Source organism: Streptomyces sp. Ru73 (genome assembly GCF_002920575.1).
GTDB lineage: Bacteria > Actinomycetota > Actinomycetes > Streptomycetales > Streptomycetaceae > Streptomyces.
Genome location: NZ_PQSQ01000065.1, coordinates 1 through 46090, shown reverse-complemented (window position 1 = coordinate 46090; position 46090 = coordinate 1). Strand labels below are relative to the sequence as shown.

General features: G+C 71.5%; 34 protein-coding genes, 2 tRNA genes and 2 pseudogenes. 27 read left to right on the top strand and 11 right to left on the bottom strand.

Features of this window, described 5'->3' with window-relative positions:
* Window positions 1-861 (top strand): annotated as a pseudogene (locus C3486_RS37705) (hypothetical protein); the annotation flags it as partial.
* Here the strand turns inward: C3486_RS37705 and C3486_RS24775 are convergent.
* Entirely contained in the window at window positions 825-2321 is a 1497-nt protein-coding gene (locus tag C3486_RS24775; RefSeq protein WP_103834971.1) for an amino acid permease, read from the bottom strand. The pseudogene C3486_RS37705 and the gene C3486_RS24775 overlap by 37 nt on opposite strands.
* A gap of 214 nt (window positions 2322-2535) precedes the next feature.
* On the opposite strand from C3486_RS24775, the gene C3486_RS24770 reads away from it, so the two are divergent.
* Entirely contained in the window at window positions 2536-3024 is a 489-nt protein-coding gene (locus C3486_RS24770) for a ribose-5-phosphate isomerase (protein ID WP_103834970.1), read from the top strand.
* A 24-nt stretch (window positions 3025-3048) separates the two neighbouring features.
* Window positions 3049-3858 (top strand): Fpg/Nei family DNA glycosylase, encoded by an 810-nt coding sequence (locus C3486_RS24765; protein WP_103834969.1) that lies wholly within the window; start codon window positions 3049-3051, stop codon window positions 3856-3858.
* A 9-nt stretch (window positions 3859-3867) separates the two neighbouring features.
* Here the strand turns inward: C3486_RS24765 and C3486_RS24760 are convergent, their stop codons facing one another.
* Window positions 3868-5097, bottom strand: coding sequence for a GNAT family N-acetyltransferase (locus tag C3486_RS24760; RefSeq protein ID WP_103834968.1), 1230 nt, complete (start codon window positions 5095-5097; stop codon window positions 3868-3870).
* Between the two features lie 127 nt (window positions 5098-5224).
* Between C3486_RS24760 and C3486_RS24755 the strand changes: the two genes are divergently transcribed.
* Window positions 5225-6367 carry a PP2C family protein-serine/threonine phosphatase gene (locus C3486_RS24755; protein WP_103834967.1) on the top strand — a complete coding sequence of 381 codons (1143 nt, stop codon included), beginning with the start codon at window positions 5225-5227 and terminating at the stop codon, window positions 6365-6367.
* Between the two features lie 13 nt (window positions 6368-6380).
* Here the strand turns inward: C3486_RS24755 and C3486_RS24750 are convergent, their stop codons facing one another.
* Both C3486_RS24750 and C3486_RS24745 read right to left on the bottom strand, forming a co-directional pair.
* The gene (locus C3486_RS24750; protein WP_103834966.1) at window positions 6381-7577 is read right to left on the bottom strand and encodes a cation:proton antiporter; all 1197 of its coding nucleotides are present in this window, start codon (window positions 7575-7577) and stop codon (window positions 6381-6383) included.
* 310 nt (window positions 7578-7887) lie between these two features.
* A complete protein-coding gene (locus C3486_RS24745) occupies window positions 7888-9063 on the bottom strand; it encodes an acyltransferase family protein (RefSeq protein ID WP_103834965.1) in 1176 nt (391 codons plus the stop codon).
* A gap of 626 nt (window positions 9064-9689) precedes the next feature.
* Here C3486_RS24745 and C3486_RS24740 point away from each other — a divergent pair.
* Entirely contained in the window at window positions 9690-9884 is a 195-nt protein-coding gene (locus C3486_RS24740) for a hypothetical protein (protein WP_103834964.1), read from the top strand.
* 112 nt (window positions 9885-9996) lie between these two features.
* On the opposite strand, the gene C3486_RS24735 is transcribed toward C3486_RS24740, so the two are convergent.
* A complete protein-coding gene (locus C3486_RS24735; RefSeq protein WP_103834963.1) occupies window positions 9997-10365 on the bottom strand; it encodes an arsenate reductase family protein in 369 nt (122 codons plus the stop codon).
* An 86-nt stretch (window positions 10366-10451) separates the two neighbouring features.
* Window positions 10452-10525 (bottom strand) — tRNA-Gly (locus C3486_RS24730).
* Window positions 10526-10664: 139 nt separating this feature from the next.
* Between C3486_RS24730 and C3486_RS24725 the strand changes: the two genes are divergently transcribed.
* From C3486_RS24725 to clpX, 5 genes are all read left to right on the top strand, one after another.
* A tRNA-Pro gene (locus C3486_RS24725) sits at window positions 10665-10741 on the top strand.
* A gap of 244 nt (window positions 10742-10985) precedes the next feature.
* Window positions 10986-12386 (top strand): trigger factor, encoded by a 1401-nt coding sequence (tig, locus tag C3486_RS24720; RefSeq protein ID WP_181138678.1) that lies wholly within the window; start codon window positions 10986-10988, stop codon window positions 12384-12386.
* 345 nt (window positions 12387-12731) lie between these two features.
* On the top strand, window positions 12732-13334 hold the full coding sequence (locus C3486_RS24715; protein ID WP_103834975.1) for an ATP-dependent Clp protease proteolytic subunit: 603 nt from the start codon (window positions 12732-12734) through the stop codon (window positions 13332-13334).
* 69 nt (window positions 13335-13403) lie between these two features.
* A complete protein-coding gene (locus C3486_RS24710) occupies window positions 13404-14096 on the top strand; it encodes an ATP-dependent Clp protease proteolytic subunit (protein ID WP_030614811.1) in 693 nt (230 codons plus the stop codon).
* 174 nt (window positions 14097-14270) lie between these two features.
* The gene (gene clpX / locus C3486_RS24705) at window positions 14271-15560 is read left to right on the top strand and encodes an ATP-dependent Clp protease ATP-binding subunit ClpX (protein WP_103834961.1); all 1290 of its coding nucleotides are present in this window, start codon (window positions 14271-14273) and stop codon (window positions 15558-15560) included.
* 103 nt (window positions 15561-15663) lie between these two features.
* Here the strand turns inward: clpX and C3486_RS24700 are convergent, their stop codons facing one another.
* On the bottom strand, window positions 15664-16611 hold the full coding sequence (locus C3486_RS24700) for a hypothetical protein (RefSeq protein ID WP_103834960.1): 948 nt from the start codon (window positions 16609-16611) through the stop codon (window positions 15664-15666).
* A 140-nt stretch (window positions 16612-16751) separates the two neighbouring features.
* Here C3486_RS24700 and C3486_RS24695 point away from each other — a divergent pair, with 140 nt between their 5' ends.
* A complete protein-coding gene (locus C3486_RS24695; RefSeq protein ID WP_103834959.1) occupies window positions 16752-19388 on the top strand; it encodes a valine--tRNA ligase in 2637 nt (878 codons plus the stop codon).
* Between the two features lie 245 nt (window positions 19389-19633).
* The gene (locus tag C3486_RS24690; RefSeq protein ID WP_103834958.1) at window positions 19634-21082 is read left to right on the top strand and encodes a penicillin-binding protein 2; all 1449 of its coding nucleotides are present in this window, start codon (window positions 19634-19636) and stop codon (window positions 21080-21082) included.
* 4 nt (window positions 21083-21086) lie between these two features.
* On the opposite strand, the gene C3486_RS24685 is transcribed toward C3486_RS24690, so the two are convergent.
* The 4 genes from C3486_RS24685 to C3486_RS24670 all read right to left on the bottom strand — a co-directional run bounded on the left by C3486_RS24685 (window position 21087) and on the right by C3486_RS24670 (window position 25837).
* A complete protein-coding gene (locus tag C3486_RS24685; protein ID WP_103834957.1) occupies window positions 21087-22607 on the bottom strand; it encodes a sodium:solute symporter family protein in 1521 nt (506 codons plus the stop codon).
* A complete protein-coding gene (locus C3486_RS24680) occupies window positions 22604-22819 on the bottom strand; it encodes a hypothetical protein (protein ID WP_103834956.1) in 216 nt (71 codons plus the stop codon). The genes C3486_RS24685 and C3486_RS24680 overlap by 4 nt, the downstream gene beginning before the upstream one ends.
* A gap of 104 nt (window positions 22820-22923) precedes the next feature.
* On the bottom strand, window positions 22924-24354 hold the full coding sequence (locus tag C3486_RS24675; RefSeq protein WP_103834955.1) for an amidase: 1431 nt from the start codon (window positions 24352-24354) through the stop codon (window positions 22924-22926).
* 490 nt (window positions 24355-24844) lie between these two features.
* Complete coding sequence (locus tag C3486_RS24670) at window positions 24845-25837, bottom strand: Lrp/AsnC family transcriptional regulator (protein ID WP_103834954.1); 993 nt, start codon at window positions 25835-25837, stop codon at window positions 24845-24847.
* Window positions 25838-26094: 257 nt separating this feature from the next.
* Between C3486_RS24670 and C3486_RS24665 the strand changes: the two genes are divergently transcribed.
* From C3486_RS24665 to C3486_RS24595, 15 genes and pseudogenes are all read left to right on the top strand, one after another.
* Complete coding sequence (locus tag C3486_RS24665; RefSeq protein ID WP_181138677.1) at window positions 26095-27618, top strand: folylpolyglutamate synthase/dihydrofolate synthase family protein; 1524 nt, start codon at window positions 26095-26097, stop codon at window positions 27616-27618.
* 1 nt (window position 27619) lies between these two features.
* Window positions 27620-27982: a DUF4233 domain-containing protein gene (locus tag C3486_RS24660; RefSeq protein ID WP_103834953.1), complete on the top strand. Its 363-nt coding sequence runs from the start codon at window positions 27620-27622 to the stop codon at window positions 27980-27982.
* A gap of 272 nt (window positions 27983-28254) precedes the next feature.
* Window positions 28255-28668, top strand: a complete 414-nt coding sequence (gene ndk / locus C3486_RS24655; protein WP_103834952.1) for a nucleoside-diphosphate kinase — start codon at window positions 28255-28257, stop codon at window positions 28666-28668.
* Window positions 28669-28961: 293 nt separating this feature from the next.
* Window positions 28962-29981 (top strand): rod shape-determining protein, encoded by a 1020-nt coding sequence (locus C3486_RS24650; protein WP_030249658.1) that lies wholly within the window; start codon window positions 28962-28964, stop codon window positions 29979-29981.
* 263 nt (window positions 29982-30244) lie between these two features.
* On the top strand, window positions 30245-31183 hold the full coding sequence (gene mreC / locus C3486_RS24645) for a rod shape-determining protein MreC (protein WP_103834951.1): 939 nt from the start codon (window positions 30245-30247) through the stop codon (window positions 31181-31183).
* A gap of 5 nt (window positions 31184-31188) precedes the next feature.
* Window positions 31189-31905 carry a rod shape-determining protein MreD gene (mreD, locus tag C3486_RS24640; protein ID WP_103834950.1) on the top strand — a complete coding sequence of 239 codons (717 nt, stop codon included), beginning with the start codon at window positions 31189-31191 and terminating at the stop codon, window positions 31903-31905.
* Between the two features lie 89 nt (window positions 31906-31994).
* On the top strand, window positions 31995-34136 hold the full coding sequence (gene mrdA / locus C3486_RS24635; protein ID WP_103834949.1) for a penicillin-binding protein 2: 2142 nt from the start codon (window positions 31995-31997) through the stop codon (window positions 34134-34136).
* Window positions 34133-35329: a rod shape-determining protein RodA gene (rodA, locus tag C3486_RS24630; protein WP_103834948.1), complete on the top strand. Its 1197-nt coding sequence runs from the start codon at window positions 34133-34135 to the stop codon at window positions 35327-35329. Before mrdA ends, rodA begins: the two co-directional genes overlap by 4 nt.
* Window positions 35330-35571: 242 nt before the next feature.
* Window positions 35572-38955 (top strand): pyruvate carboxylase, encoded by a 3384-nt coding sequence (locus C3486_RS24625; RefSeq protein ID WP_103834947.1) that lies wholly within the window; start codon window positions 35572-35574, stop codon window positions 38953-38955.
* 219 nt (window positions 38956-39174) lie between these two features.
* Window positions 39175-40830, top strand: coding sequence for a CYTH and CHAD domain-containing protein (locus tag C3486_RS24620; protein ID WP_103834946.1), 1656 nt, complete (start codon window positions 39175-39177; stop codon window positions 40828-40830).
* 172 nt (window positions 40831-41002) lie between these two features.
* Window positions 41003-42928, top strand: a complete 1926-nt coding sequence (locus C3486_RS24615; protein ID WP_103834945.1) for a TIGR03960 family B12-binding radical SAM protein — start codon at window positions 41003-41005, stop codon at window positions 42926-42928.
* A gap of 78 nt (window positions 42929-43006) precedes the next feature.
* Window positions 43007-43570 (top strand): GNAT family N-acetyltransferase, encoded by a 564-nt coding sequence (locus C3486_RS24610; protein WP_103834973.1) that lies wholly within the window; start codon window positions 43007-43009, stop codon window positions 43568-43570.
* A 26-nt stretch (window positions 43571-43596) separates the two neighbouring features.
* The gene (locus tag C3486_RS24605) at window positions 43597-44325 is read left to right on the top strand and encodes a hypothetical protein (RefSeq protein ID WP_103834944.1); all 729 of its coding nucleotides are present in this window, start codon (window positions 43597-43599) and stop codon (window positions 44323-44325) included.
* A gap of 128 nt (window positions 44326-44453) precedes the next feature.
* Window positions 44454-45257, top strand: a complete 804-nt coding sequence (locus C3486_RS24600) for a TIGR03936 family radical SAM-associated protein (RefSeq protein ID WP_103834943.1) — start codon at window positions 44454-44456, stop codon at window positions 45255-45257.
* A 217-nt stretch (window positions 45258-45474) separates the two neighbouring features.
* A pseudogene (locus tag C3486_RS24595) lies at window positions 45475-46090 on the top strand (ribonuclease E/G); the annotation flags it as partial.

Here is a 46090-nt window from a genome sequence, read left to right as displayed (position 1 = left end):
GTGGCCGGACCTGCGGCCGTCGCGGAACCGGAGCCCGAGGCTGCCGTCCCGGAGCCCGAGGCCGCCGAGCCCGGGCCAGCAGCCGAAGCGGAGCCAGTGGAGCCGGCGGAACCAGCAGTCGAACCGGAGTCCGAAGCCCCGGAGCCGGGCCCGTCCGCCCCGGACGCCGCCGAACCTCAGCCGGAGCCGGAGCCGGAGCCTCAGCCGGAGCCGGATTCCGCCGGGCCGCGGCCGGCGCCGCGCGGGACCGGTGCCGGCCGGTGGTCGCGGAAGCGGGCCGCGCTCGTCGCGGCCGCGACCGTCGTCGCCTCGGCGGTGGCCGTCGTGGTGGTGCTCGTCACGGCTCAGGAGGCCGAGCACGGCGCGCCGCACGGAGCGCCGAGCGCGCGGGTGAGCGAGAGCCCGACGGCGGGGCGCGGTACGGGCACCTCGGCGCCCGCGGCGCCGCGCCGCGCCGAGGACGGGTTCAGCTGGGTGCCGCCGGTGGGCTGGAACCGTACCGAGGAGTCCCCGCGGGAGATCACCTACAGCACCCGCGACGGCGCCGTGCAACTCGCCGCGCGGCAGGCCCCCTCCGACGGCGGCGACCTCCTGGGCCGCTGGCGGGCGTACGCCGACGCACAGCGCGGCCGGGTCCCCGGCTACCGCACGCTCCATCTGGAGCGCACGGCGTTCCGCGGGGACCCGGCCGTCCTGTGGGAGTACGCCTACACGCAGGCGGACCGCCCGTACCACGGCCGTCAGCTCGGCTTCCGCCACCGGGGCAGGCTCTACCAGCTCAGCCTCTGGTACCGGGACGACGCGACGGCCCTGGCCGTGGGCACCTATGAGCGGGTCAGGTCGTCCTTCCGCACGTCCTGAGCGGCCGCGCCGGAGTCCGGGCCCGCGCCCTCACCGGCGGCCACCGCTGCGGACCGCCGCATGCGGTCCCGCACCAGGCCGACGACGAGCACCAGCGCGCCCACGGCCACCGACATGATCATCTGCTGCCGGCCGTCGGGGTTGTAGAACATGTAGCCGACCACGAAGAGGATCAGCGCGATCGTGGCGTACGTCAGGTACGGGTACAGCCACATGCGGACGGTGAGCCGCTCCGGCGTGTCCCGTTCGATCGTGCGGCGCATCCGCAGCTGCGAGAAGCAGATGACCAGCCACACGAAGAGCGCGACCGCGCCCGAGGAGTTCAGCAGGAACTGGAAGATCGTGTCCTTCGAGGTGTAGCTGAAGATCACCGCGATGAAGCCGAAGGCGACCGACGCCCAGATGGAGACCGCGGGGACGCCGCCCTTGTTGACGCGGGTGAAGGACTTCGGCGCGTCGCCCCGCTCGCCGAGCGAGAAGGCCATCCGCGAGGCGGTGTACAGGCCGGAGTTGAGGCAGGAGAGGACGGCGGTCAGCACGACCACGTCCATCACGGTGTCCGCGTACGGGATGTCCAGGGAGCGCAGCACGGCGACGTACGGGCTGGCCTCGACGCCCTTGTCGTTCCACGGCAGCAGCGTGACGATCACCGAGATCGAACCCAGGTAGAAGATCGCGATCCGCCAGATCACGCTGTTGGTGGCCTTGCGGACGGCCTGCACCGGGTTCGGCGACTCGCTGGCGGCCAGGGTGACGATCTCGCTGCCCATGAACGAGAAGACGACCAGCAGCATGCCGGAGAGGATCGCGCCCGGCCCGTGCGGCAGGAAGCCGCCGTCGCCGGTGAGGTGGGACAGGCCCACGGCCTCGTCGCCCGGCGGCAGCCCGAAGACCGCCAGCGCGCCCGCCACGATGAAGATCACGATCGCCGCGACCTTGATCCCGGCGAACCAGAACTCGAACTCGCCGAACGAGCCGACGGATATCAGGTTCGTACCGGTCAGCACGATCATCACCAGCAGCGCCCAGGCCCACTGCGGGACGGCCGGGACCCAGGCGGTGAGGATGGCGGCCGCCGCCGTCGCCTCGACGGCCAGCACGACCGACCAGAAGAACCAGTACAGCCAGCCGATGGTGAAGCCGGCCCAGCGGCCCAGCGCCCGGTCCGCGTAGGCGGAGAAGGAGCCCGAGGTGGGCGAGGCGGCGGCCATCTCGCCCAGCATCCGCATCACGAGGACCACCAGCAGGCCGGTCAGCGCGTAGGAGATGAGGATGCCGGGCCCGGCGGCCGCGATGCCGGCGCCGGAGCCGACGAAGAGGCCGGCGCCGATCACCCCGCCGATGGCGATCATCGACAGATGGCGGTTCTTGAGTCCTGCCTGCAGGCCCTCCGGCGACCGCCCGTCACCGGGGTCACCGGTGGCCGGCCGTGCGGTCGGGGTCGGCGGGTGCGCGCCCATGTGCACCGTCCTTGTGTGGTTCAACGGATGTGTCGAGCCCCTGGATGAGATCTTCCGGAGCGCGGGGAGGGGAAGGCCCGAATCCGTATCGTTAACGTCTTCGTGCTTTTGTACGACGAACTTGTGTACGACAAGTAACGCCCTGATTTCCCTGCGCGCATCCATGGGGAGACCCAACGGCGCCTACCCCGGTCCGCCGTGTCACACTCGTCGCATGCGCGTGTACCTCGGCTCTGATCATGCCGGTTTCGAACTGAAGAACCACCTCGTCGAGTGGCTGAAGGCCAACGGGCACGAGCCCGTCGACTGCGGGCCGCACATCTACGACGCCCAGGACGACTACCCGCCGTTCTGCCTCCGGGCCGCGGAGAAGACCGCCGCCGACCCGGACAGCCTGGGCATCGTGATCGGCGGCTCGGGCAACGGCGAGCAGATCGCCGCCAACAAGGTCAAGGGTGTCCGGGCCGTGCTGGCCTGGAGCGAGGAGACCGCCAAGCTCGGCCGCGAGCACAACAACGCCAACGTGATCTCCGTCGGCGGCCGGATGCACACCCAGGAGGAGGCCACCGCCTTCATCGCCGCCTTCCTGGCCACGCCGTACAGCAACGAGGAGCGGCACACCCGCCGGATCGACATGCTCTCGGCGTACGAGACCACCGGCGAGCTGCCCCCGATCCCGGCCCACCACCCGCAGCAGGGCTGAGCCGAAGGGCAGGACCGACCGCAGATGCCCGAGGGGCACACGATCCACCGGCTGGCCGCCGACCACTTCGAGAGGTTCGGCGGCCGGTCCGTGCGCGCGAGCAGCCCGCAGGGCAAGTTCGCGGACGGCGCCGCGCTGGTCGACGGCCAGGTGCTGACGGCCGCCGAGGCGCACGGCAAGCACCTCTTCCTGGGCTTCGCCGGCACCGGCTGGGTCCACGTCCACCTCGGGCTCTTCGGCAAGCTCGGCTTCGGCCCGGCGCCCGCGCCGCCGCCCACCGACACGGTGCGGCTGCGGCTGGCGAACGAGGAGCACTACGCCGACCTGCGCGGGCCCACCGCCTGCGCGCTGCTCACCGACGCCGACAAGCAGGCGATACACGACCGGCTCGGGCCCGACCCGCTCCGCCCGGACGACGACGGGGAGCGGGCCTGGCGGCGCGTCTCGCGCAGCCGGACGAGCGTGGCCGCCCTGCTGATGGACCAGAAGGTCATCGCCGGGGTGGGCAACGTCTACCGGGCAGAGGTCCTCTTCCGGCACGGCATCGACCCGTACCGCCTCGGCCGCGATCTGCGGCGCTCGGAATGGGACGCGATCTGGTCGGACCTGGTCGTCCTCATGCGCGAAGGCGTCCGCAACAACCGCATCGACACCGTACGGCCCGAGCACGAGCCCGAGGCCATGGGACGGCCGCCGCGCGTCGACGACCACGGCGGCGAGGTGTACGTCTACCGTCGGGCGCAGCAGCCGTGCCACATCTGCGGCACGGAGATCCGCACGGCCGAGCTGGCCGCGCGGAACCTCTTCTGGTGCCCGGGGTGCCAGCGGCGCTGACGCGGCACCTCAGAATCCGTGCGGCAGCCACGGCGCCACGTCCGAGCCGAACGCGGCCGACGCCTCGGCCAGCGCCCCCGGGCGCAGTTCGGTGACCCGCCCCGCCGCCGCCAGCGTGCTCAGCCGGGTGTCGCCCAGATATGCCGCGCCCAGCTCCCGTACCGACAGGGCCAGGTCCGCCGCGTCCGTCGTCCGTTCGCAGGACGCGCCCTTGGCGTCGCCGGACAGCCGCCAGCGGCCCGCGTTCCACGGGCAGAAGGCGTCCTCGACGTCGAGGACCACGTCCACCGGCGCCGCGTACGTACGCCCCGCCAGCGCGGCGCCCACCTCGACCGGGCGCAGGAACAGCCCGTCCCGCACCCGTACCCCGCACCGGCGCACGTCGGAGACCATGTGCAGCAGCGGGTCGTCGACCGGACGGTTGTGGTTCACCAGCGTCGAGGTCAGGTCGACGGAGAGCAGGTAGCGCCACAGGGCCCCGCGTACCGCCGGGTCCAGCGCCTCGATGTCGCGCAGCCGGACCGTGCCGTCGGGGCCGCCGTCGCCCCACTCCGGCTTGACCGCGTACCGCGCGTACCCCCGCACCTCGCCGCCGGCCTCGGCCAGCACGCACAGCAGTTCCCCCGCGCCCTCGCGGTCGCCCGGCGGGTCCAGCAGCGGCAGCCGCTCCCAGCCCGGGCGGCGCGCGAGCATGCCGGGGCGGCCGGCCACGACCTGCGCGTACACCCGCTCGCACTCGTCCACCGCCTCGGCGGGCGGCACGACCCGCAGCCGTACGTCGTCCGCGCCGGCCGGCGGCGTCAGCGCGACCCGCTTCGTCTCGACCCGCAGCTGCGCCTGGCGGCTGGCCATGCCGTAGCCGAACCGCCCGTAAATCACCGGTTCGGACGCGGTCAGCACGGCCAGTGGCTCCTCCCGGCCGCGCACGTCCTCCAGCTGATGCCGCATCATCTCCGTCAGCACCCCGCGCCGCCGGTGCGTGGCCTGCACGCTGACCATGGTCACGCCGGCCGCGGGCAGCAGCGCCCCGCCCGGCACGGTCATCCGGAAGCTGAACGCGCCTGCCGTGCCCACGACTTCGGGCCCGTCCCAGACCCCGATCGACCGGTCCACCTCGGTGAGGTCGCGGAACAGTCCGCGCTCCTCCGAGGCCTCCGGCACGCCACCGAAGGCGCGCTCCAACTTGCCGTACCAGCCGTCCCATTCGGCCGCGCGCAGCGTACGTACCTGTGTCGTCATAGGCCATGCGTAGCAGGCGGCGCCTCGCGGACGCGACTGGATTTCGAACATGTTTTCCTGGCAATTGCCGCGGGTGGTGTGCCGTGAATCGACGCGCCGCCAAAGGGGTGGATATGGTCACGTGGCAATGGCGAGCGGCGCGGCAGCGGAGACCCTGACGGCCCGGATGCGCAAGGCGATGCACCGGGTCCGCATCGGCGTGCGCAAGACGATGGTCGACTACTTCCGCGGCGGCGGCTCCGACTGGGGCGCGCTGGCGGCCCTGCTGCTCTCCGTGCCGGTACTCGCCGGCTGCACCATCTGGCACCCCGACTGGTTCGCGCCCACCGCCCTGGTCCTGCCGGTCGTCGCGGGCGGCCTGCTGCTGCGCCCCTCCAGCCTGCTCGCCCTGTACGGCACGTCGGCGGTGGCCCTCATCGTGGAGGCGGCGGCGCTGGGCCCGTACGAGCAGGGCCCGGACCGGATCACGCCGGGCACGGTGCTGGTGGTGGCGGCGGTGGGTCTCTTCGGGCTGCTGATCGCGCAGTTCCGCAGCCGGGTGGGGGTGCCGTGGCGGCGCGGCGGCACGATGCTCTTCGACCTGCGCGAGCGGATCCGGGTGCAGAGCGCGCTGCCGCAGCTGCCGCGCGGCTGGCACCGGGAGATGTCCCTGCGGCCGGCCGGCGGCCAGTCCTTCTCGGGCGACTTCGTCGTCGCCACGCGCACCCACGGCGGCCACATCCTGGAGGTCGTCCTCACGGACGTCTCCGGCAAGGGCATGGACGCGGCCTCCCGGGCGCTGCTGCTGTCGGGCGCGTTCGGCGGCCTGCTCGGCTCGCTGCCGCCGCACGCCTTCCTCCCCGCGGCCAACGGCTACCTGCTCCGCCAGGAGTGGAGCGAGGGGTTCGCGACCGCCATCCACCTCGTACTGGACCTGGAGTCCGGGGACTACGAGCTGTTCTCCGCGGGGCATCCGCCGGCGCTCCAGCTCAGCGCCGGCAGCGGCCGCTGGGAGCAGAAGGCGGCGGAGGGCCCGCTGCTGGGCATCATGGACGGCGTCCAGTTCGACCCGATCAAGGGCACGCTGCGGCCGGGCGACGTCCTGATGCTCTTCACCGACGGGCTGGTCGAGTCGGCCGACCGGGACATCGCCGAGGGCATCGACCGGCTCACCGGTGAGGCCGATCGCTATGTGACCGCCGGCTTCACCGGTGCCGCCTGGCATCTGATCGAGGCGGTCGCCAAGGACGTGCACGACGACCGCGCGCTGCTGCTGATCTGCCGGGACTGAGCCGGACGCCGGGTCAGGCGCCCCGCCCGGCCGCCACCGGCTCGGCCTCCGCCCGTTCCGCCGCGGGCGTCTCGGCGCGGCCCGGCAGGATCCGCGCCAGCCAGTTCGCGCGCCCGGCCGCCAGCGGGCCCAGCACCGCGAGGATCAGGACGTACCCGGCGATGAACGGGGAGAGGCGCTCGTCCAGGCCGGCCGTCGCGGCCATGGTCGCGAGGATCAGCGCGAACTCGCCGCGGGCCAGCAGCGAGGTGGCGATGTTCGCGGCGGGCCGCGGCCCGAAGCCGTAGATGCGGGAGGCGACGAGTCCGGCGAGGACGTTCATCAGCAGCGTCACGGCCACCGCGACCAGCACCGGCCAGAAGACGGTGGGCAGGTCGCCCGGGTCGATGGACAGGCCGAAGGCGAAGAAGAAGATCGCGCCGAAGGCGTCGCGCAGCGGGTGCACCAGCTCGCGTATCCGTTCGCCGGAGCTGGTGGAGCCGAGCATCAGGCCGACCATGAAGGCGCCGATCGCGTCGGCGACCCCGAACACCTCCGACACCCCCGCGACCAGCACGGCCGCGCCGAGGAAGGAGATCACCAGCAGTTCGTTGTCGCGGGTGGCGATGAGCCGGCCGACCAGCCGGGTGCCCCAGCGCGCGGCAGCGGCGAGCAGCAGCAGGAAGCCGAAGGCCTTGCCGGCGTCGACCGCCGCGGAGGCCATCGAGTCGGCACCGGAGATCACCGGCTGCAGGGCCGCCAGGTACAGCGCGAGGAAGATGTCCTCGACCACGATGATGCCGAGGATCGGCCGGGTCTCGGGATTGCCGAGCCGGCCCAGGTCGACCAGGACTTTGGTGACGATGGCCGAGGACGAGATGCCGAGCACGCCGGCCAGCACCAGCGCCTCAGCCGTGCCCCAGCCGAGCGCGAAGCCGAAGCCGAGGCCCGCGCCGACGTTCAGCGCCAGGTAGGCGCCGCCGGCCAGCGCCATTTTGCGGCCGCCGGTCTTGAGGTCGTCGAGGTGGAACTCCAGGCCCAGGTAGAAGAGCAGCAGCACCAGGCCGAGCAGCGAGAGCATCTCCAGATCGTGCGGATCGGAGACGAGGACGTAGCCGGGGGTGTTCGGGCCGAGCAGGATGCCGGCCAGGATGAAGAGGGGGATGGTCGGCAGGCCGATGCGGCCGCCGAGGCGGGCGAGGACGGCGGCGGCCAGGAAGGCGCCGCCCATGGCGAGCAGGGTCTCCGCGTGTCCGATGGCTCCTCCAGGGGTCGGGTGGGGGGCTCGGGCAATGGTCAAGAGATGGTCAAAAAGGCGTATGTACTTAGTTTACCAAACGATCTCGGAGGGGCTCCCGGCCTCGCTGCACCGGGACTTCCTCGCCCCTGACCGGCGGAGCCGCGCCGTGGTGCGCCGCCGTCACGGACGCGGCGCCCGTGCCCTGGCCGCCCGCACGCAAAAGGTGCGGGGCGGCATCGCTGCCGCTCCCGCACCCTGAGAGCTTGCGCCGGCGGGCACCCCCTTGCCCGCCGGGCGACGGTTACGCCGCCGTGCCGCGCGCCCGCGCCGCGTCGGCCGGGTCCTTCTTGAAGGCCCAGGCCATCTTCGGCTCCATCGCGAACCGGAAGGCGCGCTGCACCGGTGGCGTGCACAGCACGGTCACCACCGCGGCCGCGATCAGCGTCACCGCGACCTCGCCCAGCGGCGTGTGCAGCCACTGGTAGTCGTCGAACCAGCCCCAGAAGCGCGACCCCTTCGCCAGGAAGCCGTGCAGCAGGTAGCCGTACAGCGTGCCGGCGCCCAGCACCGTGAACCACGTACGGCGCTTCGGCACCCAGGCGAAGAAGCAGGTCACCAGCACCGCCGAGCAGCCGAAGAGGGCCAGCGTCATGACCAGCCCCGACCACCAGGGCGCGCCCAGCTCCTGGGCGCTGTCGCGGTGGTAGAACCACGCCGAGGTCATCCGGGGCGCGGCCCAGTACGCCGTGACCAGCGCGGTGGCGAAGATCGGGAGCGAGGCCCACTTCACCGCGCGGCGCTGCGCCCACTGGAAGTGCTCGGGCTTCATGAAGAGCCCGATCACGAAGAACGGCAGGAACTGCAGGACCCGCTGGAGGTCCAGGTCGTCACCGATGTCCGGCGAGACCGAGGCCAGCATCGCGATGGCCAGGGCCAGCGGGACGGGCCAGCGCACGATCTTCCACAGCGGCGTGGTGAGCCGCCAGATGAAGAGCGCGACCAGGAACCAGGTGAGGAACCACGGGTCCAGCAGGCTGATCGGGTGGCCGGGGTCGTGGTCCGCCCACCGCTTGAAGAAGCTGTAGGCCACCTCGAAGAGGATGTACGGCACGGCCACGCTGGTGATCAGCCGCTGCAGCCGGTCCTTGCGCATGTCGAAGCTGCGTGAGAAATAGCCGGAGATGACGATGAACGCCGGCATGTGAAACGTGTAGACGACCATGTAGAGCGCCTCGGCGGCACGGCTGCCGTCCGTCAGCGGCTCCCAGGAGTGGCCCATCGCCACGAGCACGATGGCCAGGTACTTCGCATTGTCGAAGAAGGGGTCGCGCTCCTTCTTCTTCGGCGCGGGGACGTCCTTCTTCTGCGGCGCGGCCGGCGCTTCCGGCGCCCCGGAGGGGGTGGCGACGGCCACCGGTTCCGTGGCCGGGGGAAGCGGGTTTCGCCGTTCGCCGTGCGGGCTCGGACTGCTCGTCATGAGGCCTCCCGCCGGTAAGCGGAACGGAAGGCCGGGGGCCGCACTGCGCGTCGGGGGGTCAAGGCAGCGTGGAACATCTGAGGCACCTTAGTGGTGGACCGGAGAGTGCGTAAAACCGTCTTCTCTTGACGCTGGTATTTCTGCTGCTACCCGCGGAGATCGCAGGCAGGCGGGAAGATCCGGCCGTTCTCCGGCCTGGTCACATCATGCCCGTTCTGGGGCGATTAGTACGGCTATGGCGGGGCAAATGCCTCGGGGGAGCCCCGGAGGGAATGTCCCACTGTGTGGCGTTCCGCTCGCGTGGCACTTCTCACGGGAACGGCTTTACGGAATTCGAATTACCGGGCGTGAAGTGGGTATACGCGCCGCGCCGGGCGGCCGCCGACGGAAATGATCAGGCCGAAACGGGGTCCGGAATCGGACCGCTCAATTGGCGGGCGCGGGCCGGGCGGGAAGAGCCGTCCGGAAGACGAGGCGGCATCCGAAGTGCGTAAAGCCTTGGCCGATGATTCGTCACTCGTCTCCACCGGGCAGACAGTTGGTGGCACGATGGGTGCCCGCGGGGGTGTGCACGGCTGCATGCTTCCAGGGCCGGTGTGGTGTTCCGACCAAGGGTGTGATCAGTTGTGGAACTTTCCCTGTCTGTGGTGCTGCTGTTGGCGATCATCCTGATCGTGCTGCTGCGCAACAAGACGCTGAAGTGGGGGCCCGCGCTCGTCGCCATCCTCTTCGGCTTCTTCCTCGCGTCCACCGGCATAGCCCCGTCCGTGAACCGCTTCTTCACCTCTGTCGCGGACACGATCAACAACATTTCCTTCTGACCGGTGCGCTGACCGGCGCGCGCCGTTTCCGGCGCGCCCCTTCTCGGTCAGTACGCAGCGGCACCGGACCGGCTCCCCGCGGCCCGGCGCCGACCGCCCCGCCGGAGCGGCCTCACTCCCGGCCGCGGGCCAGCGCCTCCCGTACCGCGTCCTCGCTGCGGCCCACCACGGCGCTGCCGTCGTCCGCCGTGAGGATCGGCCGCTGGATCAGCTTCGGATGTGCCGCCAGCGCCTCGATCCAGCGGTCCCTGGCCTCCGCCGTCCGCTCCCAGTCCTTCAGGCCCAGCTCCTTCGCCGCGGCCTCCTGCGTGCGCGTGATGTCCCACGGCTCCAGCCCCAGACGGTCCAGCACGGCCCGCAGCTCCGCCGCGCTCGGCGGGTCCTCCAGATACCGGCGCACGGTGTACTGCGCGCCCTCCTCGTCCAGCAGGTCCACGGCGGACCGGCACTTCGAACACGCGGGGTTCACCCAGATCTCCATGCCCGCACCCTAGCCAGCCGGCGCGTAGGCCGGGATACGACGAAGGCCCGGCCGCGCCGTCCTGCGCGCGACCGGGCCTCCCGTCATGGAGCGGGCGACGGGAATCGAACCCGCGTAGCTAGTTTGGAAGACTAGGGCTCTACCATTGAGCTACGCCCGCATGCGCCGGGGGACCGTCGAGCGGCTCCGGCACGTTGAGCATCGTAGCGGGTCGGGGCGGCCGGCCGCACACCCCACTCGTCCCTCGGATATCTGGCAGCCGCATGGCCTGCGGCCATGTACCCTACGTGTCGCACCGACGGGGTGTGGCGCAGCTTGGTAGCGCGTCCGCTTTGGGAGCGGAAGGTCGTCGGTTCGAATCCGGCCACCCCGACCATCATGCGGCTTTCCGGCCATCCCATGATCGCACCATCAGCCGCCCGGCCTGCCTGTACGGGTGTTGTCAAGATCGCATTGTGGGGCGCGTCGTGCTTGCGGTTACTATGCAAGCTGCGCGTCCGTGTGCCCTCTTTTTCAGGCTCTACCGGGCGCGGTCCGCCGGGCCCGATACGCCACGCGCGTCCCGAGGCCGGGGGATCTTCCAGCAGAACCCCAGAAGTCAGCCCCAAGGAGACCGAACCGTGAAGAGCGCCGTGGAGACCCTGAACCCGACCCGGGTTCGGCTCACTGTCGAGGTGCCCTTCGAGGAGCTCAAGCCCAGCCTCGACGCGGCGTACAAGAAGATCAACCAGCAGGTCACGGTGAAGGGCTTCCGCCAGGGCAAGATCCCGGCCCGCGTGATCGACCAGCGGTTCGGCCGTGGCGCTGTGCTGGAGGAGGCCGTCAACGACGCGCTCCCGAAGTTCTACACCGAGGCGGTCAACGAGGGTGAGCTGAACGTCCTCGGCCAGCCCGAGGTCGACATCACCGAGCTGAAGGACGGCGAGCTGCTGGCCTTCACCGCCGAGGTGGACATCCGCCCGGCGCTGGAGATCCCGGACTACTCCGGCATCGAGGTCGAGGTCGACGCCGTCGAGGTGTCGGACGAGGACGTCGAGAAGTCGGTCGAGCAGCTCCGTGAGCGCTTCGCCTCCACCTCCGTCGTCGAGCGCGCCGCCGCCGAGGGCGACGTCGTGACCATCGACCTGCAGGCCAAGGTCGACGGCGAGGTCCTCGAGGACGGCGTCGCCGAGGGCGTCAGCTACACCATCGGCTCCGGCGAGCTGCTCGACGGCATCGACGACGCCGTCAAGGGCCTGGAGGCCGGTGGCGAGGCCACCTTCACCTCCGAGCTCAAGGGCGGCTCCGCCGCGGGCAAGGAGGCCGAGGTCACGGTCAAGGTGTCCGAGGTCAAGGCCAAGGAACTGCCCGAGCTGGACGACGACTTCGCGCAGCTGGCCAGCGAGTTCGACACCCTCGAGGAGCTGAAGGCGGACAGCCGCAAGCGCCTCGAGCGGATGAAGAAGTACGACCAGGCCACCCAGGCCCAGGAGAAGGTCCTGGACGAGCTGCTCAAGCTCGTCGAGGTGCCGATCCCCGAGAAGCTGCTCGCGGACGAGATCGAGACCCGCAAGCACAACCTCGTGAACCACCAGCTCGGCCAGATGGGCCTCGACCTCGCCAAGTACCTGGAGTTCCAGGGCAAGACCGAGGAAGAGTTCGACGCCGAGACCAAGGAGCAGGCGGAGAAGGGCATCCGCACCCAGTTCGTCCTCGACGAGCTGGTCAACAAGGAGAAGCTGAACGTCAGCCAGGAGGAGCTCACCGAGCACCTCATGCGCCGCGCGCAGTCCTCCGGCATGTCCCCCGACCAGTTCGCGCAGGCCGTCGTCGAGGGCGGCCAGGTGCCGATGCTCGTCGGCGAGGTCGCCCGCGGCAAGGCCCTCGCGGTCGTCGTCGAGGCCGCCACCGTCAAGGACACCAACGGTGAGGTCGTCGACCTGGACGACGAGGACGAGACCGCCGAGACCGTCCAGGCCACCGACGCCGTCGAGGCCGCCGAGGCCGAGGGCGAGCAGGCCGAGGGCGAGACCAAGGCCTGAGTCCGCCGCCCGGCCCCTCCGCGGGCCGGGACCGCGGCCCCACGGCCGCACAGCACGCTGACGTACGGGCCCGGACACGCGACCGCCGTGTTCGGGCCCGTCGTGCATCCGCGTTCCCGCCGGCCCCGGGAGCCCCCGGGCACCTGCGCTCAGAGCGAACAGTTCTCGATGCGGGATGGCGCCCGCCGACCAGCGCGTTAGGGTCCGTAGATACGTGGGCAGGGGACTTTCCGACACCGCGCCGGGGGCACCAACGCGGCGCCGGGCCCCGCGCCCCAGACGACGACGCTGAGACGGTCCTGAAAAGCCGTCCGACAACGAGCAGGTGGACACGTGACGATCCCGATGCCTTCCGCCGCCGCTGAGCCGACCTTCGGTGGCCTCGGCGACCAGGTCTACAACCGGCTGCTCGGCGAGCGGATCATCTTCCTCGGCCAGCCGGTCGACGACGACATCGCCAACAAGATCACCGCGCAGCTGCTCCTCCTGGCCGCGGAGCCGGACAAGGACATCTACCTCTACATCAACTCTCCCGGCGGCTCGATCACGGCCGGCATGGCGATCTACGACACCATGCAGTACATCAAGAACGACGTGGTCACCATCGCCATGGGCCTGGCCGCCTCCATGGGCCAGTTCCTGCTGAGCGCCGGCACCCCGGGCAAGCGTTTCGCGCTGCCGAACGCCGAGATCCTCATCCACCAGCCCTCCGCGGGCCTGGCGGGCTCCGCGTCGGACATCAAGATCCACGCCGAGCGGCTGCTGCACACCAAGAAGCGGATGGCGGAGCTGACCGCCTTCCACACCGGCCAGACCGTCGAGCAGATCACCCGCGACTCCGACCGCGACCGCTGGTTCTCCGCCGACGAGGCCAAGGAGTACGGCCTCATCGACGAGGTCATGGGCTCCGCCGCCGGCGTTCCGGGCGGGGGCGGCACCGGCGCCTGACAGGCCCGGACCACTCGCCCCGCAGCCGACCCAGCCCACTTGATCGCCACCAGGACGGTGAACACCCAGATGAACAACTTCCCCGGCAGCGGCCTGTACGAGCGGACCATGTCCGAGTCCGCCGGCCAGTCGCAGTACACCGGCCCGCAGGCCGAGTCGCGTTACATCGTTCCGCGCTTCGTGGAGCGCACCTCGCAGGGCGTGCGGGAGTACGACCCGTACGCGAAGCTCTTCGAGGAGCGCGTGATCTTCCTCGGCGTGCAGATCGACGACGCCTCGGCCAACGACGTCATGGCGCAGCTGCTGTGCCTGGAGTCGATGGACCCGGACCGTGACATCTCCATCTACATCAACTCGCCCGGCGGCTCCTTCACGGCGCTCACCGCGATCTACGACACGATGCAGTTCGTGAAGCCGGACATCCAGACGGTCTGCATGGGCCAGGCGGCGTCCGCCGCGGCCGTGCTGCTCGCCGCCGGCACCCCCGGCAAGCGGATGGCGCTGCCCAACGCGCGCGTGCTGATCCACCAGCCGTACAGCGAGACGGGCCGCGGTCAGGTCTCCGACCTGGAGATCGCCGCGAACGAGATCCTGCGCATGCGGACCCAGCTGGAGGAGCTGCTCGCGAAGCACTCCACCACGCCGATCGAGAAGATCCGCGACGACATCGAGCGCGACAAGATCCTGACGGCCGAGGAGTCCCTCGCGTACGGTCTTGTGGACCAGATCGTGTCGACCCGCAAGAGTTCCGTTTCCGTTTGATCGGCAGTTTGATCGCGCCGGTCGCGACTTGAGCCGGAGTGGCGCCCCCTTGGACCGAGTAGGCCGAGTCGGTTCAAGGGGGGCCCGCAGCGGGGGCCCGGCAAGGTACCGTCGATAGGCAAGCACCCGGGTCCGTAGGAGCAATGCGGATCCCAGGCGAAGGGGAAGCACCTCGTGGCACGCATCGGTGACGGCGGCGACCTGCTCAAGTGCTCGTTCTGCGGGAAGAGCCAGAAGCAGGTGAAGAAGCTCATCGCGGGTCCTGGTGTGTATATCTGCGACGAGTGCATCGACCTCTGCAACGAAATCATCGAGGAGGAGCTCGCCGAGACCTCCGAGGTGCGCTGGGAGGAGTTGCCCAAGCCCCGGGAGATCTACGAATTCCTCGAGGGCTACGTCGTGGGCCAGGAGGCCGCGAAGAAGGCGCTCTCGGTGGCCGTCTACAACCACTACAAGCGGGTGCAGGCGGGCGAGAACGGCGGCGCGCGCGGCAACGACGAGGGCATCGAGCTCTCCAAGTCCAACATCCTGCTGCTCGGTCCGACGGGCTCCGGCAAGACGCTGCTCGCGCAGACGCTCGCCCGGATGCTGAACGTCCCGTTCGCCATCGCCGACGCGACGGCGCTGACGGAGGCGGGCTACGTCGGCGAGGACGTGGAGAACATCCTCCTCAAGCTCATCCAGGCCGCCGACTACGACGTCAAGAAGGCCGAGACGGGCATCATCTACATCGACGAGATCGACAAGGTCGCCCGCAAGAGCGAGAACCCCTCGATCACCCGCGATGTGTCCGGTGAGGGCGTCCAGCAGGCCCTGCTGAAGATCCTGGAGGGCACCACCGCCTCCGTGCCGCCGCAGGGCGGCCGCAAGCACCCGCACCAGGAATTCATCCAGATCGACACGACGAACGTGCTGTTCATCGTGGGCGGCGCGTTCGCGGGCCTGGAGAAGATCATCGAGGCCCGGGCCGGCGCCAAGGGCATCGGCTTCGGCGCGACGATCCGCTCCAAGCGCGAGCTCGAGTCCAAGGACCAGTTCCAGGAGGTCATGCCGGAGGACCTGGTGAAGTTCGGGATGATCCCCGAGTTCATCGGCCGCCTCCCCGTGATCACCTCGGTGCACAACCTCGACCGCGAGGCGCTCCTGCAGATCCTGATGGAGCCGAAGAACGCCCTCGTGAAGCAGTACCAGCGCCTCTTCGAACTGGACGGGGTCGAGCTGGACTTCGACCGCCCGGCCCTGGAGGCCATCGCCGACCAGGCGATCCTGCGCGGCACCGGCGCCCGCGGCCTGCGCGCGATCATGGAGGAAGTGCTCCAGTCGGTGATGTACGAGGTGCCGTCCCGCAAGGACGTGGCACGCGTCGTCATCACCGAGGACGTCGTCCAGTCGAACGTGAACCCCACCCTCGTCCCGCGCAACCGCGGCGGCGAGTCGGGCGAGCACCACGAGAAGAGCGCGTAGCGCCCAGGACGCGACGCGCCCAGGACATGACGAAGGGGGCTCCCGGCAGCAGCTGCCGGGAGCCCCCTTCCGTCGTCACCCTCCGGAGGGGCCGCCCACCGGGTCACTTCTCCTTGCGGACGTCCTTGCGGACCTTGCCGAGCAGGTCGGCCGCCGACTCCAGGTCGCGTGCCGTGTTCTTCTCGCCCGGCATCACGACGGCGAAGGTGCTGTAGTCCGCCCAGGCGCAGATCGGCACCTCGGAGACCTCGCCCGGCTTCGGCTCCTTGGCCTTCGCCGACTGGCACTTCACCATCGCGCCCTCACCACCCTCAGGAGTGAACTCCTCGGGCGTGCCGACCATGTCGGCGTCGCTGCCGTCCTTGGCCGCCTGCTTCTGCATGTACAGGAAGAAGGTGTCCAGGGCCGTGCCGGGGTCGGTCATCTTGCCGTAGGAGCCCTGCAGGACCAGGCCCTCCTTCGGGTTCACGCCCGGCGCGTAGACGCCCTGCACCGAGGTCGGGTCCTTCATCGGCAGGTTCTTGGCCATGCCCTGCTTGCCGGTGGAGGTGTGCGCCGAGCCCGGGACCAGCTTGTACCCGGCCGCCGCGTCCGGCGTCGTGATCTTGTGCGGGCCGTCGTCCTCCAGACCGCCGCCCCCGCCGAAGACCGCGATGGCACCGCCCGCGATGGCGCCCACGACGACGATCGCGCCGATGATCAGCGCGACCTTCTTGCCCTTGCCGCCCCCGCCGGCGGGCGGCGGCGGGACCTGCCCGTACTGCGGCTGCTGCTGGCCGTACGGGGCCTGCTGCGGGAACTGGCCGGGCTGCTGCCCGTACGGCTGCTGGGGCTGCCCGTACGGGGCCTGCGGCTGGCCGTAGGGCGCCTGCTGCGGCTGCCCGTACGGCGCCTGGGGCTGACCGCCGTAACCCTGCTGCGGGGGCACCGGGCCGCCCTGCTGCGGGTAGCCGTAGCCCGGCTGGGGGCCCTGCGGCTGCTGCGGCTGCCCGTACGGGCCCGGCTGCGGGGGCTGCCCGTACGGGCCGGGTGGCGGCTGGTTGTAGCTCATGGAGCGGTTTCCCCTCGTGACAACAGAACAACGGAGAGCTTTATGCGTTGCTCACATCCTGTACGACACCGGGCACCACTGATGCCCCGGGGGCCAAACCGATTCGAGACTGCTACATCCGCGCCCGTACACTGAGCGGCGTGACCGAGACGACTCACCAGAGCCCCACTGACGGGCCGAACAGCACCCCCACCGAACTGCCGACCCAGTACGCGCCGGCCGACGTAGAGGGGCCGCTGTACGAGCGCTGGGTAGAGCGCGGTTACTTCGACGCGGACGCGAAGAGCGACAAGGACCCCTTCACCGTCGTCATCCCGCCGCCGAACGTCACCGGCAGCCTGCACCTGGGCCACGCCTTCGAGCACACCCTCATCGACGCCCTCACCCGCCGCAAGCGCATGCAGGGCTACGAGACGCTGTGGCAGCCCGGCATGGACCACGCCGGCATCGCCACCCAGAACGTCGTGGAGCGGGAGCTCGCCAAGGAGGGCAAGTCCCGCCACGACCTGGGCCGCGAGGCGTTCGTCGAGCGCGTGTGGCAGTGGAAGGGCGAGTCCGGCGGCCAGATCTCCGGGCAGATGCGCCGCCTCGGCGACGGCGTCGCCTGGTCCCGCGAGCGCTTCACCATGGACGAGGGCCTCTCCCAGGCCGTCCAGACCATCTTCAAGCGGCTCTACGACGACGAGCTGATCTACCGCGCCGAGCGCATCATCAACTGGTGCCCGCGCTGTCTGACGGCGATCTCGGACATCGAGGTCGAGTACCAGGACGACGACGGCGAACTGGTGTCGATCACGTACGGCGAGGGGGACGAGACGCTCGTCGTCGCCACCACCCGCGCCGAGACCATGCTCGGCGACACCGCCGTCGCCGTGCACCCCGACGACGAGCGGTACAAGCACCTGGTCGGCAAGCAGATCAAGCTGCCGCTGACCGACCGCACGATCCCGGTCGTCGCCGACGCGCACGTCGACCCCGAGTTCGGCACCGGCGCCGTCAAGGTGACGCCGGCCCACGATCCGAACGACTTCGAGATCGGCCAGCGCCACGACCTGCCGAACATCGCGGTCATGGACGAGCACGCCGTGATCACCGTCCCGGGCCCCTTCCAGGGCCAGGACCGCCTGGAGGCCCGCTCCGCGATCGTCGCCGCGCTGCGCGCCGAGGGCCGCATCGTCGCCGAGAAGCGCCCCTACACCCACTCCGTGGGCCACTGCTCGCGCTGCAAGACCACCATCGAGCCGCGCCTGTCGATGCAGTGGTGGGTCAAGGTCGGCCCGCTCGCCAAGGCCGCGGGCGACGCGGTCCGCGACGGCCGGGTGAAGATCCACCCGCAGGAGATGGAGAAGCGCTACTTCGACTGGGTCGACAACCTCCACGACTGGTGCATCTCGCGCCAGCTCTGGTGGGGCCACCGCATCCCGGTCTGGTACGGCCCGAACGGCGAGGTCGTCTGCGTCGGCCCCGACGAGGAGCCGCCCGCCGGCGAGGGCTGGACCCAGGACACCGACGTCCTGGACACCTGGTTCTCCTCCGGCCTCTGGCCGTTCTCCACGCTCGGCTGGCCCGAGCAGACCGAGAGCCTCGCGAAGTTCTATCCGAACTCCGTCCTGGTCACCGGCTACGACATCCTCTTCTTCTGGGTCGCCCGGATGATGATGTTCGGCCTGTACGCGATGGACGGCACCCCGCCGTTCCACACCATCGCCCTGCACGGCATGGTCCGCGACCAGTTCGGCAAGAAGATGTCGAAGTCCTTCGGCAACGCGGTCAACCCGCTGGACTGGATGGACAAGTACGGCAGCGACGCCCTCCGCTTCACCCTCGCGCGCGGCGCCAACCCCGGCGTCGACGTACCGATCGGCGAGGACTGGGTCCAGGGCTCCCGCAACTTCGCCAACAAGATCTGGAACGCCACCCGCTTCGCGCTGATGAACGGCGCCACGGTCGAGGGCCCGCTGCCGGACGCGTCCGAGATGTCGGCCACCGACCGCTGGATCCTCTCCCGCCTGAACTCCGTCGTGGCCGAGGTCGACGCGTACTACGAGGACTTCCAGTTCGCGAAGCTCTCCGACGCGCTGTTCCACTTCGCCTGGGACGAGGTCTTCGACTGGTACGTGGAGCTGTCCAAGACCACGTTCATGGGCGGCGGGCGTGCCGCCGAGGTCTCGGCCCGCGTCCTCGGCGAGGTCCTCGACGTCACCCTGCGCCTCCTCCACCCGGTCGTGCCCTTCGTCACCGAAGCGCTGTGGACCACGCTCACCGGCAAGGAGTCCGTCGTCATCGCCGACTGGCCGGCCGACAGCGGCTTCCGCGACCAGGCCGCCGAGAAGGAGATCGAGACGGTTCAGCAGGTCGTCACCGAGGTCCGCCGCTTCCGCTCCGACCAGGGCCTCCAGCCCGGCCAGAAGGTCCCGGCCCGGCTCGACCTGGCCGGCACGGAGCTCGCGGCGCACGAGGCGGCCATGCGCTCCCTGCTGCGCCTGCAGCCCGCGGGCGAGGACTTCACCGCCACCGCGTCCCTCCCGGTCGCCGGCGCCACCGTCGCCCTCGACCTCTCCGGCGCGATCGACGTCGAGGCCGAGCGCAAGCGCCTGGCCAAGGACCTCGCGGCCGCCGAGAAGGAGAAGGCACAGGCCACCGCCAAGCTCGGCAACGAAGCCTTCCTCGCCAAGGCCCCGGAGAAGGTCGTCGACAAGATCCGGACCCGGCTGGAGACCGCCGAGGCGGACATCGTCCGCATCACCGCCCAGCTGGAGCGCCTGCCGAAGGCGTAACACCGGCCCGCAGCCGAGGCCCCGCCCCCAGGACTCTCCCGGGGACGGGGCCTCGCGCGTGCCCGGCGGGTGCGTGTACTGGTCATGCCCGCGCGTGCGTGTCCCGCGTATGCCCGCGCGTGGGTGCTGCCCCGTACGGGCCCGGCGCCGCCCTCCGCACCCGTCGGCGCATACCGGGCCGATTGTCGACATACTCGTATCGTTTTCTCATCCGTCTCTCATGGACCGGAGTGACGCTGGGGACCATGAACAAACCCCTGCGACGCGTCTCCGTCTTCTGCATCGCCCTGGTCCTCGCCCTGATGGGCTGGGTCACCTGGATACAGGGCGCCAAGGCGGACTCCCTCGCGGACGACGAGCACAATCCGCGGGTCGGCATCGAGAAGTACTCCCGCCCGCTGGGCAACATCCTCGTCGACGGCCGCCCGGTCACCGGCTCCACGCAGACCGACGGCACCCTCGCCTACAAGCGGACCTACACCGACGGCCCCCTGTACGCGCCCGTCACCGGCTACTCCTCGCAGATCTACGGCTCCACCCAGCTGGAGAGCCTGTACGGCGACGTCCTCGACGGCTCCGACAGCCGCCTGCAGTCCCCGGTCGACCTGGTCTCCCGCGAACGCGCCAAGGGCGGCGACGTCGCCACGACCCTCGACGCCGACGTCCAGAAGGCCGGCTACAAGGCACTCGGCAACAAGACCGGCGCCGCCGTCGCCCTCGACCCCGCCACCGGCCGCATCCTCGGCATGGTCTCCACCCCGTCCTACGACCCGGGGAAGTTCGCCGGCCAGTCCGCCGCCGACCAGAAGGCCTGGGCGGCCCTCACCGGCGACGACGCCCAGCCGCACCTGAACCGCGCACTGCGCCAGACCTATCCGCCCGGCTCCACCTTCAAGCTGGTCGTCGCCGCCGCCGCACTGGAGAACGGCCTCTACTCCTCCGTCGACGAGCCCACCGACAGCCCCAACCCGTACCGGCTGCCGAACACCCGCACCGACCTCACCAACGAGAACGCCGCCGCGCCCTGCAAGGACGCCACCATCCGCACCGCGCTGCAGTACTCCTGCAACAACGTCTTCGGCAAGCTGGCCGCCGACCTCGGCGAGAAGAAGGTCAAGGAACAGGCGGAGAAGTTCGGCTTCAACGACGCCAAGATCGACATTCCGGTCCGCGCCGCCAAGAGCATCTACCCCTCCGGCATGGACTCGGCCCAGACCGCCCTCTCCGGCATCGGCCAGTTCGACGACCAGGCCACCCCGCTGCAGATGGCCATGGTCGTCTCCGCCATCGCCAACGGCGGCGAACTGAAGACCCCGTACGAGGTCGACCGCATCACCGACGGCGGCGGCAACACCGTCCAGCACAACAGCCCGAAGACCTACGGCACCGCCCTCTCCAAGGAGAACGCCGAACAGCTCCGGTCCGCGATGCAGACGGTCGTCGAGAAGGGCACCGGCTCCGGCGCCAGGATCGACGGACTCACGGTCGGCGGCAAGACCGGCACCGCCCAGCACGGCGTGGACAACAGCGGCATGCCGTACGCCTGGTTCGTCTCCTACGCCGAGGACTCCCAGGGCCACCAGGTCGCCGTCGCGACCGTGGTCGAGGACAGCGACGCGGCCCGCGGCGACATCTCGGGCGGCGGCCTGGCCGGCCCGGTGGCCAAGGCCATGATGAAGGCGGCGCTGTCCTGACCTCCTAGCCGCGGGCAGTCGTGCCGCTGGGGCGATGGGGCTCCCTCCCCGCTCGAGCGGAGCCGGGAGCTCGGGGGAGGGTGGGCGCAGCGGCACCCCCATCGGCGGGCAGCCGCTCCGCCCCACCCGCACCCCCGCGCCACAGCACCTGCGCCCCCACCGTCACCACGATGTTCGGTACGAGCGACAGCAGCCCGGCGTCCACGGTGCCGATATCGACCCCACCGAACGTCAGCCACCCCAGCGTCCCCACCCCGGCGACAATCCCGAGCAGCGCCGGCACCGCCCCCAGCCGAACCCGCCGCGCCAGCCCCGCCACCGTCGCCGGCGCCAGCTGCGCCAGCCCGCCGTACGTGAGCAGCAGCAGGTTGGCCAGCAGCGCCGGCCGCGTCAGACCGAGCACCAGCGCCAGCCCCGAGGCCAGCACCACGCACGCGTGATTGATCCGCATCGTGCCGCGCTCGCTCCGCGCCGGCAGCAGGTTCCGCGAGACCAGCGTCGAGATGCCGAGCAGCAGCGCGGCGGACGGCACCATCGCGGTGGCGGCCGCCGCCACCGCGACCACCCCCACCAGCCAGCCCGGCAGCGCGCCCCCGGCCACCGTGAGCAGCGCCGCCTTGCTGTCCGTACCGGGCGCCAGCGTCATCGCCCCGGCGAAGCCGATCACCACCGGCACGGCGATGGCGACCTGGTACAGCGGCAGCCAGATGTAGTTGCGGCGCAGCGCACGCGCGCTGCCGGCCGAGAGGATCGCCGACCACAGGTGCGGCATCGTGTTCAGCCCCGCACCGATGGCGCTGATCAGCATCGCGGTGGTGAACCACGTCGCGTCCGTGCCGCCGCCGTCCAGGGTCAGCAGCTCCGGGCGGCTCTCCCGTACGGCGGTGAAGAGCCCGCCGAGCCCGCCGTCCAGCGCGAGCGGCACGGCCACCACCAGCACCAGCAGCGCAAGCACCATCAGCACGTCCTTGAAGTACGCGGCGCGGGCGATGCCCCGGATGCCGGACCACAGCACGAAGCCGACGGTCAGCACGGTCGCCAGGATCATCGAACCGGTCGCACCCGTCTCACTGCCCGTGGCCAGCTGCACGATCAGCCCGAGCCCGGTGATCTGCAACTGCAGGTACGGCAGCAGGAACACCGCGCCCACCACCGCCACGACCTTCCCGAGCAGCGGACTGCGGAACCGGTCGGCGAAGAAGTCCGCCTGCGTGAGGTAGCCGTTCTCCTTGCCCAGCCGCCACAGCCGCGGTCCGGTCAGGTACTGCCCGATCAGACAGAGCGAGAGGTACCCCAGCGCGTACGTCGCGGCGACCCCGTCGGTGAACGCGAGCCCCGCCAGCCCCAGGAAGCTGAACGTCGTGAAGGACTCGCCGGCCTGCAGGAACCACATCGTCACGGCACCGAACCGGCGCCCGCCCACCGCCCATTCGCCCAGGTCATGGCCGGTATTGCGGCGCCCGGTCAGGCCGACGGCGGCAATCGCGAGGATGCCGGCGAGGGTGACCGCCATGGTGGTGTTCATGCCGCGGCCTCCTCTTCGGCGTCCTCGGCGTGCGGGGCCCGCGCCTCGTACAGGGCGAGCGCGACGGTGGTGCCCACCGTCCACAGCACGCTCCACACGAGGACGGCGGGCAGGCCCAGCCACAGCCGGGTGGTGTTGACGAACGGCAGGAACGGGGTGGCGAAGAACCCGGCCGTGGGCACGGCGAGGTACGCCAGATGACGCTGGCTCATGTCGGGGTCCCGTCGAAGAGGGGAGGGAGGGAAGGAGAACGGCGGTACGGGGAGAGGAGCGGTGGGGGAGCCGCCGTTGAGCGCGGCAGCCCGAGGCCAGCGGCTCAGGCGTGGGGGAGTACGGGGCGGCGGAGGCCGTGCCCGGTGGCGGCCTCGTACGCCGCAGCCGCCCGCAGGACGGTCAGCTCGGCGCGCGGCGCGGCCACGACCTGGAGCCCGACCGGCAGCCCACCGGGCGTGAACCCGGCCGGCACCGACAGCGCGGGCGCACCGAGCACGGTCACGAAGTACGCCGAACGCATCCAGTCCAGATACGTGTGCTGCTCATGGCCGGCGATCGAGGTGGGGTACTCCAGCTCCACGTCGAAGGGCACGACCTGGCTGACGGGCGCCAGCAGCACGTCGTACCGGGAGAAGAAGTCCACGGCCGCGTGCCGGATGCGGGCGTGCGCGACGGTGGCCCGGCCGAGGTCGGCACCGGTGAGCTTCCGCCCCTCCTCGATGTTCCACACCAGGCTCGGCTTGAGCGCGCCGGGGTGCGCGTCGAGCAGTTCGCCGAGGCCCGTGGCGAACTCCTGCGCCCGCAGGGTACGGAAGACCTCCTCCGCCCCGTCCAGGTCAGGGCAGTCCTCCGTCACCTGGCAGCCCAGCTCCTCGAAGACCTGGACCTGCGGCTCCAGTACGGCCGTGACCTCGGGCTCGACCGGCACCCGGCCGCCCAGGTCGGGTGTCCAGGCGACGCGCAGCCCGCGCAGGTCCCGCACGTCGTGCTCCAGCGGGGCGCGGAACGTCTCGCCCGGCGTCTCCAGCGTCAGCGGGCAGCGCGGATCGGGGCCCGCCATGACCGACAGCAGCAGCGCGGCGTCGGCGACGGTACGGCCCATCGGCCCGGCGACCGCCATCGTGTCCCAGGGGTTGGTCCTGGGCAGCGCCGGCACCCGGCCGGGCGTGGGGCGCAGCCCGACCACGTTGCAGAAGGACGCCGGGTTGCGCAGCGAGCCGCCCATGTCCGAACCGTCGGCGATCGCGTGCAGCCCGGCGGCGAGCGCGGCCGCCGCGCCGCCGCTGCTGCCACCGGCCGTACGCGTCGGGTCGTACGGGTTGCGGGTGGCCCCGAAGACCGGGTTGAACGTGTGCGAACCGGCGGCGAACTCGGGCACGTTGGTCTTGCCGATGCGGATCGCGCCGGCCGCCTGGATGCGCTCGACGAGGAGTTCGTCCTCGTCGGGCACGTGGTCGGCGAAGAGCGGCGAACCGTGGGTGGTCCGCATGCCGCGGGTGAGGTGGGTGTCCTTGAAGGCGATGGGCAGCCCGTGCAGGGGGCCGGGCTCCTCGCCCCCCGCGAGGCGCTCATCGGCGGCGTGCGCGGCAGCCAGCGCGCCCTCCGGATCGACGGTGACGACCGCGTTGATCTGCGGGCCGACGCGTTCGATGCGGTCCAGATGGGCCTGGACGACCTCTCGTGCGGACAGTTCGCGCTTACGGATCCGGTCAGCGAGCTCGGTGGCCGGAACATACGTGATCTCGTCGGTCATGACCGTCCTCGGGCAGCGGCGTGATGGTGGCTCATCCTGAGGTCCCCTGCCGGAAACGGTCAAGAGTCATGCCGCACTGAACTTTCCAGTCATCATCAATCAACACATGACGCTTGCAGCCGCCACCTCGCGATGCGTTCCAGGTTCGGCCATCCGGTGAGGTGACCGGCGCCCCCACCCCGGCGCACGAGCGGCGCGCCATCCCGCCGTACGAGTGGCCCGCCCCGGCGTACCAAGTGATGACGGCCGCGCAGCGGCTCTGGCGCAGCTCCCGCCGCAGGCGCTCCGGCTCAGCCCCGCACCAGCGGCCCTGCCAGCGCCGCACCAGGGTTCTGACCCAATCCCGCGCCACGGGTTCTCGCCCAGCCCCGCGCCACGGGTTCTCGTCCAGCCTCGCGTCAGCGGCTTGCCGGGGATCTCGTCCAGCCTCGCGTCAGTGGCTTGCCGGGGATCTCGTCCAGCCTCGCGTCAGTGGCTTGCCCCCCTCGCGTCAGCGGCTTGTGCGCAGCTCCCGCATCAGCGGGGTGGGCGTGGCGCTCCGCTTCATGGCCGCCACCACCAAGTGCGAGCTGACCGCCTCGACGTGCCGCAGCCACGCGCCCTCCGTGAGGAAGGCGTGCAGCGCCGCCATCGACGGCTGGGTGACGTCCACCAGCAGCTGGTGCTCGCCCATCACCACCGCCGCGTACCGGACCAGCGGCGACTCGGTCAGCAGCCGGCCCACCGTCTCCACCGCGTCCGGCCGGGTCCTGATCCACAGCAGCGCCTCGACCGGCAGCCCCAGCAGCGCGGGCTCCACCGCGGCCCGGATCGACACCGCGCCCGACCGGGTCAGCGCCTCCACCCGGCGCCGCGCGGTCGCCTCGGACACCCCTGCCAGCGTCGCCAACTCCTCGTGCGTACGCCGCCCGTCCTCGGCCAGCGCCTCCACGATGCGCCGCTCCTCGGGGCTCAGCTCCTCGGCCGGCGCGCCCGCCTCCTCGGCGCGGGACGGGAACCGCGACAGCGCCGCCACCTCGGCCTCGTCGAGGATGCCGGGGTGCCAGTCGTGGACCGTACGGAAGTACCGCAGCACGGGGGAGACGTGCTGGGCGAGCAGGCCCGGTACCAGCGGGGCCTCGTCGAGCATGAGCGCCGCCAGCCGCCCTGGCGGGCACTGCACCTCCGCCACGCAGTCCGGCGGCCCGGACAGTACGTAGCTGAAGATCGTGTCCGCACGGTCGGCCATCGCCAGCGCCGCGTCCCGCGCCGTCCCCGGCGGGCAGCCCAGCCGGACGATCGCGGTCTCGCCGCGCGCGACCAGGCCGGTGACGGTCACCTGGCCGCTGTCGAGCAGGTGCAGACCGCGGCGCGCGACGGTGCGCTCCGGCTCGCCGAGCGCGGCGGCGACGCGGCGCCAGGGGGCCCGGCCGTCGATCTGCAGCGCGGCGATGATCCGGCGGTCCAGGGCGTCGGGCCCCGGGCCCGTCTCAGCAGCGGTCACGCGTTCACAGTAACGAGCCCTGCGGCCCCGACCCGTACCCGACGCTACCCGACGGTCTCGACCCCATACCCGACGGTGAGGCCCGTGCCCTCTCGGCACGCCTCCCTTGGCGCCGTCCCCGGCATGTCCCCGCCGCGACGCCGCCTCCTCATACCCCGGCAACGGCTACCGAGGGTGAAAAGGTGCCCCTGGTCAATCACATAGTGTAATTGTACGCCCTGTGAGGGAAATGCGGTCGCTCTCCTAGACTGGTTCCTGTGAGCGAGCGCCCCCAGAACGACGACCCCGACCCGATCCCCGACCCCGTCGACGCATTCGACGAGATGATCGAGGCCGAGACCGACCGTGACCCCGATCTTGCGGTGATCGAGGCCGGCAGCCGCACCCTCCGGGCCCAGGCCGGGCCGCCGACGAGCGACATCCCGGCGCGCCCCGAGGACCCCGAGGTGGACCGCGCGCTGCGTGCCGTGGAGGCCGAGCTGGCGACCCGCTGGGGCGAGACCAAGCTCGACCCGTCGGTGCAGCGCATCAAGGCGCTGATGGACATCCTCGGGGAGCCGCAGCGCTCCTACCGTTCGATCCACATCACCGGCACCAACGGCAAGACCAGCACGGCCCGCATGATCGAGGCCCTGCTGGCCGCCTTCGACCTGCGCACCGGCCGCTACACCAGCCCGCACGTCCAGTCGATCACCGAGCGGATCAGCCTGGACGGCGCGCCGATCTCCGCCGAGAAGTTCATCGAGACGTACGAGGACATCAAGCCGTACGTCGAGATGGTCGACGAGCGCGAGGACTACCGGCTGTCGTTCTTCGAGGTGCTGACCGGGATGGCGTACGCCGCCTTCGCGGACGCGCCCGTGGACATCGCCGTCGTCGAGGTCGGCATGGGTGGCACGTGGGACGCCACCAACGTCATCGACGGCGATGTCGCCGTGGTGACGCCGATCTCCCTGGACCACACCGACCGGCTCGGCGAGACGCCGGAGGAGATCGCGGGCGAGAAGTCCGGGATCATCAAGCAGGACTCCACCGTCGTGCTCGCGCAGCAGCCGGTGGGTGCCGCTTCGGTGATGCTCAAGCGCGCCGTCGAGGTGGACGCCACGGTCGCCCGCGAGGGCATGGAGTTCGGCGTGCTCAGCCGGGAGCAGGCGGTCGGCGGGCAACTGCTGACGCTGCGCGGCCTGGGCGGCGAGTACCCGGACGTCTTCCTGCCGCTGTACGGCGCGCACCAGGCGCACAACGCGGCCGTCGCGCTCGCCGCGGTGGAGGCGTTCTTCGGGGTCGGTACGGAGCACGCCCGCACGCTGGACATCGACACGATCCGGTCCGCTTTCGCCTCGGTGTCCTCGCCGGGCCGCCTGGAGGTCGTCCGCCGCAGCCCCACGGTGGTACTGGACGCGGCGCACAACCCGGCGGGCGCCCGCGCGACCGCCGAAGCGGTGACCGAGGCGTTCGGTTTCAGCCGACTTGTGGGCGTCGTCGGCGCGAGTGCGGACAAGGACGTACGCGGGCTGCTGGAGGCGTTCGAGCCGATCTTCGCCGAGGTCGTGGTGACGCGGAACAGCACGCCCCGCTCGATGGACCCGGACGAGCTGGCCGCCCTCGCGGTCGAGGTCTTCGGCGCCGAGCGGGTCCAGGTCGAGCCGCGGCTCGACGACGCCCTGGAGGCGGCCATCACGCTGGCCGAGGAAGAGGGCGAGTACAGCGGCGCCGGCGTGCTGGTCACCGGTTCGGTGATCACGGTCGGCGAGGCCCGGCTGCTCCTGGGAAGGAACTGACATGCGCACCCTGTGTGCGAGCACGCTGATCGGCGAGTTCTTCGTGATCGGCTTCGCGGCGCTGGTCGCGATGCAGACCTCGGACCTGTCCACGGCCACGGTCTGGACGGTCAGCGGCATCGCGATGCTGCTGTCGCTGGTGCTGTGCGGCATGATCTCCCGCCCCGGCGGGGTGGCGCTCGGCTGGGTGCTGCAGATCGCGCTGATCGCGAGCGGGGTGATCGTGCCGACGATGTACTTCCTCGGCGCGGTCTTCGCCGCGCTGTGGTGGGCCTCGGTCCACTTCGGCCGCAAGATCGACGAGGCGAAGGCCCGCTGGGCGGCGCAGGCGGCGACGGCCCCCTCGGAGCCGGACCCCGCCTGAGGCGGCTGCCCTCGGGGGCCGCCTCGGACAGGGGCCGCGTCGGAAGGCCGGCTCCGCGGCCTGCGCGACCACCGCGGCGCTTCCGCCCCGCGATCATCGCGGTGCCTGCGCGCCGGATCCCGCAGGCTGACCGCGGGGCCCGCCCGGACCCCGCAGGCCGGGCGGCCGCCGCACTCGCCCCGGCCCCCAGGGCCTGCGCACCGGCGGTCCTGGCCGCCCATGTAGCCTCCTCGGCACACCCGTAACCCTCTGTACTGCAAGGAGCCCCACCGATGAGCCAGCGCACCCTCGTCCTTCTCAAGCCGGACGCCGTCAGGCGAGGCCTGGTCGGCGAGATCCTGGGCCGCATCGAGCGCAAGGCCGGCTGGACGATCAGCGCGCTGGAGCTGCGCACCCTCGACCGCGCGGTGCTGGAGCAGCACTACGCCGAGCATGTCGGCCGGGATTTCTACGAGCCGCTGGTGGCCTTCATGTCCTCCGGTCCGGTCGTTTCTCTCGTCGTGGAAGGCGAGCGGGTGATTGAGGGCGTACGCCAGTTGGCTGGTCCTACCGACCCGATCAAGGCGCCGAGCGGGTCCATTCGGGGCGACTTCGGGACAATCACCCGGGAAAATCTCATTCACGCGTCCGATTCCGAAGAGTCGGCGGAGCGCGAGATCAAGATTTTCTTCCCCGGCCTCTCCTGACGGTGCGTCAGGCGTAAACCCGCCGCGACCTGGGGCGACCGAAGAAATTCGGTCGCCCTTCGGCATATGTACAGCCAACGGGGGAACGCTTCACCCCGACACGACGTCACCATTAAGGGGGGCGGGTACGTGTTCCGCTGACAATGGCGGAGGAACCCCGCACCGCGTTCGAGCGGACGGGCCTTCCCGGACTACCATGAAGGCTTCCGCGCGTCAGCGCACCACCTCCTGCCGACCTCCAGTAAGCATTCGCTCCAGTTGGGAAGGCCAGACGTATCCTCATGGGGAACAACATGTCGTTCATCGGCCGTGACATGGCTGTCGACCTCGGCACCGCCAACACGCTGGTGTACGTCAGGGGTCGAGGGATCGTTCTGAACGAGCCGTCGGTCGTGGCCATCAACACCAACACCGGCGGGATCCTCGCCGTGGGCGCCGAGGCCAAGAAGATGATCGGCCGCACCCCTGGCAACATCGTGGCCGTCCGCCCGCTCAAGGACGGCGTGATCGCCGACTTCGAGATCACCGAGCGGATGCTCCGCTACTTCATTCTCAAGATCCACAAGCGCCGGTACCTCGCCCGGCCGCGCGTCGTCGTCTGCGTGCCCTCCGGCATCACGGGCGTCGAGCGCCGCGCCGTCATCGAGGCGTCCACCCAGGCCGGCGCCCGTCAGGTGCACATCATCGAGGAGCCCATGGCCGCGGCCATCGGCTCCGGGCTGCCGGTCCACGAGGCCACCGGCAACATGGTGGTGGACATCGGCGGCGGCACGACCGAGGTCGCCGTGATCTCCCTCGGCGGAATCGTCACGGCGCAGTCGATCCGGGTGGCCGGCGACGAGCTGGACAACGCGATCATCCAGCACATCAAGAAGGAGTACAGCCTCCTCCTCGGTGAGCGCACCGCCGAGTCCATCAAGATCACGATCGGTTCGGCGTACGACCTGGACCAGGACGAGCACACCGAGATCCGCGGCCGCGACCTCGTCTCGGGCCTGCCCAAGACCGTGGTCATCTCCGCCGCCGAGGTCCGCAAGGCCATCGAGGAGCCGGTCAACTCCATCGTCGACGCGGTGAAGACGACCCTCGACAAGTGCCCGCCGGAGCTCTCCGGCGACGTGATGGACCGCGGCATCGTCCTCACCGGCGGCGGCGCCCTGCTCCGCGGCCTGGACGAGCGGCTCCGCCGCGAGACCGGCATGCCGATCCACATCGCCGAGGACCCGCTGGACTCCGTCGCGCTCGGCTCCGGCAAGTGCGTCGAGGAGTTCGAGGCCCTGCAGCAGGTGCTCGACTCGCAGCCGCGCAGATGACAGCAGTCGGCGATCTGCCGTACGGCCGCCTGCCAGCCCGTACGGCAGATCGCTGATATACAGACAGCACACACTCCGGTACCACCTCCCGCCCCCGTCTCCCACTGCCGCAGCAGTACCGGCAGTACGGACCCCCACCCCTCGGGACCGCTCCCACCCGGCGGTCCGCGCACAACTCAAGCAAGGCACAACCCAGATCCCCAGCGAGACCGGCGCGGGCCCGCAGCCGGCCGGTCCTACGAGGAAGGACACGGCCGCCGCACGTGAGGGACACACGAGAGAGCCGGCTCCTGCTGGTGCTGCTGGTCGCGATCGCGTTCGCACTGATCACGGTGGACATCCGCGGCGGCGAGCAGTCCCCGCTGCAGGGTGCCCGGCAGGTCGCGGCCTCCGCCTTCGGGCCGGTCGAGACCGGTGTCGCCTCGGTCGTGGACCCGGTCGGCAACGCCGTCGACGCGGTACGCGATTCCGACGGCCGGCACAGCCGCATCGCCGAGCTGGAGCGTGAGAACGCCGCCCTGAAGTCCAAGCTCGGCTCCTCCGACCGGGACCGGGTGCGCGCCGCCGAGCTGGACAAGATGCTCAAGACCGCCGGCGCCGGCCAGTACGGCATCAAGGGCGCCCAGGTCATCGCCATAGGAGCGGCCCAGGGCTTCTCCTGGACCGTCACCGTCGACGCCGGCTCCAAGGACGGCATCGCCCGCGACATGACCGTGCTGAACGGTGACGGGCTCGTCGGCCGGGTCACCACCGTCGGCCCGAACACCGCCACGGTCCTGCTCGCCATCGACCCGGACTTCACCGTCGGCACCCGCATGGAGAAGACCAACGAGATCGGCTTCGCCAACGGGCAGGGCGGCGGTCCGCTGCGCGTCCAGCTCCTGAACGGCAAGGCGAACGTGAAGAAGGGCGACCGGATGGTCACCTTCGGCTCCAGCGAGGGCAAGCCCTTCGTGCCCGGCGTGCCGGTCGGCACCATCACCCACGTCGGCAGCGCCAACGGCGACCTCACCCGCACCGTCCAGGTCAAGCCGTTCGCCGGCTTCTCCCGGCTGGACGTCGTCGGCATCGTCGTCCAGCCGCCGCGCGAGAACCCCCGGGACACGGTCCTGCCGCCCAAGCCCGCCAAGCCCAAGCCCACCCCGACGGTCACCGTGACCGCGAAGCCCAAGCCTTCCTCGAGCGGCGCCCCCAGGAGCTGAGCCCGATGCGCATCAACCGGATCCTCCTCTCCACCGTCCTCGTGGCCGTGGCCCTCGTCGTCCAGGTGGGTGTGCTCGCCCGGCTCCACCTCCCCGGTGCCGTACCGGACCTGGTCCTGCTGGTCGTCCTCGGTCTGGCCATGGTCTACGGGCACGTCGCCGGGGCCTTCATCGGCTTCGGCGCCGGGCTCCTCGCCGACCTGGCGCCCCCTTCCGACCACGCGATCGGCCGCTACGCCCTCGTGCTGTGCGTCATCGGCTACGTCGCCGGGCTGACCAAGCCCGACAAGAGCCAGCACCGGTCCGCCTCGATGCCGCTGATCGTGGTGGTCTGCGCGGCCATCGGCTCGACCCTGCTGTACGCCGGGGTCGGCTCGCTGGCCGGGGACAACGCGGGCAACACCGTCGGCATCCCGCTGCTGCTGTTCACCGCCACCGTCTACGACCTCGTGCTCGCGCCGTTCAGCGTCCCGCTGGTGATGGCGCTGGCCCGCCGCTCGGAGAAGGACCCGCTGGCCGGGGAGAGTTCCGGCGGCACCCAGTCCGGCATGGTGACCGGCGAGGCCGCGTACGGCTGGCTCTCCACCGGCAGCGGGCTGCGCATGAGCCGTCCCGGGCGGGGCGGCCGCACGCCGCGCATCGGCAGCCAGCGCGGCGGCCTGCTCGGCGGCAAGTCCAAGAGCCTGAAGGCCGTACGGATCAAGGGGGGAAAGCGCCTGTGAGCACCGCACCGTGCCGGGCGGGGAGGGGGCCGCGCCGTGAGCGCCCACCCGTCGCCCGACCACCGCCCCTCAAGGAGGCGCTGCGCGCCGTGAGCAATATTCCTGAGACCGGCAAGACCTCCCGGGTCACCGTCCGCCTGGTCACCATCCAGATACTGGTCGTCTCGCTGCTGCTCACCCTCGGCGGCCGGCTCTGGTACCTGCAGATCCGCAACGGTGACGAGTACGCCGCCGAGGCCAGCGGCAACCACGTCCAGCAGGTCGTCGACCCGGCCGTGCGCGGCTCGATCCTCGACGCCCGCGGCGTCCCGCTCGCCGACAACGAGACCCGCCTCGTCGTCTCCGCCAGCCGCACCGCGCTGATGAAGATGGACGACGAGGGCAAGGCCGTGCTCACCCGGCTGGCGCACGTGCTGGGCATGTCGTACACCGACGTGAAGAACAAGGTCCGGCTGTGCGACGCCAAGACGCCGCAGCCCTGCTGGAACGGCTCGCCCTTCCAGCCCATCCCGATCACGGACGAGGCCACCACCCAGCAGGCCCTGAAGATCCGGGAGAGCTCCGAGGACTTCCCCGGCATCTCCGCCGAGCCCACCGCCGTCCGCCGCTACCCGGCCCCCGCGAAGGCGCAGACCTCGCAGGTGCTCGGCTACCTCTCGCCGGTCACCGACGAGGAGATCAAGAAGGCCGAGCACACCAACTCGCCGTTCCTGCGCTCGGACATGGTCGGCCGCTCGGGCCTGGAGCGCACGTACGACAGCGCGCTGCGCGGCAAGGCCGGCGTCACCCGCTACCAGGTCGACAACCTCGGCCGGGTGATGGGCAAGGGCAAGAGCGATCCGGCCCGGCCCGGGGACAACGTCGTCACGTCGATAGACGCACGCGTGCAGGCCGTCGCCGAGAAGGAACTGCACCAGGCGATGGTCGAGGCGCGCAAGCAGCACGACCGCAACACCGGCACGAACTACAAGGCCGACGCGGGCGCCGTGGTCGTCATGGAGAACAAGACCGGCCGGGTCGTCTCGATGGCCTCCCAGCCGGACTACGACCCGAACTCCTGGGTGGGCGGCATCTCGGCGAAGGACTACGCCAAGCTCACGGGCAAGAAGTCGAACTACCCGCTGCTGAACCGGGCGATCCAGGGCCAGGCGGCCCCCGGCTCGATCTTCAAGGTGATCTCGTCCTCGGCGGCGGTCAACGCCGGCTACCCCTTCAACGGCCGGTACAACTGCTCCAGCTCGTACAACGTCGGCGGGCAGGTCTTCAAGAACTTCGAGTCCGAGAGCCACGGCGCGATCACACTCGGCCGGGCGCTGGAGGTCTCCTGCGACACCGTCTTCTACGACCTGGCCTACAAGCAGTGGGTCAAGGACGGCGGCAACAAGCCGAAGAAGGACCCGGCCGACTGGTTCTACAAGACCGCCCACCAGTTCGGCCTGGGCAAGGAGACCGGCATCGACCTGCCGAACGAGGTCAAGGGCCGGGTTCCGGACCGCCAGTGGAAGAAGGACTTCTGGAAGGCCAACAAGGACAACTGGTGCAAGAACGGCAAGAAGGGCGGCAGCTATACCGAGCGGATCGCCTACGAGAGCTGTCTCGAAGGCATGAAGATGCGCGCCGGTGACTCGGTCAACTACTCGATCGGCCAGGGTGACACCCTGGTGACGCCGATCCAGATGGCCACGATCTACGCGGCGATCGCCAACGGCGGCACGCTGTACGACCCGACCATCGGCAAGGCGATCATCAGCCCCGACGGGAAGAAGGTCCGGGACATCGAGCCGCACGCGCACGGCAAGCTGCCCGACACGCCCAAGACGCTGCAGCAGATCGACAAGGCGCTGGCGGGCGTGGCCACCCGCGGCACCGCCGCCTGGCGGTTCCAGAACTGGCCGCAGAAGCAGATCCCGATGCACGCCAAGACGGGTACCGCCGAGGTCTACGGCAAGCAGACCACGTCGTGGTTCGCCACGTACACCAAGGACTTCACGATCGTCATGACGATCTCCCAGGGTGGTACCGGTTCCGGTGCCTCCGGTCCGGCGGTGCGCAAGATCTACGACGCGCTGTACGGCGTGGACGCCAAGGGCAAGATCCACAAGGACAAGGCGCTGCTGCCGAAGCCGCAGGCCGACCTGCCCAAGGTCGACCGGCAGGGCAACATCGAGGCCGGGAAGCTGACCAAGCCCATCGTCAACGACGAGAAGAAGCCGGCGGAGGCGGTCCAGTGACCAGCAGCAGCTACGCCATCCGGCGCTACGCACCGGACCGCGGCGTCTGGAGCAAGCTCACCGCCCGGGACTCCGTCGTCTGGCGGCTGGACTGGATACTCCTCTTCTCCTGCCTGGCCCTCTCGCTCATCGGCGCGGTGCTGGTCTTCTCGGCCACCCGCAACCGCATCGAGCTGAACCACGGCGACCAGTACTCCTACGTCCTCAAGCACCTGCTCAACACCGGCATCGGCCTGGCCCTCGCGGCCGGCACGGTCTGGCTCGGCCACCGCACGCTGCGCGGCGCCGTACCCATCCTGTACGGCATCTCGCTGCTGCTGTCCGCGCTGGTGCTCACCCCGCTCGGCGCGACCATCAACGGCTCGCGGTCCTGGCTGGCCATCCCCGGCGGGCTCTCCCTGCAGCCCGCCGAGTTCGCCAAGATCACCATCACGCTGGGCATGGCGATGGTGCTGGCGGCGCGGGTCGACGCCGGGGACCGGGAACATCCCGGGCACCGCGCCGTCCTGCAGGCGCTGGGCATCGCCCTGATCCCGATCGCGGTCATCATGCTGATGCCGGACCTCGGCTCGGTGATGGTGCTCGGCACGATCGTGCTGGCCGTGCTGCTCTCCTCCGGGGCCTCCAACCGGTGGATCATCGGCCTGCTGACCCTGGGCGTCGTGGGCTGTCTGGCCGTCTGGCAGCTGCATCTGCTCGACGACTACCAGATCGCCCGGTTCGCCGCCTTCGCCAACCCGAGCCTGGACCCGGCGGGCGTCGGCTACAACACCAACCAGGCGCGCATCGCGATCGGCTCCGGCGGCCTCTTCGGCGCCGGGCTGTTCCACGGCAGCCAGACCACCGGACAGTTCGTCCCCGAGCAGCAGACGGACTTCATCTTCACGGTGGCCGGCGAGGAGCTGGGCTTCCTCGGCGCCGGCCTGATCATCCTCCTGCTGGGCGTGGTGCTCTGGCGGGCCTGCCGGATCGCCCGGGAGTCCGCCGAGCTGTACAGCACCATCGTCGCGGCCGGCATCATCGCCTGGTTCGCGTTCCAGTCCTTCGAGAACATCGGCATGACCCTGGGCATCATGCCGGTCACCGGCCTGCCGCTGCCCTTCGTCTCCTACGGCGGCACCTCGATGTTCGCCGTATGGATCGCCATCGGACTGCTGCAGTCGATCAGAGTGCAGCGGCCCGTCTCCGCCTGACCCGACGTCAGCCGCCGCCGTGGTCCGGTACCTCCAGGGGTGCCGGACCACAGGCGTTCCGGTACACGTACCCACTTCACGCGGACACGTTCTGTGACGCCTCTTACGTGGCGGTCGCGCCGCGCGGGCGGCATGCTGTCGCGGAACAGCTTGAGCGAGACAGCAGTCCGTATTGCGAGACAGAGTCGTATCCGTACGCCGGCGCCCCCACCGTGCCGCCCCGTCAGGAGAAGCCAGCTCCCATGTTCTCGAAGGTCTTGGTCGCCAACCGTGGCGAAATCGCTATCCGCGCCTTCCGTGCCGCCTATGAGCTGGGCGCGCAGACCGTCGCGGTGTTCCCGTACGAGGATCGCAACTCCGGTCACCGCCTCAAGGCGGACGAGGCCTACCAGATCGGCGAGGCCGGCCACCCCGTGCGCGCGTACCTGTCGGTCGAGGAGATCGTCCGCGCCGCGCGGCAGGCCGGCGCCGACGCCGTCTACCCCGGTTACGGCTTCCTGTCCGAGAACCCCGATCTCGCCGCCGCCTGCGCCGAGCACGGCATCACGTTCGTCGGCCCCTCCACCGAGGTACTGGAGCTGACCGGCAACAAGGCGCGCGCCATCGCCGCCGCCAAGGCCGCCGGGCTGCCCGTCCTCGCCTCCTCCGCACCGTCCTCGGACGTCGACGAGCTGGTCGCAGCCGCCGAGGACATGGAGTTCCCGGTCTTCGTGAAGGCCGTGGCCGGCGGCGGCGGGCGCGGCATGCGCCGGGTCACCGAGCGCACCCAGCTGCGCGAGGCCGTCGAGGCGGCCGCCCGCGAGGCCGAGTCGGCCTTCGGCGACCCGACCGTCTTCCTGGAGCAGGCCGTCGTCGACCCGCGCCACATCGAGGTGCAGATCCTCGCCGACCAGCACGGCAACGTGATCCACCTCTACGAGCGGGACTGCAGCCTGCAGCGCCGCCACCAGAAGGTCATCGAGCTGGCCCCGGCCCCGAACCTCGACCCGGAGCTGCGCGAGCGCATCTGCGCCGACGCGGTCGCCTTCGCCAAGCAGATCGGCTACACCTGCGCCGGCACCGTCGAATTCCTCGTCGACGCCCGCGGCAAGCACGTCTTCATCGAGATGAACCCGCGCATCCAGGTCGAGCACACCGTCACCGAGGAGGTGACGGACGTCGACCTGGTCCAGTCCCAGCTGCGCATCGCCGCGGGCGAGTCCCTGGCCGACCTGGGCCTGAGCCAGGAGAAGATCGTGCTGCGCGGCTCCGCGCTGCAGTGCCGCATCACCACCGAGGACCCGGCCAACGGCTTCCGGCCCGACACCGGCCGCATCACCGCCTACCGCTCCCCGGGCGGCGCGGGCGTCCGCCTGGACGGCGGCACCAACCTGGGCGCCGAGGTCGGCGCGCACTTCGACTCCATGCTGGTCAAGCTGACCTGCCGGGGCCGGGACTTCGCGACCGCCGTGGGACGCGCCCGCCGCGCCGTCACCGAGTTCCGCATCCGCGGTGTCGCCACCAACATCCCGTTCCTGCAGGCGGTGCTGGACACCCCGGACTTCCGCGCCGGGAAGGTCACCACCTCCTTCATCGAGCAGCATCCCGAGCTGCTCACCCAGCGCGGCTCCGCCGACCGCGGCACCCGCATCCTCGAATACCTGGCCGACGTCACGGTCAACAAGCCGCACGGCGAGCGGCCCGTGAGCATCGCGCCGCACGAGAAGCTGCCCGCGATCGACACCTCAGCGCCGATCCCCGACGGCTCCCGGCAGCGGCTCCGGCAGCTCGGCCCCGAGGGCTTCGCCGCCGACCTGCGCGCCCGGCCCGCGCTCGGCGTCACCGACACCACCTTCCGCGACGCCCACCAGTCGCTGCTGGCCACCCGGGTCCGTACGAAGGACCTGCTGGAGGTCGCCGGGCACGTGGCCCGCACGACCCCGGAGCTGCTGTCCCTCGAGGCGTGGGGCGGCGCGACGTACGACGTGGCGCTGCGCTTCCTGTACGAGGACCCGTGGGAGCGGCTGGCCGCGCTGCGCGAGGCCGTCCCCAACATCTGCCTCCAGATGCTGCTGCGCGGCCGCAACACCGTCGGCTACACGCCCTACCCCGAGCAGGTCACCCGCGCCTTCGTGCAGGAGGCGGCGGACACCGGCATCGACATCTTCCGGATCTTCGACGCGCTCAACAACGTCGACCAGATGCGGCCCGCCATCGACGCCGTGCGGGAGACCGGCACCGCCGTCGCCGAGGTCGCCATGAGCTACACCGGCGACCTGACGGACCCCGGCGAGAAGCTCTACACCCTCGACTACTACCTCCGGCTCGCCGAACAGATGGTCGACGCGGGCGCGCACGTCCTCGCCATCAAGGACATGGCCGGACTGCTCCGCGCACCCGCCGCGAAGAAGCTGGTCACGGCCCTGCGGCAGAACTTCGACCTGCCCGTCCACATCCACACCCACGACACACCCGGCGGCCAGCTCGCCACCTACCTCGCCGGCTGGGAGGCCGGCGCCGACGCGGTGGACGGCGCCTCGGCGGCGCTGGCCGGCACCACCAGCCAGCCCGCGCTCTCCGCGATCGTGGCCGCCGCCGCGCACACCGAGCGGGACACCGGCATCGACCTCGGCGCGGTCTGTGCCCTGGAGCCGTACTGGGAGGCCGTGCGCAAGGTCTACGCGCCCTTCGAGGCCGGCCTGCCCGCGCCCACCGGCCGGGTCTACGAGCACGAGATCCCCGGCGGCCAGCTCTCCAACCTCCGCCAGCAGGCCATCGCGCTCGGCCTCGGCGACCGCTTCGAGGAGATCGAGAAGGCGTACGCGGGCGCCGACCGGCTGCTCGGCCGCCTGGTCAAGGTCACCCCCAGCTCCAAGGTCGTCGGCGACCTGGCGCTCGCCCTGGTCGGCGCCGGGGTCAGCACCGAGGAGTTCGCCGCCGACCCCGCCCGCTTCGACATCCCCGGTTCCGTCATCGGCTTCCTCCGCGGCGAGCTGGGCGAACCGGCCGGCGGCTGGCCCGAGCCGCTGCGCAGCCGCGCCCTGGAGGGCCGCGCCGAGGCTCCCGGCATCACCGAGCTGTCCGCCACCGAGAGCAAGCGGCTCTCCGGCACCTCCGCCGAGCGCCAGGAAGTCCTCAACGAGCTGCTCTTCCCCGGCCCGACGAAGGACTTCACCACCCACCGGGACCGCTACGGCGACACCTCCCCGCTCTCCAGCGACCTGTTCTTCTACGGGCTGCACCACGGCGAGGAGCACGTCGTACGGCTCGCCCCCGGCGTCCAGCTGCTCATCGGCCTGGAGGCGATCTCCGAGGCCGACGAGCGCGGCATGCGCACCGTGATGTGCATCCTCAACGGCCAGCTGCGGCCCATCCAGGTCCGCGACCGGGCCGTGGCCAGCGAGGTGCCGACCGCCGAGAAGGCCGACCGGAACAACCCCGGCCACCTGCCCGCGCCGTTCGCCGGCGTGGTCACCCTCGCCGTCGAGGAGGGCCAGCGGGTCGAGGCGGGCGCCACGATCGGCACCATCGAGGCGATGAAGATGGAGGCGGCCATCACCGCGCCCACGGGCGGCACCGTCAGCCGCATCGCCATCTCGTCGATCGCCCAGGTCGAGGGCGGCGACCTGCTCATCGTGGTGGAGTGAGCGCGGCGCCTCTTGGCGCGGTGCGCGCGGTGCCTCTCAGCGCTGTGAGCGCGGTGCCTCTCAGCGCTGTGAGCGCGGTGTCTCCTGACCGGCGGGCACGGCGCCTCATGGTGCTGTGAGCGCGGCGTCCGGTGCGCGGCGTCCCGGTTTCCTCCGGGCGCCGCGCACCGGACGTTCCGAGGGCTCCCCGGAAGCGGGACAGGACAGTACGTTCACCCCATGGCGGACACCGTGCGCGAGATCGAGCGGAAGTACGAGGCCGATGGCGGGGCCGACGGTGCGGGGCAGCTCGCCCGCGTGCTGCCCGACCTCACCGGCGTGGACCGGATCGCGTCCGTCGCGGAGCGCGGCGCGGTCACCCTGGACGCCACCTACTACGACACCGCCGACCGCCGGCTGGCCCGCGACGGCATCACCCTGCGCCGCCGCACCGGCGGTGACGACGCCGGCTGGCACCTGAAGCTGCCGGTCGCCGCCCACGTACGCGACGAGATCCGCGCCCCGCTCTCCGGCACCGTCCCGCGCGCCCTGCGCGGCCTGCTCCGCTCCCGCACCCGCGACGCCGAGCTGGTCCCCCTCGTACGGATCGGCACCCGGCGCGAGGTGCGGCAGCTGCTCGCCGCCGACGGCACGGTCCTCGCCGAGATCGCCGCCGACCGGGTGCGCGCCGAGCGGCCCGCAGGGCCCGGACGCGCCGCCGAGTGGGCCGAGATCGAGGTCGAGCTGACACCGGGCGGGGACGGCGCCCTCCTGGACGCCGTCGAGACCCGCCTCCTCGGTGCCGGGCTGCGCCCCGCCACGACGGCCTCCAAGGCGGCCAGGGCCCTCCGGGAGACGGCTCCGGAGGGCGAGCGGACGGCCGTACCGAAGGGAGGGCGGAGGGCGGTCCCTGAGGGCGGGCAGAAGGCGGCGGCCTTCAGGGGCGGCGCCGGGGAGCCCGTGGGGGCCGGGCCCGAGGAGGCCGTCCCGCCCACCGCCGTGCAGGTCGTCCACCGCTACCTGGCCCGCCAGGTCCGGGCCCTCGTCGAGCTGGACCCGGCCGTCCGCCGCGACCTGCCGGACTCCGTGCACCAGATGCGGGTGGCCACCCGCCGCCTGCGCAGCGCCCTGCGCTCGTACGCCACCGTCCTCGACCGGTCGGCGACCGACCCCGTGGGCCAGGAGCTGAAGTGGCTCGCGGCCGAGCTGGGCGTGGGCCGGGACGCCGAGGTGCTCGCCGCGCGCCTCCAGGAAGGGCTCGCCGCGCTCCCCAAGGAGCTGCGTCCGGGGCCCGTACGGTCCCGGCTGCGCACCTGGACCCGGGCCCGCCGCAAGGGCTCCCGCAAGCAGCTGCTGGCCGTCCTCGACGGCCCGCGCTACCTCGCCCTCCTGGAGTCCCTCGACGCGCTGCTCGCCGACCCGCCTCTCGCGCCCGCCGCCGGCCGCCCCGCGGCCCGGGTGCTGCCCAAGGCGGTCGAGCGGGACTTCCGGCGGCTGGCCGGGCACGTGGAGGCGGCGCTCGCCGCGCCTCCGGGGCCCGCCCGCGACCTGGCGATGCACGAGGCCCGCAAGGCCGCCAAGCGGACCCGGTACGCGGCGGAGGCGGCCCGCCCGGAGCTGGGCAGGCCCGCGAAGGAGCTGGCCACGCGGATGACGGAGCTGCAGGAACTGCTCGGCGGCCACCAGGACGGCGTGGCGGCCCGCGCGGCGCTGCGCGAGCTGGCCGCCCAGGCGCACGCCGCGGGCGAGAACGCCTTCGCGTACGGCGTGCTGTACGCCCGCGAGGAGTCCCGCGCCGCCGCCCTGGAAAGCGCCCTCCCCACCCTGTGGTCCACGATCCCCACCCCGCACCTGCGCCCCGGCCCGACGGTGACTGCCCCTCCCACTGGTCGTTGAGCCAGTGTGATTCCCCGCACCCCGCGGGGATGGCCCGGACTGCGACGCTTGCGAGGTGCGCTGGGCACTGTGCTCCCCGCGGACGCGGGGATGATCACTGCCGCTGTGCAAGGGGGGCTCTCGTCCGCGTTAGGCTTGAGGGTCACCCCTGCCAGCTACGAAGGTCCGTGAGATGTCTGCCGAGTCGGTCTTCCCACAGCTCGAGGCGCTGCTCCCGCATGTGCAGAAGCCCATCCAGTACGTCGGTGGAGAGCTCAATTCCACGGTGAAGCCGTGGGAGTCGTGCGACGTCCGCTGGGCGCTCATGTACCCCGACGCGTACGAGGTCGGGCTGCCCAACCAGGGCGTGCAGATTCTGTACGAGGTCCTCAACGAGCAGGACGGCGTGCTCGCCGAGCGCACGTACAGCGTCTGGCCGGACCTCGAGGCGCTGATGCGCGAGCACGGCGTGCCGCAGTTCACCGTCGACGCGCACCGCCCCGTCGACGCCTTCGACGTCCTGGGCGTCTCCTTCTCCACCGAGCTGGGCTACACCAACCTGCTCACCGCGCTGGACCTGGCCGGCATCCCGATGGAGGCCAAGGACCGCACCGAGGAGCACCCGCTGGTCCTCGCGGGCGGCCACGCCGCGTTCAACCCGGAGCCGATCGCGGACTTCCTGGACTGCGCGGTGGTCGGCGACGGCGAGCAGGCCGTGTTGGAGATCACCGAGATCATCCGGGCGTGGAAGAACGAGGGCCGCCCCGGCGGCCGCGACGAGCTGCTGTTCCGCCTCGCGAAGACCGGTAGCGTCTACGTCCCCAAGTTCTACGACGTGGAGTACCTCGCCGACGGCCGGATCGGCCGCGTCGTGCCGAACCGCTCCGGCGTCCCGTGGCGGGTGTCCAAGCACACCGTCATGGACCTCGACGAGTGGCCCTACCCGAAGCAGCCGCTCGTCCCCCTGGCCGAGACCGTCCACGAACGGATGTCGGTCGAGATCTTCCGTGGCTGCACCCGCGGCTGCCGTTTCTGCCAGGCCGGCATGATCACGCGTCCCGTCCGGGAGCGAAGCATCACCGGCATCGGCGACATGGTGGACAAGGGCCTGAAGGCCACGGGATTCGAGGAGGTCGGCCTGCTGTCGCTGTCCTCCGCGGACCACACCGAGATCGGCGACATCGCGAAGGGCCTCGCCGACCGGTACGAAGAGGACAAGATCGGTCTGTCCCTGCCGTCGACCCGTGTCGACGCGTTCAACATCGATCTTGCCAATGAGCTGACCCGCAACGGTCGGCGCTCGGGTCTGACGTTCGCGCCCGAGGGCGGCAGCGAGCGCATCCGCAAGGTCATCAACAAGATGGTCTCGGAGGAGGACCTGATCCGTACGGTCGCCACGGCCTACGGCAACGGCTGGCGGCAGGTGAAGCTGTACTTCATGTGCGGCCTGCCGACCGAGACCGACGAGGACGTGCTGCAGATCGGCGACATGGCGGTCAACGTCATCGCCAAGGGCCGCGAGGTCTCCGGCCAGAACGACATCCGCTGCACGGTCTCCATCGGCGGTTTCGTGCCCAAGCCGCACACCCCGTTCCAGTGGGCGCCGCAGCTCTCCGCCGAGGAGACCGACGCCCGCCTGGAGAAGCTCCGGGAGAAGATCCGCGGCGACAAGAAGTACGGCCGTTCGATCGGCTTCCGCTACCACGACGGCAAGCCCGGCATCGTCGAGGGCCTGCTCTCCCGCGGTGACCGCCGCGTCGGCGCCGTGATCCGCGCCGTCTACGAGGACGGCGGCCGCTTCGACGGCTGGCGCGAGCACTTCTCCTACGACCGCTGGATGCGGGCGGCGGAGAAGACGCTGCCCGCCTACGGCGTGGACGTCGCCTGGTACACCACCCGCGAGCGCACCTACGAGGAGGTCCTGCCCTGGGACCACCTGGACTCCGGTCTGGACAAGGACTGGCTCTGGGAGGACTGGCAGGACGCCCTGGACGAGACCGAGGTCGAGGACTGCCGCTGGACCCCGTGCTTCGACTGCGGCGTGTGCCCGCAGATGGACACCGAGATCCAGATCGGCCCCACGGGGAAGAAGCTGCTCCCGCTGTCCGTCGTGAAGTGACCTGAGGCCACGCGCCCCGCCGGCCCGGTCGCCGCAATGCGGTGGCCGGGCCGCTGCGCGTTCCCGCACACTGTGGCGATGCCACAGCTCATCGCACCCACGACCCGCGTCCAGGCGTCCTTCCTGGAGGCGATGGCGGAGCTCCGCGCCGAGGGACACGGCGCTCCGGACGACGACACGGGGGTCGGCCGGGAGATACGGCGGTTCGGCGCGGAGTGGGACGACCCGGCCGCCTTCGCCCGCTACACCGGCCGGCTGCGCTCCCTGACCCGGGAGGAGACCGCCCGCCCGCTCGGCCTCGTCCCCTGCACCACCCTCTGGTACGTCGAGGGGGACACCTTCCTGGGCCGCCTCGCGCTGCGCCACGAGCTCAACGACCACCTGCGGGAGCTCGGCGGCCACATCGGCTACTACGTGCGCCCCACGGCGCGCCGCCGCGGCCACGCCACCGCGATGCTGCGGGCGGCGCTGCCCCTCGCGGCCGGCCTCGGCATCGGGTCCGCGCTGGTCACGTGTGACACCACCAACACCGCGTCACGTAAGGTCATCGAGACCTGCGGCGGGATCTTCGAGGACGAGCGCGGCGGAAAGCTGCGGTACTGGGTGCCGACGCGGGCGGAGCACATGAGCGACAGGACATAGCAGCGGTACCGGGGGACTCAGCGCGCATGGCGTACGGCAACCACGCCCACATACAGCAGCACAAGGCACCGGAGCCGGGCGGGGGCTGCTGCCTCGCCCAGGTGATCAAGATCCCGGTGCTGATCGTCGTCGTCCCGCTGCGGCTCCTCTGGGACGCGCTGTGCTGGCTGGGCCGGCACGTCCTCGCGCCCCTCGGGCGCTGGATGTACCGCTGGCTCCTCGCCCCGGTCGGGCGGGCCGTCGCCTGGCTGGTCAACTACCTGATCGTGGTGCCGCTGGTCTTCCTGATCAAGTACCTCCTCGTGATCCCCGCGCTGTGGTTCTACCGCTGGGTGCTCACCCCCCTCGGGCACGCGCTGGCCCGGCTCGCGTACTACCTGCTCGTCGTCCCGGTCCGCTGGGTGTACCGCTGGATCCTCACCCCGATCGGGCGCGCGCTGGCCTGGCTGGCGCACTACCTCCTCGTCGTGCCCGCCGTGGCACTCTGGGAGTATCTGCTGCGGCCCGTCCTGCGGGCCGTCGGCGCGGCGTTCGCGTGGGCCTGGCGGGTCGCCGGGTATGTTTCCCGGGCCATCGGCCGGGGCCTCGCCGCCCTGTGGCGGTGGCTGGTCGTCGCGCCGCTGCGCTGGGCGTACCGCTGGATCCTCACCCCCGTGGGGCACGCGATCCGGGCGGTGCTCTGGCCGCCGGTGAGGGCCGCGCTGTCCGCCGCGCGCACCGCCGCGCGAGAGGTCCGGCACGCGCTCTTCGGGTGACGGAGCACACCCCGGCGGGAACCGGCGGCCCGGCAGGCACGTACTCTAGGTAGCAGTACGACCGCACTCACGAAGGACTGACGACACTGGGCAAGCGACAGCCCGAAGGCCCGCCGCCCGCACCGGCGGTGCAGCGCATCCGACTGCGCTACACCAAGCGCGGCCGCCTCCGGTTCACCAGCCACCGTGACTTCCAGCGCGCTTTCGAGCGGGCGCTGCGCCGTGCCGAGGTGCCCATGGCGTACTCCGCGGGTTTCACCCCGCACCCCAAGGTGTCGTACGCGAACGCCGCGCCGACGGGCACCGGCAGCGAGGCCGAGTACCTGGAGATCGCGCTCACCGAGCGGCGGGACCCCGAGGTGCTGCGCGCGCTGCTGGACGAGTCCCTGCCGGACGGCCTCGACGTGACCGACGCGGTCGAGGCGCACACCTCGGGCCTCGCCGACCGGCTGCAGGCGTCGGTGTGGGAGCTGCGTCTGGACGGCGTGGCCGTCGCGGACGCCGAGCGCGCCGTCGAGGCGTTCCTCGCGGCCGGTGAAGTACCGGTCGAGCGGCAGACGAAGAAGGGCATGCGCACCTTCGACGCACGTGCCGCGGTCGCGGATCTCCGTGCCACGGCGTGCGAGGCCGATAGGCCGGGCGCTGATGCCTGTGCGATACTGCGGCTGGTTGTTCGGCATCTGACACCTGCCGTACGACCCGACGACGTCCTGTCCGGCCTCCGAGCTACGGCCGACCTGGCGCCGCCGGTCCCCGCAGCGGTGACCAGGCTGGCGCAGGGGCTGCTCGATGAGGAGACCGGCGCGGTGACCGACCCGCTCGCGCCCGACCGCGACGCAGCAGCCACGGCCGCCCCACCCACGGCCGCCGGGCTGACCGCCGCGACGCAGGCACCGCCCGCAGGCGGTGGAGCGGCGGACGGCGCAGCGTAGGACCGCCGTCGTCGCGTCGCCGATCAGCCAGGGAGCCACCCCGGTCCGGCGAACGAACTGACCAGGAGACTTTCGCCGGTCCCGGACACAAGGGCCCGGCGAGCGAGACTAAAGCTCCCGTGTGGCGCCCGCGCCCCGGACCGCGGCACCGCGCTGGACGCGGGCCGCGGCCGGAACCGGACGCGGCGCCCGGGAGCGTGACGGGAGAACCGCCCGCATGCTCGAACCCATTGAGCCCACGGAATCCGCGGAGCCGGCGAACAGCCGCTCCGAGAACAGCACACCGAGTGACACCCTGCCGCCGCGCCGCAGGCGCCGGGCCGCTTCCCGGCCCGCGGGCCCGCCGGTCACCGCGACCGCGGGGGCCGAGGTGACGACCGCGCAGCCGGCCGCAGCGCCGCAGGAGCCCGCCGAGGCCGCCGGCACGGTCGTGACCGGTGAGGAGGCCGCGCCCGCGCGGCCCCGCCGCCGCGCCGTCCGCCGCAGTTCGGCCCCGGTCGGCACCCCGGGTGCCACCCCTGCCGAGGCCGCCGGGACGCCGGCCGAGGACGCCGCCGCGCTCGCCCCCTCCGCCGAGAGCGCCCCGCAGGCCGCAGCCGCCGCTGCCCCCGCCGTCGCTTCCGGTGAGGAGGCCGCGCCCGCGCGTCCCCGCCGCCGCGCCGTCCGCCGGGCGTCCGCGCCCGCCGGTGCGCCGCAGCCCGACGAGACCGCAGCGCCGGTGGCCGAGCAGGCCGTCGCCGTGGAGCCGGAGCCGGCCACGGTCGGCGCCGACGACGAGGCGCAGGCCGAGTCCGCCGCCGCTGCCGAGACCGCGGCCGCCGAAGCCGCGCCCC

What these genes read in the sequence shown, in the direction of transcription:
- C3486_RS24775 (WP_103834971.1), bottom strand. Translation starts at nt 2,321, where the DNA reads ATGGGCGCGCACCCGCCGACCCCGACCGCACGGCCGGCCACCGGTGAC.
- C3486_RS24770 (WP_103834970.1), top strand. Translation starts at nt 2,536, where the DNA reads ATGCGCGTGTACCTCGGCTCTGATCATGCCGGTTTCGAACTGAAGAAC.
- C3486_RS24765 (WP_103834969.1), top strand. Translation starts at nt 3,049, where the DNA reads ATGCCCGAGGGGCACACGATCCACCGGCTGGCCGCCGACCACTTCGAG.
- C3486_RS24760 (WP_103834968.1), bottom strand. Translation starts at nt 5,097, where the DNA reads ATGACGACACAGGTACGTACGCTGCGCGCGGCCGAATGGGACGGCTGG.
- C3486_RS24755 (WP_103834967.1), top strand. Translation starts at nt 5,225, where the DNA reads ATGGCGAGCGGCGCGGCAGCGGAGACCCTGACGGCCCGGATGCGCAAG.
- C3486_RS24750 (WP_103834966.1), bottom strand. Translation starts at nt 7,577, where the DNA reads ATGGGCGGCGCCTTCCTGGCCGCCGCCGTCCTCGCCCGCCTCGGCGGC.
- C3486_RS24745 (WP_103834965.1), bottom strand. Translation starts at nt 9,063, where the DNA reads ATGACGAGCAGTCCGAGCCCGCACGGCGAACGGCGAAACCCGCTTCCC.
- C3486_RS24735 (WP_103834963.1), bottom strand. Translation starts at nt 10,365, where the DNA reads ATGGAGATCTGGGTGAACCCCGCGTGTTCGAAGTGCCGGTCCGCCGTG.
- C3486_RS24715 (WP_103834975.1), top strand. Translation starts at nt 12,732, where the DNA reads ATGCCTTCCGCCGCCGCTGAGCCGACCTTCGGTGGCCTCGGCGACCAG.
- C3486_RS24710 (WP_030614811.1), top strand. Translation starts at nt 13,404, where the DNA reads ATGAACAACTTCCCCGGCAGCGGCCTGTACGAGCGGACCATGTCCGAG.
- C3486_RS24700 (WP_103834960.1), bottom strand. Translation starts at nt 16,611, where the DNA reads ATGAGCTACAACCAGCCGCCACCCGGCCCGTACGGGCAGCCCCCGCAG.
- C3486_RS24690 (WP_103834958.1), top strand. Translation starts at nt 19,634, where the DNA reads ATGAACAAACCCCTGCGACGCGTCTCCGTCTTCTGCATCGCCCTGGTC.
- C3486_RS24685 (WP_103834957.1), bottom strand. Translation starts at nt 22,607, where the DNA reads ATGAACACCACCATGGCGGTCACCCTCGCCGGCATCCTCGCGATTGCC.
- C3486_RS24680 (WP_103834956.1), bottom strand. Translation starts at nt 22,819, where the DNA reads ATGAGCCAGCGTCATCTGGCGTACCTCGCCGTGCCCACGGCCGGGTTC.
- C3486_RS24675 (WP_103834955.1), bottom strand. Translation starts at nt 24,354, where the DNA reads ATGACCGACGAGATCACGTATGTTCCGGCCACCGAGCTCGCTGACCGG.
- C3486_RS24660 (WP_103834953.1), top strand. Translation starts at nt 27,620, where the DNA reads ATGCGCACCCTGTGTGCGAGCACGCTGATCGGCGAGTTCTTCGTGATC.
- ndk (WP_103834952.1), top strand. Translation starts at nt 28,255, where the DNA reads ATGAGCCAGCGCACCCTCGTCCTTCTCAAGCCGGACGCCGTCAGGCGA.
- C3486_RS24650 (WP_030249658.1), top strand. Translation starts at nt 28,962, where the DNA reads ATGTCGTTCATCGGCCGTGACATGGCTGTCGACCTCGGCACCGCCAAC.
- mreD (WP_103834950.1), top strand. Translation starts at nt 31,189, where the DNA reads ATGCGCATCAACCGGATCCTCCTCTCCACCGTCCTCGTGGCCGTGGCC.
- C3486_RS24625 (WP_103834947.1), top strand. Translation starts at nt 35,572, where the DNA reads ATGTTCTCGAAGGTCTTGGTCGCCAACCGTGGCGAAATCGCTATCCGC.
- C3486_RS24620 (WP_103834946.1), top strand. Translation starts at nt 39,175, where the DNA reads ATGGCGGACACCGTGCGCGAGATCGAGCGGAAGTACGAGGCCGATGGC.
- C3486_RS24615 (WP_103834945.1), top strand. Translation starts at nt 41,003, where the DNA reads ATGTCTGCCGAGTCGGTCTTCCCACAGCTCGAGGCGCTGCTCCCGCAT.
- C3486_RS24610 (WP_103834973.1), top strand. Translation starts at nt 43,007, where the DNA reads ATGCCACAGCTCATCGCACCCACGACCCGCGTCCAGGCGTCCTTCCTG.
- C3486_RS24605 (WP_103834944.1), top strand. Translation starts at nt 43,597, where the DNA reads ATGGCGTACGGCAACCACGCCCACATACAGCAGCACAAGGCACCGGAG.